General features: G+C 44.5%; 48 protein-coding genes, 4 tRNA genes and 1 pseudogene (1 of these 53 running past the window's edge). 16 read left to right on the top strand and 37 right to left on the bottom strand.

Annotated features, from left to right (window positions below; genetic code table 11):
* The 6 genes from AB4493_RS17275 to AB4493_RS17250 all read right to left on the bottom strand — a co-directional run.
* Positions 1 to 227: the beginning of a response regulator transcription factor gene (locus AB4493_RS17275; protein WP_017060961.1), read on the bottom strand. It extends 412 nt beyond the left edge of the window; the window shows 227 of its 639 coding nt (coding positions 1-227); the start codon lies at positions 225 to 227; its stop codon lies beyond the left edge, outside the window.
* Positions 220 to 1,575 (bottom strand): cache domain-containing protein, encoded by a 1,356-nt coding sequence (locus AB4493_RS17270; RefSeq protein WP_017063573.1) that lies wholly within the window; start codon positions 1,573 to 1,575, stop codon positions 220 to 222. The genes AB4493_RS17275 and AB4493_RS17270 overlap by 8 nt, the downstream gene beginning before the upstream one ends.
* A gap of 104 nt (positions 1,576 to 1,679) precedes the next feature.
* The gene (locus AB4493_RS17265) at positions 1,680 to 2,963 is read right to left on the bottom strand and encodes a TRAP transporter large permease subunit (protein ID WP_029235146.1); all 1,284 of its coding nucleotides are present in this window, start codon (positions 2,961 to 2,963) and stop codon (positions 1,680 to 1,682) included.
* 9 nt (positions 2,964 to 2,972) lie between these two features.
* Positions 2,973 to 3,518 carry a TRAP transporter small permease subunit gene (locus tag AB4493_RS17260; protein ID WP_017060958.1) on the bottom strand — a complete coding sequence of 182 codons (546 nt, stop codon included), beginning with the start codon at positions 3,516 to 3,518 and terminating at the stop codon, positions 2,973 to 2,975.
* 197 nt (positions 3,519 to 3,715) lie between these two features.
* A complete protein-coding gene (locus tag AB4493_RS17255; protein ID WP_017060957.1) occupies positions 3,716 to 4,810 on the bottom strand; it encodes a TRAP transporter substrate-binding protein in 1,095 nt (364 codons plus the stop codon).
* A 553-nt stretch (positions 4,811 to 5,363) separates the two neighbouring features.
* Entirely contained in the window at positions 5,364 to 5,756 is a 393-nt protein-coding gene (locus AB4493_RS17250) for a hypothetical protein (protein WP_017060956.1), read from the bottom strand.
* Between the two features lie 220 nt (positions 5,757 to 5,976).
* Here AB4493_RS17250 and AB4493_RS17245 point away from each other — a divergent pair, with 220 nt between their 5' ends.
* Positions 5,977 to 6,777, top strand: coding sequence for a DUF2982 domain-containing protein (locus tag AB4493_RS17245; RefSeq protein ID WP_017060955.1), 801 nt, complete (start codon positions 5,977 to 5,979; stop codon positions 6,775 to 6,777).
* Between the two features lie 111 nt (positions 6,778 to 6,888).
* On the opposite strand, the gene AB4493_RS17240 is transcribed toward AB4493_RS17245, so the two are convergent.
* The 15 genes from AB4493_RS17240 to nrfB all read right to left on the bottom strand — a co-directional run bounded on the left by AB4493_RS17240 (position 6,889) and on the right by nrfB (position 21,767).
* Entirely contained in the window at positions 6,889 to 7,542 is a 654-nt protein-coding gene (locus AB4493_RS17240; RefSeq protein ID WP_017060954.1) for an MBL fold metallo-hydrolase, read from the bottom strand.
* A 205-nt stretch (positions 7,543 to 7,747) separates the two neighbouring features.
* Complete coding sequence (locus AB4493_RS17235; RefSeq protein ID WP_017060953.1) at positions 7,748 to 8,296, bottom strand: YcbK family protein; 549 nt, start codon at positions 8,294 to 8,296, stop codon at positions 7,748 to 7,750.
* A 198-nt stretch (positions 8,297 to 8,494) separates the two neighbouring features.
* The gene (locus AB4493_RS17230; protein WP_372155504.1) at positions 8,495 to 10,033 is read right to left on the bottom strand and encodes a murein L,D-transpeptidase; all 1,539 of its coding nucleotides are present in this window, start codon (positions 10,031 to 10,033) and stop codon (positions 8,495 to 8,497) included.
* 80 nt (positions 10,034 to 10,113) lie between these two features.
* The gene (locus AB4493_RS17225; protein ID WP_372155503.1) at positions 10,114 to 11,202 is read right to left on the bottom strand and encodes a DUF1513 domain-containing protein; all 1,089 of its coding nucleotides are present in this window, start codon (positions 11,200 to 11,202) and stop codon (positions 10,114 to 10,116) included.
* Positions 11,192 to 12,253: an imelysin family protein gene (locus tag AB4493_RS17220; protein ID WP_102332081.1), complete on the bottom strand. Its 1,062-nt coding sequence runs from the start codon at positions 12,251 to 12,253 to the stop codon at positions 11,192 to 11,194. Before AB4493_RS17220 ends, AB4493_RS17225 begins: the two co-directional genes overlap by 11 nt.
* Before the next feature lie 159 nt (positions 12,254 to 12,412).
* Positions 12,413 to 13,801, bottom strand: coding sequence for a di-heme oxidoredictase family protein (locus AB4493_RS17215; protein WP_372155502.1), 1,389 nt, complete (start codon positions 13,799 to 13,801; stop codon positions 12,413 to 12,415).
* A 111-nt stretch (positions 13,802 to 13,912) separates the two neighbouring features.
* Positions 13,913 to 15,172, bottom strand: a complete 1,260-nt coding sequence (locus AB4493_RS17210) for an imelysin family protein (RefSeq protein WP_372155501.1) — start codon at positions 15,170 to 15,172, stop codon at positions 13,913 to 13,915.
* A 175-nt stretch (positions 15,173 to 15,347) separates the two neighbouring features.
* Positions 15,348 to 15,944 (bottom strand): GTP cyclohydrolase II, encoded by a 597-nt coding sequence (gene ribA / locus AB4493_RS17205; protein ID WP_372155500.1) that lies wholly within the window; start codon positions 15,942 to 15,944, stop codon positions 15,348 to 15,350.
* Between the two features lie 249 nt (positions 15,945 to 16,193).
* The gene (locus AB4493_RS17200) at positions 16,194 to 16,370 is read right to left on the bottom strand and encodes a hypothetical protein (RefSeq protein ID WP_017063565.1); all 177 of its coding nucleotides are present in this window, start codon (positions 16,368 to 16,370) and stop codon (positions 16,194 to 16,196) included.
* An 89-nt stretch (positions 16,371 to 16,459) separates the two neighbouring features.
* Entirely contained in the window at positions 16,460 to 16,900 is a 441-nt protein-coding gene (gene nrfF / locus AB4493_RS17195) for a heme lyase NrfEFG subunit NrfF (RefSeq protein WP_017063564.1), read from the bottom strand.
* Entirely contained in the window at positions 16,897 to 17,451 is a 555-nt protein-coding gene (locus AB4493_RS17190) for a DsbE family thiol:disulfide interchange protein (protein WP_102332079.1), read from the bottom strand. The genes nrfF and AB4493_RS17190 overlap by 4 nt, the downstream gene beginning before the upstream one ends.
* On the bottom strand, positions 17,444 to 19,348 hold the full coding sequence (locus AB4493_RS17185) for a heme lyase CcmF/NrfE family subunit (RefSeq protein WP_372155499.1): 1,905 nt from the start codon (positions 19,346 to 19,348) through the stop codon (positions 17,444 to 17,446). Before AB4493_RS17185 ends, AB4493_RS17190 begins: the two co-directional genes overlap by 8 nt.
* 167 nt (positions 19,349 to 19,515) lie before the next feature.
* The gene (gene nrfD, locus AB4493_RS17180) at positions 19,516 to 20,490 is read right to left on the bottom strand and encodes a cytochrome c nitrite reductase subunit NrfD (protein WP_017063561.1); all 975 of its coding nucleotides are present in this window, start codon (positions 20,488 to 20,490) and stop codon (positions 19,516 to 19,518) included.
* A gap of 2 nt (positions 20,491 to 20,492) precedes the next feature.
* On the bottom strand, positions 20,493 to 21,179 hold the full coding sequence (gene nrfC, locus AB4493_RS17175) for a cytochrome c nitrite reductase Fe-S protein (protein ID WP_372155498.1): 687 nt from the start codon (positions 21,177 to 21,179) through the stop codon (positions 20,493 to 20,495).
* A gap of 3 nt (positions 21,180 to 21,182) precedes the next feature.
* Positions 21,183 to 21,767, bottom strand: a complete 585-nt coding sequence (nrfB, locus tag AB4493_RS17170; RefSeq protein WP_008222036.1) for a cytochrome c nitrite reductase pentaheme subunit — start codon at positions 21,765 to 21,767, stop codon at positions 21,183 to 21,185.
* A 482-nt stretch (positions 21,768 to 22,249) separates the two neighbouring features.
* Here nrfB and nrfA point away from each other — a divergent pair, with 482 nt between their 5' ends.
* A complete protein-coding gene (nrfA, locus tag AB4493_RS17165) occupies positions 22,250 to 23,680 on the top strand; it encodes an ammonia-forming nitrite reductase cytochrome c552 subunit (protein WP_029235145.1) in 1,431 nt (476 codons plus the stop codon).
* 125 nt (positions 23,681 to 23,805) lie between these two features.
* Positions 23,806 to 24,150 (top strand): rhodanese-like domain-containing protein, encoded by a 345-nt coding sequence (locus tag AB4493_RS17160; RefSeq protein ID WP_017063559.1) that lies wholly within the window; start codon positions 23,806 to 23,808, stop codon positions 24,148 to 24,150.
* A 25-nt stretch (positions 24,151 to 24,175) separates the two neighbouring features.
* Here the strand turns inward: AB4493_RS17160 and AB4493_RS17155 are convergent, their stop codons facing one another.
* Both AB4493_RS17155 and gyrA read right to left on the bottom strand, forming a co-directional pair.
* Entirely contained in the window at positions 24,176 to 24,805 is a 630-nt protein-coding gene (locus AB4493_RS17155; protein ID WP_017066842.1) for a tetratricopeptide repeat protein, read from the bottom strand.
* 169 nt (positions 24,806 to 24,974) lie between these two features.
* A complete protein-coding gene (gene gyrA / locus AB4493_RS17150; protein WP_017072500.1) occupies positions 24,975 to 27,617 on the bottom strand; it encodes a DNA topoisomerase (ATP-hydrolyzing) subunit A in 2,643 nt (880 codons plus the stop codon).
* 258 nt (positions 27,618 to 27,875) lie between these two features.
* On the opposite strand from gyrA, the gene ubiG reads away from it, so the two are divergent.
* The 4 genes from ubiG (at position 27,876) to yfaE (ending at position 32,925) form a co-directional block, all read left to right on the top strand.
* Positions 27,876 to 28,619, top strand: coding sequence for a bifunctional 2-polyprenyl-6-hydroxyphenol methylase/3-demethylubiquinol 3-O-methyltransferase UbiG (gene ubiG, locus AB4493_RS17145; RefSeq protein WP_017060991.1), 744 nt, complete (start codon positions 27,876 to 27,878; stop codon positions 28,617 to 28,619).
* 508 nt (positions 28,620 to 29,127) lie between these two features.
* Positions 29,128 to 31,410, top strand: coding sequence for a class 1a ribonucleoside-diphosphate reductase subunit alpha (gene nrdA / locus AB4493_RS17140; RefSeq protein WP_017060992.1), 2,283 nt, complete (start codon positions 29,128 to 29,130; stop codon positions 31,408 to 31,410).
* Positions 31,411 to 31,513: 103 nt separating this feature from the next.
* Positions 31,514 to 32,647, top strand: a complete 1,134-nt coding sequence (gene nrdB, locus AB4493_RS17135) for a class Ia ribonucleoside-diphosphate reductase subunit beta (RefSeq protein WP_017063554.1) — start codon at positions 31,514 to 31,516, stop codon at positions 32,645 to 32,647.
* The gene (yfaE, locus tag AB4493_RS17130; protein ID WP_010438115.1) at positions 32,647 to 32,925 is read left to right on the top strand and encodes a class I ribonucleotide reductase maintenance protein YfaE; all 279 of its coding nucleotides are present in this window, start codon (positions 32,647 to 32,649) and stop codon (positions 32,923 to 32,925) included. The genes nrdB and yfaE overlap by 1 nt, the downstream gene beginning before the upstream one ends.
* Before the next feature lie 172 nt (positions 32,926 to 33,097).
* Here the strand turns inward: yfaE and napF are convergent, their stop codons facing one another.
* Together napF and AB4493_RS17120 are read right to left on the bottom strand one after the other, a co-directional pair.
* Positions 33,098 to 33,613 (bottom strand): ferredoxin-type protein NapF, encoded by a 516-nt coding sequence (gene napF, locus AB4493_RS17125; RefSeq protein ID WP_017060994.1) that lies wholly within the window; start codon positions 33,611 to 33,613, stop codon positions 33,098 to 33,100.
* Entirely contained in the window at positions 33,613 to 34,179 is a 567-nt protein-coding gene (locus AB4493_RS17120) for a molecular chaperone TorD family protein (protein ID WP_372155497.1), read from the bottom strand. The genes napF and AB4493_RS17120 overlap by 1 nt, the downstream gene beginning before the upstream one ends.
* A gap of 198 nt (positions 34,180 to 34,377) precedes the next feature.
* On the opposite strand from AB4493_RS17120, the gene AB4493_RS17115 reads away from it, so the two are divergent.
* The 3 genes from AB4493_RS17115 to AB4493_RS17105 are packed head-to-tail and all read left to right on the top strand — an operon-like array spanning position 34,378 to position 38,295.
* Entirely contained in the window at positions 34,378 to 36,816 is a 2,439-nt protein-coding gene (locus AB4493_RS17115; RefSeq protein ID WP_017069171.1) for a DmsA/YnfE/YnfF family dimethyl sulfoxide reductase, read from the top strand.
* An 11-nt stretch (positions 36,817 to 36,827) separates the two neighbouring features.
* Entirely contained in the window at positions 36,828 to 37,448 is a 621-nt protein-coding gene (locus AB4493_RS17110) for a DMSO/selenate family reductase complex B subunit (RefSeq protein ID WP_004733360.1), read from the top strand.
* 1 nt (position 37,449) lies between these two features.
* Positions 37,450 to 38,295: a dimethyl sulfoxide reductase anchor subunit family protein gene (locus tag AB4493_RS17105; protein WP_372155496.1), complete on the top strand. Its 846-nt coding sequence runs from the start codon at positions 37,450 to 37,452 to the stop codon at positions 38,293 to 38,295.
* Positions 38,296 to 38,469: 174 nt separating this feature from the next.
* Here AB4493_RS17105 and AB4493_RS17100 read toward each other — a convergent pair whose 3' ends face one another.
* Positions 38,470 to 39,708, bottom strand: coding sequence for a CinA family nicotinamide mononucleotide deamidase-related protein (locus tag AB4493_RS17100; RefSeq protein WP_017069172.1), 1,239 nt, complete (start codon positions 39,706 to 39,708; stop codon positions 38,470 to 38,472).
* 210 nt (positions 39,709 to 39,918) lie between these two features.
* Here AB4493_RS17100 and AB4493_RS17095 point away from each other — a divergent pair, with 210 nt between their 5' ends.
* Together AB4493_RS17095 and AB4493_RS17090 are read left to right on the top strand one after the other, a co-directional pair.
* A complete protein-coding gene (locus AB4493_RS17095; protein ID WP_017069173.1) occupies positions 39,919 to 40,827 on the top strand; it encodes a DUF3943 domain-containing protein in 909 nt (302 codons plus the stop codon).
* Between the two features lie 267 nt (positions 40,828 to 41,094).
* Positions 41,095 to 41,607: a glycine cleavage system protein R gene (locus tag AB4493_RS17090; RefSeq protein ID WP_017069174.1), complete on the top strand. Its 513-nt coding sequence runs from the start codon at positions 41,095 to 41,097 to the stop codon at positions 41,605 to 41,607.
* 73 nt (positions 41,608 to 41,680) lie between these two features.
* Here the strand turns inward: AB4493_RS17090 and nspC are convergent, their stop codons facing one another.
* From nspC to uvrY, 10 genes and pseudogenes are all read right to left on the bottom strand, one after another.
* A complete protein-coding gene (gene nspC, locus AB4493_RS17085) occupies positions 41,681 to 42,820 on the bottom strand; it encodes a carboxynorspermidine decarboxylase (protein ID WP_372155495.1) in 1,140 nt (379 codons plus the stop codon).
* A gap of 199 nt (positions 42,821 to 43,019) precedes the next feature.
* Complete coding sequence (locus AB4493_RS17080) at positions 43,020 to 44,273, bottom strand: carboxynorspermidine synthase (RefSeq protein WP_017061002.1); 1,254 nt, start codon at positions 44,271 to 44,273, stop codon at positions 43,020 to 43,022.
* A gap of 8 nt (positions 44,274 to 44,281) precedes the next feature.
* Positions 44,282 to 47,221 (bottom strand): pyridoxal phosphate-dependent class III aminotransferase, encoded by a 2,940-nt coding sequence (locus AB4493_RS17075; protein ID WP_372155494.1) that lies wholly within the window; start codon positions 47,219 to 47,221, stop codon positions 44,282 to 44,284.
* Between the two features lie 1,279 nt (positions 47,222 to 48,500).
* Positions 48,501 to 48,576, bottom strand: a tRNA-Gly gene (locus tag AB4493_RS17070).
* A 32-nt stretch (positions 48,577 to 48,608) separates the two neighbouring features.
* Positions 48,609 to 48,695 (bottom strand) — tRNA-Leu (locus AB4493_RS17065).
* A gap of 80 nt (positions 48,696 to 48,775) precedes the next feature.
* Positions 48,776 to 48,851: transfer RNA gene (locus tag AB4493_RS17060), tRNA-Gly, on the bottom strand.
* A gap of 36 nt (positions 48,852 to 48,887) precedes the next feature.
* A tRNA-Cys gene (locus tag AB4493_RS17055) sits at positions 48,888 to 48,961 on the bottom strand.
* Between the two features lie 266 nt (positions 48,962 to 49,227).
* On the bottom strand, positions 49,228 to 49,785 hold the full coding sequence (gene pgsA, locus AB4493_RS17050; RefSeq protein WP_017061490.1) for a CDP-diacylglycerol--glycerol-3-phosphate 3-phosphatidyltransferase: 558 nt from the start codon (positions 49,783 to 49,785) through the stop codon (positions 49,228 to 49,230).
* A gap of 46 nt (positions 49,786 to 49,831) precedes the next feature.
* Positions 49,832 to 51,664, bottom strand: a complete 1,833-nt coding sequence (gene uvrC, locus AB4493_RS17045; protein WP_029235668.1) for an excinuclease ABC subunit UvrC — start codon at positions 51,662 to 51,664, stop codon at positions 49,832 to 49,834.
* Positions 51,665 to 51,679: 15 nt separating this feature from the next.
* Positions 51,680 to 52,319, bottom strand: a pseudogene (gene uvrY / locus AB4493_RS17040) (UvrY/SirA/GacA family response regulator transcription factor).
* Positions 52,320 to 52,745: 426 nt separating this feature from the next.
* Between uvrY and AB4493_RS17035 the strand changes: the two are divergent.
* Entirely contained in the window at positions 52,746 to 55,109 is a 2,364-nt protein-coding gene (locus AB4493_RS17035; protein WP_372155493.1) for a DNA polymerase II, read from the top strand.
* A 93-nt stretch (positions 55,110 to 55,202) separates the two neighbouring features.
* On the opposite strand, the gene AB4493_RS17030 is transcribed toward AB4493_RS17035, so the two are convergent.
* Positions 55,203 to 55,970 carry a hypothetical protein gene (locus AB4493_RS17030; protein ID WP_017061494.1) on the bottom strand — a complete coding sequence of 256 codons (768 nt, stop codon included), beginning with the start codon at positions 55,968 to 55,970 and terminating at the stop codon, positions 55,203 to 55,205.
* Positions 55,971 to 56,107: 137 nt separating this feature from the next.
* Here AB4493_RS17030 and yeiP point away from each other — a divergent pair, with 137 nt between their 5' ends.
* From yeiP to AB4493_RS17015, 3 genes are all read left to right on the top strand, one after another.
* Positions 56,108 to 56,677: an elongation factor P-like protein YeiP gene (yeiP, locus tag AB4493_RS17025; RefSeq protein ID WP_017055115.1), complete on the top strand. Its 570-nt coding sequence runs from the start codon at positions 56,108 to 56,110 to the stop codon at positions 56,675 to 56,677.
* A gap of 10 nt (positions 56,678 to 56,687) precedes the next feature.
* Positions 56,688 to 57,017, top strand: coding sequence for an HI1450 family dsDNA-mimic protein (locus AB4493_RS17020; RefSeq protein ID WP_004741258.1), 330 nt, complete (start codon positions 56,688 to 56,690; stop codon positions 57,015 to 57,017).
* Between the two features lie 147 nt (positions 57,018 to 57,164).
* On the top strand, positions 57,165 to 57,647 hold the full coding sequence (locus AB4493_RS17015) for an RNA methyltransferase (protein ID WP_017061495.1): 483 nt from the start codon (positions 57,165 to 57,167) through the stop codon (positions 57,645 to 57,647).
* Positions 57,648 to 57,671 lie beyond the last annotated feature (24 nt).

Raw genomic sequence — 57,671 nt, 5'->3', positions numbered from 1 at the left:
TCTTCTTCTTTAATCAGATGGGTGGCATCAATGCCATTCATGATAGGCATGCTGATATCCATCAACACCACATCAGGGCGCAGAGACTTAACGACCTCTACCGCTTCTAGTCCATTGCTGGCCGTACCTATCACGCTAATATCTGGCTCGAGTTCCAATCTCGCCATAAAGCCATCCAGTACCACTTGGTGATCATCAGCAATCACAACTCGAATAACTTCACTCATTCATTAATCCCTCTAGTGTCAGTAACACTGTAATTTCCGTTCCGAGGCCAATCTCACTCATCAATTCAAAGTCACCACCGATGAACTCCACTCGCTCTCTCATGTTACGCAGCCCGATCCCTCGTTTTTCCATCGCTTTATAGGTGTTGAAACCGACACCGTTATCTTGAATCAGTAGTTGCAACACATTACCAATTTGCTGAGCGATAACCGTTACTTTGGTCGCTTGTGCATGTTTTTCTATATTATTCAGCGACTCTTGCACGACTCGATATAGGGTCGTCGCCGCCTCTGATTTTAACTTACCAGGTTGAGTAGCAAACATGGTCTCGACTTCTATGCCCGAGTGCGCCTGAAAATCTAACAGTAATGAAGACAATGCCGCTTCTAAGCCTATGTCATCCAATGAACTTGGACGAAGTTGATGCGAGATGTGCCTCACTTCTTCGATCGCTCGCATCAGTGAATGCTGCGACTTATTCAAATGTGCTTTAAGGTCTTCATTTTGTAGCTTATTACCGAGCAGTTCCAAATGGCAACGACTCGACACTAATAATTGGTTAATACCATCATGCAACTCACGCGCTAGATGCTTCTTCTCGTCTTCTTGGAACATCACCGTCTTATGCGCCAGCTCCTTTAAGTTGTTATCAGCAATCCGATGTTCATGCATGTTAATAGCCAAGGTCAGCACGATGATGACCGCGACCGTTACGCTCAAAATCACCACAATCGAAAAGAACGTGGTTTCAATATTCTTATTTATCGCAGCCTGCATCGAAGCCACTTCTTGGTGTACGTCTTCAATATACAAGCCGGTGCCAATCATCCAGTCCCAACGCTCTAACCAAGCGGCGTAGCTCAGCTTAGACACCACCTCACCCGTCGACGGTTTTTGCCACAAATACTGGTGAAACCCGCCTCCGGTTTGCGCTTCTCTTAACAGAGCCTCTATCAGAAAATCGCCATCTTCATCTTGCAGTTGGAGTAGGTTTTGGCCTATCAATTCTGGCTGAATTGGATGAACCAAGTTGGTCCCGAGGCGATCGTATGCGAAGAAGTACCCATCAGAGCCATATCTAAGTTTAGACAATATGGTTCGAACTTTTTTTTTGGCTTGGGCTTCTTGGATATTTGGATCGTTATAGACGTGTTCTATGGCGTCGAACGCGAGATCAACCGTGTCTTTGAGGGCGTTTTCACGCGACTTGATTAGGCTGTCTCTAAAGATCTCGACTTCTTTAGCGCCTAACGTCTTAGTCTGGTGCAGCGAGATCCAACTAATACTCGCCGTTACCAGCAGCAACGGGAGCAACGTCAGCAAAATCAGCTTGGCTTTTAGAGGCATTCCTTTCCCTCACAAAAAACGGCTTACTGAACATCAATAAGCCGTTTTACTTTAGCAATTTATAGATAGCCGTTGAAACATATCATTCACATTCTTGGCTTCACTCACATTCCATAGAAAGATGGGAAAGCGAGAAGTGATCCAAGTACGAGGATTTGAATCAGAATGAACGGCATCACACCTCGGTAGATGTCCTTAGTCGTCACGCCTTTAGGTGCTACGCCTTTTAAATAGAACAAACTAAAACCAAATGGCGGCGTTAAGAAGGAAGTTTGTAGGTTCATCGCAATAAGGATAGCGAACCATGTCATGTTGATGCCCATCAGTTCAGCAACTGGCGCAATGATCGGCACGATGATGAAACAGATCTCTACGAAGTCGATGAAGAAACCCAGAATCAGAATCACCAGCATGGTAATGATCAGGAAGCCCCATTTTTCACCTGGCAGTTGTAGCATCCACTCTTCAACCAGATAGTCGCCACCAGTGTAGGTAAACGCCATTGAGAATGCCGTTGCACCCAACAAGATAGCAAATACCATCGCCGTTACTTTCACCGTCTCTTTCGACGCCTCGTACACCATCGACCAACTAAATTGACCGTAAAGCAGTGCAAGTATCATCGCACCCGCGCCACCTAATGCGGCTGACTCTGTTGGCGTAGCAACACCTGCGAAGATAGAGCCCAGTACAACAATGATTAACGCTAGAGGCGGAAGAATCGCTTTCAGTGCATTAAACACTTCCTGCTTACGGCTGATGGAGTCATCACGTTCAATAGGTTGAGCCGCTTCAGGGTGTAGCTTTGCGTATATCAAGATATAAACGATGTACGCGCCGACCAGCATCACGCCCGGCCAAATCGCCGCTTGGAACAAGTCGCCTACAGGAACACCTAGAACATCACCCAATAGAATCAATACGATGGAGGGTGGAATGATCTGCCCTAGCGTACCAGACGCACAAATAGTGCCGCAGGCTAAGCCTTTGTCGTAATTGTACTTGAGCATTACAGGTAGGGAGATAAGTCCCATAGCAACAACAGAAGCACCAACCACGCCAGTAGAAGCCGCAAGTAGTGAACCTACTAATACGGTTGAAATCGCGATACCACCACGAACGCCGCCAAACAGTCGCCCCATAGACTCAAGCAACTGCTCAGCAAGCTTGGTCTTTTGTAGAACGAGCCCCATAAAAACAAACAATGGAACGGCCATCAGAACCGTGTTTTCCATAATGGATTGAATTCGATATGGCATGAAGGCAAACATTTCAATGCCCTCAGCCCAAACACCAAAGATTAACGCGATACCACCAAAGGTAAACGCCACTGGGAAGCCAAGTAAAAGCGCAAACAAGGCTACGAAAAACATTACTATTCCAATCATGTTCAGCCTCTACTTGTTTTTTGTATGAATATTGTTTGCATGGATAAGATGCGGATTAAAAATCTTATTCAGTGAATGCAGGATCAAACCTACGCCACTGAGTGCCATCAAAAAGAATGACAGCGGGATCATAGCTTTGATGATCCAGCGATACGGCAGGCCACCCGGGTCACCTGAGGTTTCACCCAGTTCATAACTCTCTTTGGCAACATCGATACCAAACCAAGCCACCAGCAGGCAAAACGGAAGTAGAAAGATAAGCGTGCCAAGCAGGTCAATAATCGCTTGTGCTTTAAAGCTCAGTTGCTCATAGAACACGTCAACTCGAACATGGCCACCAGCCTTGATGGCATAAGGAACACCGAGTAGGAAAACGGCGGAGAAAAGGTGCCATTCCATCTCTTGGAAGGCAATAGAGACATCGTTGAAGGCATATCTCATGACAACGTCATACACGACGTTGGCGATAAGTAAAATAAACAACATACTGGAAAGCCATCCCAGTGCGTCACCGATACGATTAAACAGGCGTTCAATATAAATTAGACTTCGCATTCCCGACTCCATGGAATTTGAAAAGACATCGCGCAGCTGAGGTAACGAGCTGTAGGACGTAGAAAAGGTTCTTGAGCGTAATACAGGATTTATCCTGCTTAGTTATTATGTTTTAAATGAACCCTCGGCTTATTCACTCTTAAATACTCAATAAGAAAAGCTTCGGGTTCATTTAGATTCAGTTCAACAACTGTCGATTATTTCGCTTGGCTATTTAGATAAGCTCTATGTGAAATATCCGTCCATGAACGTACTTGCTCTAGGTAGCTTGCTTGTGAAGCTTGAATCTCTTTTGCTAGCTCATCTTTCTCAGCATGTGCAGCCAGTAGGCGATCGTTCGCTTCTTTCAGAGCAGACATAACCTCTGGTGGGAAATCTTTCACTTGTACATCTGGGTATTCTGTCTTCATTGAAACCCAGTTCTTACCACTTTCGTGCGTTGCTTGTGTGTACATGTCGTAAGCCGCAGTACGCATTGCAACACGTAAGATTTCTTGTAGGTCTTCAGGCAGCTTGTTCCATGTACGCTTGTTCACTAGGAATTGAAGCTCTGAACCCGGCTCGTGCCAACCTGTGTAGTAGTAAGGCGCGATTTTGTGGAAGCCCATTCGTAAATCCAGCGATGGACCTACCCACTCTAGTGCATCAATCGTGCGACGCTCTAGAGACGTGTAAAGTTCACCTGGGGCAATGTTCGTCGGTTTAGCACCTAGCTCAGCAAGAATCTCGCCTGCAAAGCCCGGGATTCGCATTTTCAGACCTTGTAGATCTTCAACGCTGTTGATCTCTTTTTGAAACCAACCCCCCATCTGGATATCCGTGTTACCACCAGGGAAAGACATCAAGTTATGTGGAGAGTAAACCTGCTCCATTAACTCCATACCACCACCGTGATAGAACCACGCGTATTGTTCTGCTGGCGTCATACCGAAAGGCATAGAAGTGAAGTAAAGAGTGTTTGGAACTTTACCTTTCCAGTAGTAAGAGCCTGAGTGACCCATGTCGTATTGACCAGACTTAACCATGTCAAAAACGCCAAGAGGTGCTTTGTGTTTGTTTGCTGAATCGATTCTGATTTGCAGTCGACCATTCGACATCTTCTCAGCCATCGCCGCCATGTTTTTGGTTGCATCACCGAAAACTGGGAAGTTTGGTCCCCAAGTTTCCGCAAGTTTTAAACGGTAAACCTTATCAGCGGCTGTAGCACCAGTAGCGACCAAAGCTAAACAAGCCGCAGCAGTTACTGCAACGTTTTTAAAAACTCGTGTGAGGGAGTTAGAAATGAGACTCATGTTCACGTCCTTTGTTGGGTTAACACTCTTTCTATGAGCATTTTTTATGATTCAACATAAGAGTGCACCGTGATGAGGCAACAAGATATCAGGGAGAGCACGCACGCATGGCGTTAACAAAGTTACGTATTAGACCAAAGGATTAAGTAGAACTACGTAGGAGATGATTGAATAGTGTCGATTTCAAAGGAGTTTGGATATTCACCAAGACAATGCGTATTGATAAATACCTAAGTATTAATAATTAAATACTCTTAACAATTGATTGCCATTTCGTGATGAAGCTCTATTCATTGCTGTATTTTAGGGAAAAAAATCAAGGCTTTGCTCTCTTGATCTACCTAGCTAACGCCCTAATTTAGTGCTTGCTGATTCGAAGCTCTGACACGAGACAACACTAATCAGTTAAGCCGTATATCGAATTGGAATTGAGATTATAGAGCCTAGGTTTAGGCTTGGATTTGGGCTCGGACTTGGCATAATGTGCCAGATACAAAAAAGCCTCGAAAATCGAGGCTTAAAAACTTAACGAAGCGAATGTAATCCCACAGGATTAGATAGCTTTGTAGATAACCTTGTTACCTGCTAGCTGCTCTTTCGCTACTAGGTTTTCTTCAAGAAGTTTTTTCAATGCGCCTGTTGCCCATGAAGCTGCTTTCGCGTCTTCTTGACCAGCTTCTAGGCCGATACCTTTAGGGTTAATGCCTTCAGCATTGCTAACAACGATGTCTAGAACTTGTTGTTGCTTAGGAGTCAGTGCTACTGCAACTTCTTTAGTTGCTGCTACTGCTTTCTCTACCGCTGGTTTTGCTGCTACAGTTTTTTCTGCTACAACTTTCTCTGCGACAGGCTTCGCTTTTTTCGGCGTTGCCACTGCTTTAACTACAGCCGCTTTAGTGCGTTTCTGCAGTTTAGCCTGCACCTTACGCTTATGAGCAAGTCTCATTGAATATTTCTCCAGTTCACTGCTCTTTTCGCAGTGGTGAAAATTTGAAGCGCGATTTATACCAAAAAACAGGAGCTATTTGTAGAGTGAAGCGTCGAAAGTCGACGAAAAATACCGATATTGTCTACTAGCGTCTATTATTTAAACATCGACTTATCAATTCAGGGTCATATACACTGGTTATCCATCCAGACAAAAATATGAAAACTTGGTGTTACCTATGGACACTCGTCACCTTAGTAATTTCTCTTTGCCTTCATTCACTCGCTCGTACCGTATCCTCGCCATTATTTTAGGCTTCATTTGCTTGATCGTTTCGCTCTACAGTGACAATCCAAAGTTACTGATCGTGGGTGCTTTTTGCAGTATTGCGCTTCTGGGAACTGGCTACTATTTGATGCTGCGCAGCCGAGTGATGTTCACACTTACCCCGACTCATTTTCAGCAGCACTTTTACAAAGGGGGTTGGGTTTTAAAATGGAGTAACATCCAAAAAATTGGTCTTTGCACTTATGAACAAGATGGTTGGCATCAACCTCTGCCCTGGGTCGGAATTAAAGTAAAAGATTACTCGCCCTACCTCGATTCGATTTGCCCTAAAATAACTTGTGAATTATTGCTCAGCCAACGAGCACTTTTGTACTTAGGAGCCAAACAAGCAGGCAAAGAGTCCAACTTTGAGGATATGGTTCTCGACTCATCGCATTACCATGCGCGTTGTACTGAAAGTGGCTGTGTCGAACTAAGCCAATACAAAGAGTCGCAGAATACCGACAACGTAAATTTCAACGATAACCAATCACAGGACAACCTTGATTCACCGAATGAGACAAACAGTCCAAACGCGGTGATTAAAAACTATTCTGGATTGCAGGCGATGCTTGCCAACAGAATGAAATATCAAAGGGGCTTCCACGGTTATGACATTTTCATATCAACCCATGATTTGAATATGAGTGGAGAAGAGTTTGTGGGGCTGGCTCGACGCTACTTGGCTGCCGCTGAACGTCTTTCTGATTAAGGTTTACCAGTAAGTTCACACACAATAAAAAAGCTTAGCTTTCAGGACAAAAGCTAAGCTTCATTTTCAATCAATCGACACAAATAATCGGTTGGAAAATCAAAGATTTAATTAGTACAGAGGCATTTCATCTGCGACGAACGGGTTTGATGCACGCTCGCGACCAAATGTCGATTCAGGACCATGGCCCGGAACGAATGTTACGTCACTGCCTAGTGGCCAAAGCTTAGTCTTGATTGAAGCGATAAGCGTATTGAAGTCACCTTGTGGGAAGTCAGTACGGCCAATTGCGCCGTTAAACAACACATCACCCACAAACGCTAAACGAGCTTGCTCACTGAACAGTACAACGTGACCTGGCGTGTGGCCCGGCGTGTGAATCACATCAATCACTTGATTACCAAAAGTGACTTTGTCGCCCTCTTCTAACCAAGTGTTTGGTTCAAAAGCTTTACACAGTGGGAAACCAAACATCTGACTTTGATTCTCTAGACCTTGTAGCCAGAAGTTGTCTGCCTTATGCGGGCCCACAATTTCAACCTTCAAGATCTCAGCAAGTGGTACCGTACCGCCAACATGATCTAAGTGACCGTGCGTCAGTACCAAGTTCACAACCTTAACACCGAGTTCTTCAATGATAGCCGCGAGTTGTTGAACATCACCGCCCGGATCGACAACGATGCCTTCCATGGTTTCATCACACCACACAATCGAGCAGTTCTGAGAAAAAGAGGTAACAGGTACAACTTGATACTTAAGAGACATATACAAACCTTAAAGAGCGAATCTGGTGAACAACTCGAATATCGCTATGTTATTGGCAACAAACCCAACAATAACAAACTAAACAGCAACAAACTGAGCAGCAATAAACCGAATTATTAGAACAAACTGAAATTTGGGCAAACTATGACATTGGATGTCTACTTTGACAAGTGCCTACCGTATCACTCAATAACTCAGCTTAGCTCTACCAGCTGCGAACTGGACCAGTATCAATGTGGATGAAGTTACTACGAGCGTAATAACCAACACCACCTGCTTGCAGACTTTTAGCTACGTCTCTCAGTTCCTTTAAATCAACACCATCGATACGAAAATCGATCGCTTTACCAAGCATGTGATAGCTCTTTTTAGCGACACCACTCGACTTAGAGCGCAACGCTTCGTTGGTTGCTGGAGAGCGGTAGCCAGAGATGATTTGAACTTCTTTTTGAATACCCAGTACATTTTGAATCTGAGTGATCTGATCAAACAGGTTCTTATCCATTGGATGAATCTCATTGCGGCGGAAGTCACGGCACAGTTTGCTAAGGCGTGCCATCTCGTCACCAACATAGTTAGTGCCATCGAAATAACAAGTCTCTAATCGTTCACCAGTGTGAAGATTGTTCATGCTAATCGTTCTTGGTTGATCCGGGTATGAAGCGAAAGCGATAGAAGGAGTAAGAGAGGCGACTACAGCAGTACCACCAGCGTAAGTCAGAAACTGACGGCGTGAAAATAAACTTTGAGACATACAGCAAAAAAACCAATTAGATCGAACGAAAAATGCACGATACATAATGGAATTTGCTGCGTCAACGTACAAAAACCGTGCAAAACGTTAGTATTTGTAACCTTTGCACGGTTAGTTATTGATACTCATTATAATTTTATCAATAGAAGCTTGGTTGTCATTTTTCAGTCAAGATCACCTTTCTTGACCATATTTCAATCAACCGCCCTCTTTATCATATTGGTAGATATCACCGCGGTATTGTATGCCTCCTTCTTCAAACAACACGGTTTGATAAATGATATGCACTGGAATTCGCTTCTTGAGACGAACCTTAGTATTGGGCGCAAGTTCATCATCCTGATTCGGCACTTTCTTTACCTTAGTCGCAAATAACAACTCCGCGAGTTCCTCGGCATGCTCAACACGAATACAACCAGAGCTATAGGCGCGGAAGTCATCGTTAAACAAGCTTTTACTTGGGGTGTCATGGAGATAGATGGCTCGCTTGTTGGGCGTATTGAACTTATACAAACCCAATGCGTTACTAGAGCCTGCTTGCTGGCGCATTCGATAAGGAAAAGAGTTAAAGTTAATCGTTTGCCAATCTATCTCGGTAGTATCGACAGTTTCCATCGAACGCCAACCATCGATCACTTGAAAATTGTGTGTTTCAAGATAACTCTCGTCGGCTTTTACTTTAGGCAAGATATCTTTAACCATGATTTTCCATGGCACGTTCCAAGTCGGATTTAAGATAACCGAATCAAGCTTTATCTCTAAGAGTGGTGTTTTTCTCGATTTTCTCCCAACCACAACTTTAGATTCAAAAACCTCTTCCCCATCTTCCCAATACTTCATATCAAAACTAGGTACATTCACCACAATCAGTGAGTCTCTATTTCTTGGCCATAAGCGGGCACGCTCGGCGTTCAATGCTAGGGAAGTAAGTCGATCATCAAAGCCCATATTGATCCATTTGATCGTGTCTGGCCCGATGATCCCATCATCCGTAAGACCGTGCATGCGTTGGAAAGATTTAATCGCCTTTTGCAGATCTCGATCGAACTTGGGAAAATCGACCGCGATCATCGAGGTATCAACACCAACCAAAGCAATGCGCTCAACAAGAACCGTCTTGTCTGAAAGCTCGTCACCCAAGCGCTTCAAACCTTTCTGTCTATATCGTTCAATATTGAGTTCAGAGGCGGTTTCTAACACCGAATAGGTTGCTTTGAATTGGTCAAAATCCCCAACAGGCGGCGCGTAAGACAACACCATCTCCAATAAGTAATCATTGGCAACGCTGCTTTTTAAGCTCATCAGAATATGCGGAGAAGGCGCAGGTAATTTGGAATGCAACTTGCCCGAGAAGTACCAATCTTTACCGGCAAGCGGCGCATTTTCAACGTAGCTCAGGTAGTAGATAAAAGTATCGGTAAGTAATATGTCCAACTCTTGCCATTGAGCATGGGATTGATAGTGACGAATTTGCTTGAGTTGTCGATCGAAGAGTGGTGCCATTTGAGCTTGTTCGAGAAGCGACAATTGAAATTCAAACGCCTTAACAAGTTCAGGTGAATCCCAAAGAATAGGCAGAGACGAGTCTTGATAAATACTCTGGGTAAGCTCTGGATAAATCAGCATAAAAGAGAGCTCCGAATCAGCCGGAATAAATCGGCTCTCGTCAGAACTCGTATAGCTCCATGCGTGCACAGAAACTAGAACTAATAATCCACAGAAGTATTTTGCGAACATGCTTAACTCCATCACCAACCATCTCATAAGTATGGCAAAGAAATCGGAGTAAGCATGTTATTTTTAAGAGGCTTTATAAATCAGATTGAACTCCAATGGTTATCCCACTGGACCGATGATTGTTGAGTTGATTTCTCATAAGGCTTGCTCTGGCTTACCACACTTCCCGCCCCAGAGCTTAATCGAAACTCACCATCAAGCAGCACAGCGCCAGAAGCATCAGATAATGCAGAGAGTTCTACTAACTCTTTGGTTTCTTTAGACCAAATACCGTAGCAGTTGCCTCTTGGCGAAGTCGCAATAATCCAATCATCTGACGCCGCAATACTGGCGATATAGTGATTGAACCTTGCCCATTGCTCTGGCTCTGCGTTCAGTGATTCAAACTTTCCGCCTTTAGTATGCATCGCCAATAGCGAAGGATACTCATCTGGTTCACCACGATATTGCTGGCCACAAAGCACGGATTCAGCACCATCATGGGCTAAGTGTCGAATGCTCAGCTTCTTATCCAACAATTCAACCTGATCAAGTAACACACCTTCAGGAGAAACATAACTCAAGCTCGGCTGCATCGAATCGAGGTTTTTCGGTGTTCTACCATCAGTATGAACGCCACCAACGCCGATCGCGAGATTACCATCCGGCACGATGATCACTTCATGTGGGCCGATACCGAAACCAGTGAACTCTTCGACCTTACGATAGCCTTGCGCGACATCGTAAACGCCAATCACGCCTTGGCTGGTGTCCGTTTTCCCTTCGGTGGCATACAGTAACTTGCCATCTAATGAGTAAACCCCATGACCATAGAAGTGGCGGTTGTTACCTTTCACCACCATTTTGATCTGCTGACCGTTTTTATAGTCAAACACCATAAAATAGTCACCAGGACGACGAGCAAAAACCACCGCATGCGATGAGGTTGGGCAAATCGCGACGCCATGGCCACGATTGGGGATGGGAAGTTGGCTCAGTGGCATGCCAAATTCGTCAGCCACAACTGCAGAATATTGACCACGACCATTAAGCGCACAGCCAATCAGTTGGGGATCGTTCGACGCACTCACCCCATCCTTTCGAGTCGCACACCCAAACGGAAGCAATGGAACAGCTGCACAACCCAGTGCAGCCTTGAGTAACGATCTTCGCGTATTATCAGTCACCATCGGTAGCATTAAATCCTATTACCACGCCAAGCTCTATCGCTACTTCTTCATGAATCAGGTACTTCAAACGTTCTAGTTTGTTGTATTGAGTCAGCACCTCTCGGTAGCCCTCTTTGCTCTGTAATAGAGTAAACAAGCTAGAGTCTGTAGGCCAAGTATCTAAGGTTAGCGTGAACTGGGCAGCTACACGATCGGCAAGGTCATTTAAGCCCTTTTCTCTCAATAAACCATCAAGACCATTACCATCTGCTAAGTACAATTTCTCTAGCGCCGCTACGTTCGATTTCAGCTGAGTCATTGAGGTTTGAGCGCGCCATGATTCCGAGAAGTAAGGGCGCGGATGACCAATTTTCGCCATCGGGCGACTCAGCTTTTTCATGCTGTAATCAAGTTGGTTGGTCAACAAAGCGATGTACTCCGATTCCCAACGCATCTCGTCCAGTGCTAACCACGGGTTAACCTGCCAAGCTTCAGCAATAGAGGCCGATTTCATCGCCAGGTTTTGTGCGATAGCTTGTGAAGATAGACAACCTGAAGCTTTGTCTTGAAGCAATGGAGATTGCTCGTCGTACAGAGACCACTCCAAGGCGCCAAGCCCTTGAACAGTCACACTCTGCTGTGCGATTTCATCTTGTGACCAAGCTTTATCTTGCTGAGTCAGTTGACGCATTTTTAGACCTGTGGTGTTCTTTTTGTCTGGCCAAAACTGAACATTCCAGCTCTGTTCCAATGCCGCTGTTGGGCCTCTTTCTTGTCCTTGCAGTGCCATCCAGCTGTTCATGGTGAGCTGCCACTGATTTTCCAACGCATCCAGCTCAATATTGTTGGTTTCACAGTAACCCTGCATCAAGACTTCCAGCTCACCGGCTTGCTTAGCGAATAGCACGGCTGAATCAAACTCTTGTTGATACACGCTACGGCTGATATGAGCAGTCGTGTCTGCTTGATAAGAGACACCGTTAACCTCAGATGAAGCCGTTTGCTCACCCGATGACTGGCAGCCTGCCATGATTAATACCGACAAGGGCATTAACAAAAATTTATGTGCCATGCTGTTACCTTACTTCCTAGTTTTTCTTTCAATTATATGAGTTCAATAAATATGAAACGACCGCTGGCCTCGTATTCCTACAAGTTCAGCGGTAGTCAGTCTTTTGTTAGCGGTTTTCTTAAGTAACTAAGCCGTTGGCTTAACTGAATTCAAGACAGCCTATAATGAGTCCAAAAACGCTAGTAGTGCTTCGCGTTCACTGCTACTCAAAGCTAATACTTTTTGTTTTGCCATTTCTGCTTCACCACCATGCCAAAGTACCGCTTCCATAACGTTTCTTGCGCGACCGTCATGAAGTAAGAACGTATGACCGTTCACTTCTTTGGTATAACCTAATCCCCAAAGTGGTGTGGTACGCCACTCTTGACCATTGGCAAGATACTCAGGGCGATTGTCCGCTAAGCCTTCACCCATGTCGTGTAGCAACATGTCGGTATATGGGCTAATTAACTGATTAGATAATGCAGACAGACCTTCTCGCTCTGCCGTGCGAATTTCAGCTTGGTGACAGCTTTGACAACCAATCTCTTTGAACAGATTTTTACCTTGAACAACCGCTGGGTTATCGACATTACGACGAACAGGTACCGCGAGATGCTGCGAATAGAACTCAACAAAATCTAAGATGTTGTCACTGACTTCTGGCTCGCCACCATTTGGAAAATCATCACAGGTTGATTGCGCTGATGTGCAGTTTTCATTCGGAAATAAGCTGCTTGTCAGGCCTAAGTCACCGTTAAATGCCGCCGCGTTTTGCTGCATTAAGTTTGGCTGCCCGGCTTTCCAACCGAAACGACCTAGCGCCATTTCATTGGTTTGAACATCAAGAACATAGTTGGCTTTACCCGACACGCCCTGTTTGTCTGCCAATTGCTGCTCTGCAAATCCAAGAATCGTTTCTTGTGGGATACTTTCAAGCAAACCAAGACCAATCATTGGCGGCGCCACTCGAGCTGAAAACTCGGTCTTAGGATGCATCTCGCCGAAAGCAAGTTCAGTAATATTTAAAGTGGGTTTACGCAGAGTAACGACGGTGCCGTCTTTGAATTCAACAGGAACATCCGTGTAGCTAATGTTCACTTTGCCCTCTGGTTTTACACCTTGAAGCGCAAAATCTTGTAGCTGACCGCCGTACGTCGGCTCTGGAATTCCACCATCTCGAATGAAGGCTTGTCGCTGCTCAGGCGTTTCAGCCGGAATGCTTAAACGAACCAACATGGATACTGCGTTCTCATCTCCTTCTTCTGGCGCGTGACCACGACCATCTTTGATGTGGCAGTTTTGACAGCCGTTAGTATTAAATAGTGGTCCTAACCCATCACGAGCATCGGTTGATGACGGTGCAGGAACCCAAGGGTTTCTAAAGAAGCTATTACCTACGCTGAAATCCAAGCGCTTACTCATTGGTAGATTGGCTGCGGGAAGGGAAAAAGCGTTCGCTCCTTCTTTCTTCACGGTCGTTTTGCCGCCAGAGTAGGTTTCATGAGCGTGTAATGGAGATACGAAAAACAGTGCGGTTAATAGTGAGGCTGAGAGATACGACTTCATACATTGCCTTGCTGTGTTTTTGATTTTAGTTTTTATGTGGGTGTGGCTTTCTTGAGGATCAAACAATTAAGGGCTCAATCAGAGCCCTTACATTTGTGTCGGCTCGGGTTCTTAGAACTCGTGATCCGCTGTGTCTGGGTTTAGGCTATCAATGCCAATCACACCCGCAGCACGCTCAATAGCCGCTGTTTGAGACACTAGCGCAACAATTGTTTTGTTTACTAGTGCATTACCCGCAGCGTTGTCAGCAGCGATTAGCTGATCGAAGTGCTGGTTGTTTTTCTCTGCAGACGTTACTAATTCGCCTACTTGTGCACGTGCTAGGTCAAACTGCTTTTGAATCTCTTTCGCAGCTTGCTCATCTTTTTGCTCAACTAGGTCAAACAGGCTTGGACCTGAAAGTAAAGTACCGTCTTCACGCTTGTATAGACCCGTGTAAACGTTGTAGATACCTTGCTCGTTGTAGTAATGAGAGTTATGCGTGTTATCAGAGAAGCAATCGTGCTCATCTTCGGTAGAGTTCGCTTCTAATGCCACCTTCATACGCTCACCAGCAAGCTCACCAAGAGACAGTGAACCCATGCCGAATAGCATTTTACGTAGGCCGTTTTCACTTGATTCAGAAAGAAGCTCTTGACGGTAGTTACCTTTCTCGCCTTCAGCCCATTGCTTTTCCATCCACTCTAGGTCTTGAATTAGTAGCTCAGCTGATGCTTTTAGGTATGCGCCACGACGGTCACAGTTGCCATTTGTACACTCAGCACCAACAACGAAGTCAGTGTAAGCACGCTCACCTGCACCTGAGTTTGTGCCATTCAGATCTTGACCCCAAAGTAGGAATTCAATCGCGTGGTAACCCGATGCTACGTTTGCTTCAGAACCACCGATCTCGTTTAGCTCTGCGATTAGCTCAGGTGTAATGTTCGTCGCATCTACTGTCGTCTGACCAATTTGGAACGTTTTGTTTGCAACGATGTTAGCGCTTGCGCCTTCGTTACCTAGTTCGTATTGGTAATCAGAAGAAACGTAATCGATCAGACCTTCATCTAGTGGCCATGCGTTTAGTTGACCTTCCCAATCATCGACAACCACGTTACCGAAGCGGAATACTTCAGACTGCTGGTATGGTACGCGAGATTCAAGCCAAGCTAGTTTTACTTTTTCGAAGTTGCCAGCAGAAGGAGAAGCTAAGAAGGTATCGATAGAAGAGTTCAACGCTTTTGCTGTGATTACTGAATCAGCAAATACCGCGTGTGCAATATCTGCGTAATGTTCTACTACTTGATCTTGAGTTACTGCAGCGAAAGAAGAAGCAGAGGCAAAAATGAGTGACGAAGTTACGGCTTTTGTCACTAAAGATTTGATAGTCATGAAGCATCCTTGTTGAGCTTTAAATTATTATTCGTAGTAATAGTACAAACCATTATCATTTGCACTACGGATTGGAATAATACAAACTTACAATTTTATTGCAAGATAAATACAAAAAAACCTCACATACGTGAGGTCTTTAAACGTTTTTGTGTTAAGCGCAACAAGCTGCGGATTAGATATCCAAGTTATGCTTGCCGTGTGAAACTTTCGCTTTTAGGTAGCTTTCATTACCAGATTTGATATGAGCAGATGTATTCACCACTTCTTCAATCTCGATACCATAAGACTTCAGCTCATTAATCTTCTTAGGGTTGTTTGTTACCAAGCGAATCTTAGGGATGCCCAAAGCACGCAGCATCTCAGCGGCTTCAGTGAAGTCACGCAAGTCATCACCAAAACCTAGGTGATTATTCGCTTCGTAGGTGTTCATCCCCTCGCTTTGAAGGCGGTACGCATCGATCTTGTTATATAAGCCAATACCACGACCCTCTTGACGTAAATAAAGAATCACGCCGCCAGTTTCACCCATAATTCTGATGGTTTCATCTAGCTGCTCACCGCAATCACAACGAGAAGAGTGGAAAACATCACCAGTCAGGCACTCAGAGTGCATACGAACAAGAGGTATGTCTTGTGTCTTGTCTGCTGATTTAAATATCACAGCAACATGCTCTTTATCTGTTTTCAATCCATGAAAAGACAGAAGTTCAGCATCTATACTGCTTGTTACCCCTACTTTGAAATCTATTCTGGCACGCACTTCCGCCATAGCTATACTCACTTGAAAATTCGATGTATTTAACAACACTACATTATATGTCTAGGCAATATTTTGTAGCTAACTATCTAATGATAGACACTATGAGGCTGTTAACAATTTTTTTCAAGGTCGACCTCGTACAAATTGTTATAATATAACAATTATTTTTCACATAAGAAAAAACCCCACATTGGGATGACCAACATGGGGTTATAAATTAATCAGTTGCGGCTAAGACTACGATTTTTTACAGAACGATCAACTTACTTGAGTTTGCTTCCAGATGACAAGCTGAACCCAAGCGTTCTCTAATTCGGTTAACTCTTCTTGAGTAAGCGTAGAAATGCTCGACTTTGCACTGTATTTTTCTGCCCATTTATCAGATCGGACATGAGTATGGAACTCTTTCTTTAAATTTGAGATTACGTTATCCACAGATACATCCTTATATAGCAGTGCTTAGCCTTTATAATCGGTCAATGTTACAAAATACAGGTCAATTGGTAAACAGTAATACACAATTTTTATGAGCTCTTCCTAACACTTTTTACTGATAAATATATAAATAAGAGAAATAATAGGCTCGGTAGCAACCAAAGTAATAGATTTGAAACCTTCATCGCCGGCTTATAAAGTACAAATTCACCAAATCTTTCCGTCATATATCGAGTAATCTCATTATTACTCTTCCCTGCTTTCACCATATTGAACACAACAAGGCGTAAGTCTTTTGCTATTGGTGAGTTAGATTCAATCAGATTTTGGTTTTGACATTGTGGGCAGCGTAACGTTTTCGCCAAGCTAATAGCACGTTGCTGTTGTTCTGGGTTTTCAAACTCAAACAGTTCAACTTGAATACTCGTCTCTGTATTACTGGCAGTAAACAGATCTTCAGCCATGGTTGAAAGGCTAATCACTAAAAGAGCTGACAGCATAAACAAGGTTTGTATTAGAGACTTCATCATCCATTCACACCATCAAAATACATCGCAAGCTCATCTTTCCATACCATTTCATTAATCACGCCCAATAGCTTTTTAATGATCTGGCCATTGGCATCAACCAAATACGTTTCAGGTGTGCCGATTACGCCCAACTCTAACGCTAACTTGCCTTGAGGGTCACTGATCACGGTTAAGTACGGGTTGCCATCGTTCGATAACACGTTAATCGCAGCCCCAGAGTTATCTCGATAATTGAGCCCAACGATGGGAATGCCTTTATCGTGAAGTTGAAGCAAAAATGAATGTTCGGTTTTACATATCCCGCACCAAGATGCCCATACATTAACCAGTTGATAAGGGTGCTGCGTGACATCAGTAAGCGTAACTTTCTGCTGACCACTGACGCCTTCACTATTCACTAACGCACTCGATGTAAATTCTGGAAATGCCCTTTGTTGTTCAGACACCATGGTCGATTGCTGCTTATTATCAAGCGCAAAGACAAATCCCAGCACCACAATCAATGCTAAGGCAATTAGAGTAATTAGCTTGTTACGAACGCTGTTATGCATACTGTGACGCCTTAACGGTTTTCTTTTTACGATGAGTCAATGAGAGCAAAGCGCCGATAATGGAGAACAGCCCACCAAACCAGATCCAGCGCGCATACGCCTTATACTGAACACGAAATGCGTAAGCGGTGGAATCGACTTTCTCGCCCATGGTGATATAAACATCGCCATGCCAGAACCACTTCATTGCAGGCTCACTCATGTTCATAACACGAACTTGGTAGTGTCTTCTTTCTGGCGCGATGGAAAAGCTTTGCTCGCTAGCATCTAATTCGAGTATCGCTTTTTCTGCAGTAAAGTTGGAGGCGACATAGAGCTCGGTATCACGATGAGAGAGCGTCCAGCCCATAAACTCAACCTCTTCACCTGGGCTCAATTTGTAACTTCGCTCAAATGAATGGTAACTGTTCATCGCGGCACCTATCGCTAATACTGCGACACCCACATGCGCCAACGTCATCACCCATACTTTGCGTTGAAACTTAGAGTTGCGCGTTACCGCTAAGCCGTAAACATGAGTCAGGGCTACCCAAAACGCAATTGACCATGTCATTAGCACCATCACTTGGATCGCTTCAACTTGCAAAACATAAGTTACAAAGCCAAGACAGAGAGACAATAAGGCAATAATTCCAATCACACCTTTCGACGCTTGAGGTTTGATACTGAGCAATGGCGCTAACCCTATCACTCCCATCGCAAGAAGAGCCAATGGCGCAATAAGAAGATTAAAGTAAGGTGCGCCCACAGAGATATTTCCAAGGCCAAGTAATTCAAAAACCATTGGGTAGAAGGTACCAAACACCACCACCGCCGTACCCAGTACAAATATAAGTACCGCCACTAAACTCAAAAAACTTTTACTCGCAAAGCTAGTGATTGGATTCGACTCGAAAGATTCACCACGAACAATAAGAAGAGAAAACGAACTCACTAACACCAAAACCAGTATCAGCAACAGCGCGATACCTTTGGTTGGGTCAACAGCAAAAGCATGAACGGAAGTGAGGACGCCAGATCGAACAATAAAAGTACCGAGGATACTTAAACAAAACGTAATGAAAGCAAGGCTAAGTGACCACTTCAGCAACTGTTGCTTGCCTTTAGCAACACCTAGGCTGTGCAGTAAAGCGGTCGAAGTAAGCCACGGCAACAAACTTGCATTTTCTACCGGGTCCCAGAACCACCAACCACCCCACCCTAACTCGTAGTATGCCCACCAAGAACCAAGAATGATCCCTGCGGTTAAAAAGATCCAAGCGACCAAACAACAACTGCGACAATGAGCGACCCAATCGAACTCAATCGGATCCACCAGCAAAGCGGCCACAGCAAATGCCAAGACCACAGAGAAACCAACATAACCCAAATACAACAGAGGCGGATGGAATATCAAACCAACGTCTTGCAGCATTGGGTTAAGGTCACGCCCTTCAAGTGGCAAGGTCGAATTCAGTTCAAATGGATTCGAAGCAAATAAGGTAAACCATGCAAATATCGCGAGTAACACATTCATCACCCACAATACGCGGCTCTGATACTCAGAAGAATATTGCTTTTGTAGGGCAATCACACCCGACCAACAGCTAATGGTTAAGACCCAAAATAGCAATGAGCCTTCATGTCCAGCCCACACAGCGGCCATTTTGAAGAAGGTGGGTAATTGAGTATTGGAGTGTTCTGCAACATAGAGGATGGAAAAGTCGTCACCTACAAAGGCATAGCCAAGTAAAACGATAGCGCCAATGGAAAACAAAGCGCTAGAGAGGGAGAAACTGCGAATTAAAGCCACATTTTGTGCTTGTTTAGTTAGCATTTGATACATCGAATACACAGCGATAATGCTGCTGAGAACAGCGACCAAAATTAAACTAAACAGCCCCAAAGAACCGACCATATCACCTCAATCAGGCTCTACCTAAGCAGAACCAAGTTAAACCATTATTGGCATTGATTGCTCAACTAGCTGATGTAACTCAACTAGCTATTGCTACTCAGCGAAAAGAAATTTAGTGAGCAGATGTTTAGTATCCAACATCCACTCACTTATAACCTTGAGCGAAATTAAGCTAACGTTAATTGTCCTGCATAAAGGACAAACGTTCTTAGCATTAATACGCCCATCAGACTCAATGAAGTAACAGAGAAAATATACACAGTACTATGGCGAACCGATGCTGGTGTCACGGCGTTAAGCAACAAGGGTAAAACCATACCCACACCAATTACGCCATACCAGAACCAACTTGCCCAGAAACCACCGCCAATCGCGTTCCATACTGCCTGCTCACTTTGACCACCAGCAAATATCAACCCAGTGAAGAAAGTAACAAGGACAAACAGTTCAAACATAACAACAGGACGTTCGAAGCCGTGGATCCAAGAAATACTCGCACTATGCGGAGACTCCTTAAAGACCAACACACCAAATAAAATACATGCCGCCGCTCCCGAGGATAAACTCGAGAATAAGAACAATATCGGCAACACTGGGTTATTCAGCATTGGGAAGGTATTTAGCGCAGAGAGTAAGAAGCCAGTGTAAGCCGCAAGTAATAGCGCAAGCACAGCTAAGAATATTTCAAAAACATTCTCAAAAGATTCTAATTTGCCAATCCAGTTACTGACAAAATCGAGTCGCCCTTTTAACCATGCTTGATCACTCAAGAATACGGCAATCTGATTTCGGAATATAATGCCGATCCAAACAAATAGGATCACCATATACACTTGGAATAAGATCACACCCATCGACATCACTGACGTCGGATTATAAAAGATCATGATCTTCCAAAATGATAGTGGTTTCGTCAGGTGGAAAACCAAGATCAATAAACCTGAGATGATCCCGAATGGTGCTAGAAAAGCCGTTGCCTTTAATACACCATTATTCGCTGGATCGTCCTCAATCACCTTTCTCTTAAGGTAAATCGAGATCATCACTGCACCCGCTGACATACCCGCCAAAAACAGATAGATAGCAATGATCCAGTCCCAAACCACGGTACCTGATTGAAACGCTGTATCCCATGCACTCATAATCAAATCTCCCCTTTTTGGTGTGGCACTTTATAGAGTTTTGGCTGAGTACCTAGATAAGCCTTATCTCTGTAAACCACTTCAGATTTAAGTACCTGGTTTATCTCGCTCTTAGGGTCATTTAAGTCGCCAAATATCAGCGCATTGGTAGGGCAAGATTCAACACAAGCAGGTAATTTAACTTGCGCAAGATTGGTATCGCGGCAGAAGTTACATTTGTCGGCCGACTTATTCTTAGGATGGAAGAAGCGCACTTGATATGGACAAGCTAGCAGGCAATAACCACAGCCGACACACTTCTCTTTATGTACATCAACAATTCCTGTCTTCTCATCTTTATAGGCGGCGCCTGTTGGGCAAACCATCACACAAGGTGCATTATCACAATGTTGACAAGAGTTACGAGTGAAACGGTAATCAACATTTGGATATTCACCTTGAGGTTCGCTCTTTATGATTTCTAAGCGCGATACGCCTTCAGGCACTTTGTTTACTTCACGACACGCCTCAGTACAAGCAGTACAGCCAATACAAGCGGTTTCGTCATGAACCATTCCGTAACGCTTGGTGCCATCTTCCTGAACATTAGCCAGCGTTTTGCGGCTTGTAACCGCTGCAGTACCTGCAACACCAGTTGTGAAAATAACGGCACCCGCGCCAGCTAAAAAGTTTCTTCTTGAGCAGCTCATAGATTACTCCCCTTCTTTCTTCTGGTTGAAGTCTGAATGGCAATCCACACACAGCTTGATGGTTTGCTTTTTATCTAAGCCAAGCACCTTCGCTTCACTCGCATGCACATCGTGACAGTTTGAACACGTTAAGTTTTGTGCGTGTACGTCATGAGTCCAACTCGCTTCGCGCAGATCATCAGGCTTATGACAATCTATACATTGGCTGTTGGCATCTAGGATTAAGCTAGGATCGAGGAAAACCTTTTCGGTTCCGGGTTGTGATTGAGCCGCGCGATACTTCACCACCTCAGGTGCACCATCACGGTGATCGGGGCCAATAGAACTATGACAATCTGTGCAATTCACTTCACGGCCAAGCAAAGCGTGCGCACTCTCACCATGTGAACCAAATACCGTTTCTTTAGAATCTTTATGGCATTGGACACACTTGTAATCTTTGTCACGTATTAATTCGACTTCATGTCTTGTTGACTCTCCTACTGGCGTAACAGCAGGCTCTGCAACAGCATGAATGGAATAACCATAGAGGCAGAATGCTAGAAGGGATTTAAGCATTATGACTATGGCCAATTTAATATTGCCCATTTTATCCTTTCCTTATACCGGCATTATTTAACTCTCAACTAAATAATATTCCGGTTAAACAAAAGTACCCTTAAACGATATTATTACCGCTTAAATGATATCAATTCTTATTTTGGATAAGCCACAACGCTTTCTATATTTAGAATATACCCCTAATTAGGTAAAGCGAAATATACAAAGGGTAATATGTGAACACAATCACCCTATTTATAGTGAGGGCATGTCGGGTAATTGTTTGTTATATATGATAATAATTCTCAATAAGACCAGTCTAACTTGATGTCCACATACCCCTTTAGGGTTATATAAACTTCAACGTGATTGAAGTCACTGTCATTAATTGATCTAAAACAAGCAAACATCCGACACGTAACAAAATGTGTTTATTTATGAATTAATATAAACAGCAATTCTCCAGTTCTTAATTTGAATAGCAAACTCACAACGCTTGGTATAAAAATCAGTATATTGGAGATATCACTGTGAAAAAGCATTGGATACGTAATTCCGTCACAGCATTATTAATGGTTAGCGCATCACTAGTAAGCGCGACCAGTTTTGCTGCGTCTGAACAAAAAGAAATTGGTGATCCTCGTAACGATCAGTTCGAGCAAAACCACCCAGATCAATACCATTCATGGAGACAAACGTCAGAGAGCGAAGCCATTGAAGACGCACTAAAAGAAGATCCAAACATGGTTATTCTATGGGCGGGCTACGGTTTCGCGAAAGACTACAACAAAGCCCGCGGCCACTTTTATGCGGTTGATGATGTAAGACAAACCCTGCGTACTGGCGGACCAACCGACGAAAATTCAGGCCCAATGCCAATGGCGTGCTGGAGCTGTAAAAGCCCAGACGTAGCACGCGTTATTGAAGAGCGTGGTGAAGACGGCTACTTTGAAGGTAAATGGGCTCGTCTTGGCAGCGAGATAGTCAATCCAATTGGTTGTGCCGACTGTCACGATACTCAAAGTGAAGGCTTTAAAAATGGCGAACCTGCACTAAAGATCACTCGTCCTTATGTTGAACGTGCGTTCGATGCGATTGGGAAGAACTTCGAAGAGCAAGGTCGCTTTGATCAGCAAGCCTCTGTGTGTGCTCAGTGTCACGTGGAATACTACTTCACGGGTCCAACAAAAGGTGTGAAATTCCCTTGGGATAAAGGGACGCGTGTTGAACAGATGGAAGAGTACTACGATCAGATTGGTTTTAAAGATTGGACACATAAAGTCTCTAAAGCACCAATGCTAAAGGCTCAGCACCCAGGTTACGAAACTTGGCGTGAAGGTATTCACGGTAAGAACAACGTCGCTTGTGTTGACTGCCACATGCCTAAAGTGACGAAAGAAGACGGTACCGTTTACACCGACCATAAAGTAGGTAACCCGTTTGACCGCTTCGAAGACACTTGTGCTAACTGCCATACTCAATCTAAAGAGACCATGCGTAACATCGTTTCAAGCCGCAAAGCTCAAGTACTAAACATGAAGCTGACCGCTGAGAAACAAATCGTAGCCGCTCACTTTGAAGCAGGCGCAGCATGGGAAGCAGGCGCAACAGAACAAGAGATGGCACCTATCTTACAAGATATTCGTCATGCGCAATGGCGTTGGGACTACGCTATCGCATCTCATGGTGTTCACATGCACGCGCCTGAAGTAGCCCTAGAGGTTCTTGGAACGGCGGTTGACCGCGCAGCAGACGCGCGAACTAAGATTGTTCGTCTACTTGCGAAGAAAGGCATTACCGATCCAATCGAGATTCCAGATATCTCAACCAAAGAAGCCGCTCAGAAAGCGCTAGGAATGGACATGGATAAGATGAATGCTGAGAAGCAACACTTCTTAGACACCGTGGTTCCTAAGTGGGAAGAGCAAGCTGAAAAGCGTGAAGCTAACTACGAATACTAGTTCCTTCAAATAGACCAATAAGATAAAACCAGTCACACTGTAAAGGTGTGGCTGGTTTTTTAGATTTAGGCGCACTCAACCGTCCCAATTTCACATTACCTTTTAGCTAATTCAAGGAACAAAGAATGAAGCACTTACTTTCGCTTTCGGCATTATGCATCGCATTAACAAGTTCAGGACTTCACGCCTCAGAACGAGCAGAAACAGGGTGGGAAATGATTGAGGAAGGTGCGCTGGTCGTTGATGTCAGGACACCAGGAGAGTTCAAGCAAGGTCATCTGGACAATGCGATTAACTACCCTCTTTCTGAAGTCGCTACGCACTTTGCCAGCATAGACAAAGCTCAACCTATCGTTTTGTATTGCCGCAGTGGTAACCGCTCAGGACAAGCTTACCAGTATTTGAAAGCTCAAGGGTTTACACAGATCCACAACGCTGGCGGTTTAATTGAGATGCAAGAAAGCAAATAATCTCGAAATTACAGATAGTGCCCGTTTAACGGATCATTTGCTTAGCTTGGTTGATCGAATGGATGATAGAGACACGATCAATGCCTTTCTGGTTAGAATCGAGAATTTGAGTCCAAGCATCGATCGCTTGTTGGTAGCGCATACTGATGAAGTGATCGGTCGCTATCAACATCAATGCCGTACGATCGTTGGGATCAAGCTCCATGGATTGATTTAAGAGCACTTTCACATCATCACTCATCGCCTGTGAACTTAGGTAATACAAGGCGCTCGCTTTAGCTGCATAAAGCCCTGAAGGCGCCTGTGGGTCTAAACGAATCGCATAGTCGTAACAGGTAAATGCAGCATCAAACTCCCCTTTCTGCATATAAACACCACCAAGCTTAAACCAAAGGTCTGATTGATTAGGGTCTTGCTCCAGGCTCTGCTGAAGTTCATTTTGGAAATCTGTTGCTGTATAGCTGCTGTCGTCACTTGAAGTAAGTTGAGGGGCTTCTTGTTTCATCTGAGACCAAACCAGAATGCTGGCTAATATCGCCACACATGAAATAAGGAGGTTGCCTTTAAGATGACTGGTTTTTCTGTTTGATGCGATCACGATTGCCACTAGAAATAGGCTCATTAGCAGCAAAGCAATCAGTAACCAGATATCCATTCCATTCTCCTTTCATTGACGCTTTACTGTACCTTTTTCTCACTAAAACAATATTGATCGAGGTTTAGCTATTGGCTTTTAAACAAGTCACAGCCAAATTCTAGGTAATAAAAAACCGAGCACAATGGCTCGGCTTTTTGTCTCAACTTCTATTTATAGAAGTGAAAGATTACTCAGTGTCTTGCTCGCTATCAGAAGCGTCTGATGCTTGCTCTTCACTTGATTCAGAAACGACTGCTGCTTCAGCGTTTGCTACTTCAGCTTCGCCTTCAACAACCTCAGCTTCTTCTACTTCGTCGATACGTTGTAGACCTACAACGTTCTCGTCGTCAGAAGTACGAATCAGTGTTACACCTTGAGTGTTACGACCAACTTGGCTCACTTCCGCAACGCGAGTACGTACTAGCGTACCTGCGTCGGTGATCATCATCATTTCGTCGCCTTCTTCAACTTGAACAGCGCCAACAACTGGGCCATTACGTTCAGAGACTTTGATAGAAACCACACCTTGCGTTGCACGGCCTTTCGTTGGGTATTCAGCTAGTTCAGTACGCTTACCGTAACCGTTTTGAGTCACAGTTAGGATATCGCCTTCGTTAGAAGGAACAATCAACGATACTACTTGATCGTCTTCTGGAAGCTTCATACCACGAACACCAGAGGCAGTACGGCCCATTGCACGTACTTTGTCCTCGTTAAAGCGAACAACTTTGCCCGATTTAGAGAACAGCATGATGTCGCTATCACCGTTAGTGATGTCAACGCCAATCAGTGAATCATCGTCACGTAGGTTAACTGCAATTAGGCCGTTAGCACGTACGTTTGCGAACTGATCCAGTGATGTCTTCTTAACAGTACCGTCACCCGTTGCCATGAAGATGAATTTCTCGTTAGAGAACTCAGAAACAGGCAGGATAGCCGTGATACGCTCACCTTCTTCTAGAGGAAGAATGTTAACGATAGGCTTACCACGAGCAGTACGACTTGCTAATGGCAGTTGGTAAACTTTCAGACGGTATGTCTTACCACGAGTAGAGAAACATAGGATGTTATCGTGAGTATTAGCAACAAGCAGACGCTCAATGTAATCCTCATCTTTCATCTTAGTTGCACTCTTACCTTTACCACCACGACGCTGAGCTTCGTAGTCGCTTAGGATTTGGTACTTAACGTAACCTGCGTTAGAAAGCGTTACTACAACGTCTTCTTGAGCAATCAGCTCTTCCATGTCGATGTCATGAACTGCCGCTGTGATTTCTGTACGACGCTCGTCGCCATAGATTTCACGTACTGCTTCAAGTTCTTCACGGATAACTTCCATCAAACGCTCAGTGCTTGCAAGAATGTGCATTAGCTCAGCGATTTCTTCTAGAAGGGCTTTGTACTCGTCTAGAATCTTCTCGTGCTCAAGGCCTGTTAGGCGGTGAAGACGAAGTTCTAGAATTGCTTGTGCTTGTGTTTCCGTTAGGAAGTATTGACCATCGCGGATGCCGTATTGGTCTTCTAACCAATCAGGACGAGCTGCGTCAGTACCTGCACGCTCAAGCATTGAAGCAACGTTACCAAGATCCCAACCACGAGACACTAAACCAACTTTAGCTTCTGCTGGTGTTGGCGCGCTCTTGATCAGTTCAATGATTTCATCAATGTTAGCAAGTGCTAGAGACAATGCTTCAAGGATGTGTGCACGGTCGCGTGCTTTCTTCAATTCGAAGATAGTACGACGAGTCACAACTTCGCGACGGTGGTCTACGAAGCACTTAAGCATGTCTTTGATGTTGAACAACTGTGGTTGACCGTTATTCAACGCAACCATGTTGATACCGAAAGTCGTTTGCAGTTGAGTTTGAGCGTATAGGTTGTTAAGAACCACTTCGCCTACTGCATCACGCTTACATTCAATAACAATACGCATACCGTCTTTATCAGACTCGTCACGCAGTGCACTGATGCCTTCTACTTTCTTATCTTTAACCAGTTCAGCAATCTTCTCGATCAAACGAGCTTTGTTTACTTGGTAAGGGATCTCAGTAACGATAATGGTTTCTTTACCATTCTTCTCTACTTCGATATCCGCTTTTGAACGCATGTAAACCTTACCGCGGCCAGTCTTGTAAGCATCTACGATGCCTTTACGACCACTGATAAGTGCTGCTGTTGGGAAGTCAGGACCAGGGATATAGTCCATTAGCTCATCAATAGTGATATCTTCATTATTGATAAATGCTAAACAGCCATCAACAACTTCACCAAGGTTATGTGGTGGGATGTTGGTAGCCATACCTACTGCGATACCAGAAGCACCGTTTACCAATAGGTTAGGAATTTTTGTAGGAAGTACTGCTGGAATTTGTTCTGTACCATCGTAGTTCGGTACGTAATCCACAGTTTCCTTATCAAGGTCAGCCAGGAGCTCGTGAGCAATTTTCGCCATACGAACTTCGGTATAACGCATTGCAGCCGCGGAGTCGCCATCGATAGAACCAAAGTTACCTTGGCCATCAACTAGCATGTAACGCAGTGAGAACGGTTGCGCCATACGAACAATAGTATCGTATACAGCACTATCACCATGTGGGTGGTATTTACCGATTACATCACCTACTACACGAGCAGACTTTTTATATGGTTTGTTCCAATCATTACCTAGTACATTCATCGCGAACAAAACGCGGCGGTGTACAGGTTTTAGGCCATCACGCACATCTGGAAGGGCACGACCAACGATGACGGACATCGCGTAGTCTAGGTATGAACCTCTAAGCTCATCTTCAATATTTACGGGCGTGATCTCTTTCGCTAGATCGCTCATAGAGCCATTTTCCCTCTATAGTCAGATCGTATTTTTGAATACGTATAAGACCGAAAAATATAACACAAATTTACCTACGGAGGCATCACTTTCCCTCTCCTTTTACCATCTTGTGACCCTTGTAGCCAATCAATTGATGAGAAATTGCACCTCCGCATCATATCTTGCTGAAACATGGTCACTTTACATCCAATAAACTAGCAAAATTGTAGATCTTCTGGTCAGCGCGAAAAGGCAAGTTATAATGCCTGCAATTTCATGGATGCATTATTTAACTTGGAAATGCCGATTATGACTAAATCACAGAACGTAGACCCAGCAGAAATCAAGAAATTCGAAGACATGGCGTCACGCTGGTGGGATCTAGAAGGCGAATTTAAGCCACTACATCAAATCAACCCACTGCGACTAAATTACGTATTAGAGAAGACTGAAGGCCTATTTGGTAAGAAAGTCCTCGATGTTGGCTGCGGCGGCGGTATTCTTGCAGAAAGCATGGCGGTTGAAGGTGCGATAGTGACAGGCCTAGACATGGGTAAAGAACCGCTAGAAGTCGCGCGCCTTCACGCATTAGAAACGGGCACCAAGCTCGATTACATCCAGAGCACTATCGAAGACCACGCAGAACAGAACCCACAGACGTACGATGTGGTAACGTGCATGGAAATGCTTGAACACGTTCCTGACCCACAATCTGTTATCACTGCCTGTTCGAAATTGGTGAAACCGGGCGGCCACGTGTTCTTTTCTACATTAAACCGTAATTTCAAATCTTACTTGTTTGCGATTGTTGGTGCAGAGAAGCTATTGAGGATCGTTCCAGAAGGCACTCATGAACACGAGAAGTTCATTCGCCCTGCTGAACTTATCAAGATGGTCGATAACACTCCGCTGCAAGAACTAGGGATTACAGGGCTGCACTACAATCCTCTTACGGACACTTATCGTTTAGGCACAAATGTAGACGTAAACTACATCGTCCACACGCAAAACTTTGGCTAAAAAATATCGGTAGCCCTACCGTAAAACCTTTTGTAAAAAAGACGAATGAAAAGAGTTGCAATTACCATAACTTTGCGACTTTTTTCAGTCTAAATTTCGTGCGCTAGCTTCCATTTTGACCACCTCGATTTAAATTTAATCGCCTAAAATCAATCGCCCATTTTGGCCAAAGATCAAGGAATTTTTTTTTATGGGCGTGCAAAAATAAAGCATCATTAAAAGCCGACTTTTATACAATCAAGTCACATATAACCTCATCAGTTAGTGGTCACTTACAGTTTTTTTTCAATCCACCACTTATCCACAAGCAACCCCATTTCTTTACCTTGAAAAATATCAGTTGTAGCACTATCTTGTAACCCAACAAACAAATGACCCCTATATGTTGTGTTTGAACTACAATGTATGGGTAGACCAAGATCACAAAGCCGAAACGTAATTTACAAAAATTACACAGAAATACACAAAAACACGGCCTTGTTCAGTTTTGTTAGGGAAATTAAGCAGAATGAACCAACAACTTACTGTTACCAAGCGTAACGGGCGCAAAGAAACGATCGATCTAGAGAAGATCCATCGCGTGATTACATGGGCAGCTGAAGGCTTGCACAATGTTTCTGTATCACAAGTAGAATTGAAAGCTCACATTCAGTTTTACGATGGCATCACCACTACTGACATTCATGAAACTATCATCAAGTCAGCAGCGGATTTAATCTCTGAAGAGACTCCTGATTACCAATATCTAGCAGCACGTCTGTCTGTATTCCACCTACGTAAAAAAGCGTACGGCGAATACGAGCCGCCTGCACTGTATGACCACGTTGCAAAACTGGTTGATATGGGTAAATACGATAGCCACCTTATGGAAGATTACACGAAAGCTGAATTCGAAGAGCTTGACGAGTACATCGACCACAAACGTGACTTAGACTTCTCTTACGCAGCGGTTAAGCAGCTCGAAGGTAAATACTTCGTGCAAAACCGTGTAACGAAAGAAATCTACGAGAGTGCTCAGTTCCTTTACATTTTAGTTGCTGCGTGTCTATTCGCTAAATACCCGAAATCGACTCGTCTTGACTACATCAAACGTTTTTACGACGCATCGTCTACGTTTAAGATTTCTCTACCTACACCGATCATGTCTGGTGTACGTACGCCTACTCGTCAATTCAGTTCTTGTGTACTGATCGAGTGTGGTGACAGCCTTGATTCTATCAACGCGACAGCAAGCTCAATTGTTCGTTACGTATCTCAACGTGCTGGTATTGGTATCAACGCAGGTCGTATCCGTGCGCTTGGTTCTGAAATCCGTAATGGTGAAGCGTTCCACACAGGCTGTATCCCTTTCTACAAATACTTCCAAACAGCAGTAAAATGTTGTTCTCAAGGTGGTGTTCGTGGCGGTGCAGCAACGGTATTCTACCCACTATGGCACGGTGAAGTTCAGTCTCTATTAGTACTGAAAAACAACCGCGGCGTTGAAGAGAACCGAGTTCGTCACATGGATTACGGCGTACAGCTGAACAAGCTTATGTACTCTCGCCTAGTTCAGGGTGGCAACATCAGCCTGTTCTCACCTTCAGACGTACCTGGCCTTTACGATGCGTTCTTCGAAAACCAAGACCGTTTTGAAGAGCTATACGTTAAGTACGAAAACGATCCTTCAGTGAAGCGTGAAACGGTTAAAGCCGTTGAGCTTTTCTCTCTGCTAATGCAAGAGCGTGCTTCTACTGGTCGTATCTACATTCAGAACGTTGACCACTGTAATACACACAGCCCGTTTGATTCTGAAGTAGCACCTGTTCGTCAATCGAACCTATGTCTAGAAATCGCGCTTCCTACTAAGCCACTTTCTAACGTAGAAGATGACGAAGGCGAAATTGCACTATGTACGCTTTCAGCATTCAACCTTGGCGCAATCAATGAACTGGACGACCTAGCAGAGCTTTCTGAGCTGGTTGTTCGTGCTCTAGATGCACTGCTTGATTACCAAGACTACCCGCTTCCAGCTGCATACAAGTCGACAATGAACCGTCGTACTTTAGGTGTAGGTGTAATCAACTACGCATACTACCTAGCGAAGAATGGTGTTAAGTACTCTGATGGCAGCGCGAATGGCCTGACTCACCGTACTTTTGAAGCAATTCAATACCACTTGCTAAAAGCATCTGTTGAACTAGCGAAAGAGCAAGGCCGTTGCCCATCTTTCCACGAGACCAACTACGCGAAAGGCCTACTGCCAATCGATACTTACAAAAAAGATATCGACTTAGTATGTGAAGAGCCACTGCACTACGATTGGGATTCTCTACGTGAAGAGATCATGGAGCACGGTCTGCGTAACTCTACGCTAACAGCGCTTATGCCTTCTGAGACATCGTCTCAAATCTCGAACGCGACTAACGGTATCGAGCCACCACGTGGTTACGTATCAGTGAAAGCATCGAAAGACGGCATCCTTAAGCAAGTGGTTCCAGATTTCCTAAATCTTAAAGAGAACTACGAGCTACTTTGGAACATTGGTTCTAACGACGGTTACCTACACCTAGTGGGTATCATGCAAAAATTCGTTGACCAAGCTATCTCTGCAAACACTAACTATGATCCAAGTGTTTACGACAGCGGTAAAGTACCAATGAAGAAGCTGCTTCAAGACCTACTAACAGCGTACAAGTACGGTGTTAAGACGCTTTACTACCATAACACTCGTGATGGTGCTAAAGACGACCAAGGCGATGCAGTTCAAGTGCCGGAAGAAGATTGTGAAGGCGGCGGTTGTAAGATCTAAACCGCAATAAACATTAAGACCCCAGAGAAGAGTTATCTTCTCTGGGTTTAAAGCATTAACAGGGTCCGTTTTATTACGGGTCTTTAAAGGATTTGAGGCATTTATGGCTTACAGTACTTTTTCTCAGCAAAAAAATGACCAACTAAAAGAACCAATGTTCTTGGGTCAGTCGGTAAACGTTGCACGTTACGACCAACAAAAATTCGAAATCTTCGAAAAGCTTATCGAGAAGCAGCTTTCTTTCTTCTGGCGTCCAGAAGAAGTAGATGTGTCTAGCGACCGTATCGACTACAACAAGCTTCCTGAGCATGAAAAGCACATCTTCATCTCTAACTTGAAGTACCAAACGCTTCTAGATTCAATCCAAGGCCGCAGCCCTAACGTTGCCCTACTTCCATTGGTATCTCTACCAGAAGTTGAAACTTGGATTGAAACTTGGTCTTTCTCTGAAACGATTCACTCTCGTTCTTACACGCACATCATCCGTAACATCGTGAATGATCCAGGCGTAGTATTCGACGACATCGTTGAAAATGAAGAGATTCTGAAGCGTGCTAAAGACATCGCTTTCTACTACGACGACCTAATCAAGCTAACGGCTGACTACCACCGCTACGGTGAAGGCAACCACAGCATCAACGGCGAAGACGTCAAGATTTCACTTCACGACCTGAAGAAGAAACTTTACCTATGTCTAATGTCTGTAAACGCACTAGAAGCGATTCGTTTCTACGTAAGTTTCGCATGTTCATTTGCATTCGCTGAGCGTGAGCTAATGGAAGGTAACGCGAAGATCATCAAGCTAATCGCTCGTGATGAAGCCCTTCACCTTACTGGTACACAGCACATGATCAACTTGCTACGCAATGGTCAAGATGATTTTGAATTCATGCAGATCGCTGAAGAGTGTAAGCAAGAGTGTTTCGACCTATTCAAAGAAGCGGCTGAGCAAGAGAAAGAGTGGGCAGAATACCTATTCAAAGATGGCTCTATGATTGGTCTGAACAAAGACATTCTTTGCCAATACGTTGAGTACATTACCAACATCCGTATGCAGGCTGTTGGCCTAGGTACGGCTTACCCAGCAGCAACGTCGAACCCAATTCCATGGATCAACGCTTGGTTGTCTTCAGATAACGTTCAAGTTGCTCCACAAGAAGCAGAAATCAGTTCTTACCTAGTTGGCCAAATCGACAACGAAGTAAAAGCTGACGACTTTGAAGGATTTGAGCTGTAATGCCAACAATCAAAATCAACAAACTGACTTCAATTGAATCTAACCCTTCAAACACTCTGTTGGAAACAATGGAACAAGCTGGGTTAGAGCCAGAATACAACTGCCGAGATGGTCACTGTGGCGCTTGCCGCTGCACGTTGGATTCTGGTGAGGTCGAGTACGTTGGTTTTGCTATGGCTTACACGCAAGGTAATGAGATATTGCCTTGTATCTGTAAAGCAAAGACTGAGCTATCGCTGAGTAACGTTATTCATAGAAACAAGCAAAAACGCGCATAAGCCAGCTGGCTTTAGGTCACTTTGTTCGAATATCGTCAATAAGAATCAAAAAAGGGTCCGCTTCCTTTAGGAATGCGGACCCTTTTCTATTTATGTCTTTAGGTATCTAAAGCGACTCGTCTATCACTCAACCAAATCTTCCTGTTGGCTTGTGTCATACAAAGCCAAACGTTTATTGCTGAGTCAGGTTAAGAGTCACAGAGCCAATATAACAAGCGCTTCGGCACTCTCCACAGCCGTTACACTTATCTTTGTCCACTGTAGGCAACTCTCCTACTTCGATGTGTATTGCACCAGCTGAACACGCCGTTTGGCATGCTGAACAGTCCATTTGCATGTAATTATTGCAGCTATCCGCAAAGCTCGGCTTGAGGTCGATATAAGGCGTGACCGTTGGATGAAGTGCGCCGGTCGGACACACTTCAGTGCATTTGTTACACATAGAACAACTGTTGTAATCCAAATTCAGCAGCGCACTGCCCTCTAGCATCTCAATAACGCTATTTGGACACGATTGTTCACACAATCCACAACCGTCGCAAAGACGCTCAAACAGCACCTCATCGACCGCTCTTGGCGGTCTTGCATGCAAGCGCTGTGATATCTCTTCATAATTCGCGGCTGCTTTAACCGGTTTAGAAAGTCGAGTTAAGAAACCGCGTCTATTTGAATTTATTTGTTCAGACATTAGTCGATATATAACTTTTTAGTAGCAACGTTTAAATTATATTCAGATATTAAGTACTTAAACCAATCTATTACATCAACCGATAGCTTTTTATAAAAAGATAACTCTGATGCTTTATTTAGTTTTTCTAAATAAACAGAAGACCAAGTTAATAAGTAACCCTCAAGTAATTCACCGGCTGAATTAATATTATTATTTTCTAACAAATACGCATGAGCGAATAACATTAAACCAAATTGATCTTCCGGCTCTCTTAACCCAGTGTCTAATTCAATCTGATTCAATTCTAAAAACTGGCGATACTCAACCGTAGAAGCACCAAACACAACGCGGTCTTTATCTAGGTACACAGAACCCCAAGGCGGAGCTGGCATGTCTCCAACGCCTTCAAACAGGCGGCTGAACTCTGCTGCGAGCGCATCTTCGTCTTCGCTTCTTAATGCCTGCAAGCATTCTTCAGAGAGTACTTCGCTCTCAACCAAAGCTTCGACAATGGTGATTAACTGTTCTTTACTTGTCGCTTGATAAAATAGCGAACCCAACAATTTATGCGTATCGATAATCATTATTATTTATATCCTTATAGGTTTAAAGATAATTATATTAATTAACTCATTTCATTCTTTGATCTATTTTATACATTCAATTCATAAACTTTAAATTCCACACTTATTTGATGCCAATCAATCAATAATTCGAAATAAATACATAAAGAACAAACTACCTATAAAGTGCTAGCTATCAATAGCAAAAGGCATCTTAGAATGACGAATAAGAAAGAATCTGGGGTAATGAATCTTACTCGAAGAGGCTTCATGAAAGCTTCCTCTGCAGTAGGTAGTGCAGCTGCACTTGCGGGCGGTATTGCATTACCTTTCAAATCCAAACCAGTAGCGGCTGCAGTTGCTGAAAATGTGGATGAGAAAATCGTATGGAGTGCATGTACAGTAAACTGTGGCTCTCGCTGCCCACTGCGTATGCATGTACAAAACGGTGAAATCAAATACGTAGAAACAGACAACACAGGCACTGACGAATACGGTCATCACCAAGTTCGTGCGTGTCTACGTGGTCGCTCGATGCGCCGCCGTGTTTATAACCCAGATCGCCTAAAGTACCCAATGAAACGTGTGGGTAAACGTGGTGAAGGTAAGTTTAAGCGTATTAGCTGGGAAGAGGCTTATGATGAAGTCGCTGGCACCATGCAACGCCTTATCAAAGACTACGGTAACGACACTATCTACCTAAACTACGGTACAGGTACGCTGGGCGGCACGGTTACTAAATCTTGGCCACCAGCTCAAACGCTGATTGCTCGTCTAATGAACCTAAGTGGTGGTTACTTAAACCATTACGGTGACTACTCAACAGCGCAAATCACGAAAGGCTTGAGCTACACCTACGGCGGTTGGGCAAACAACAACTCTTTCTCTGATTTAGAGAACACTAAACTTAACATTCAGTTTGGTAACAACCCTGCTGAGACGCGTATGTCTGGTGGCGGCCAGATCCACCACTACGTTGAAAGCAAAAACAAATCAAACGCAAGAACGATCATCATCGACCCTCGCTACACCGATACTGCCGGTGGCCGTGAAGATCAATGGATCCCAATTCGTCCTTCTACAGATGCGGCATTGGTAGCGGGTCTTGCACACGTGATGATCACTGAAGACCTTGTCGACCAACCGTTCCTAGACAAATACTGTGTCGGTTACGATGAGAAGACCCTTCCTGCATCAGCGCCTAAAAACAGCGACTACAAATCTTACATCCTAGGTTTAGGTGAAGATGGCGTAGAGAAGACACCAGAATGGGCTTCTAAGATCACGGGTATTCCAGTTGACACCATCGTTAAGCTTGGCCGTGAAATGGGCACAGCGAAACCATGTGCGATTCACCAAGGTTGGGGCTTACAACGCACTGCGAACGGTGAACTAGCGTGTCGTGCAATCGCGATGCTGTCACTGCTCACTGGTTCTGTGGGCGTATCAGGCGGTTCAACAGGCGCTCGTGAAAGCGACATCAACATTCCATTTGTGCGCTTCCCTACCGTGCCAAACCCAGTTGAAACGTCTATTTCAATGTTCATGTGGACAGACGCGATTTACCGTCACCATGAAATGACCGACATCACTGATGGCGTTCGCGGTGCAGAGCGCCTTAAGAACCCAATCAAGATGATCTGGAACTACGCAGGTAACTGCATCATTAACCAACACTCAGACATCAACAAGACTCACGCGATTCTTCAAGATGAAAGTGCGTGTGAAATGATTGTCGTGGTTGATAACCATATGACGTCTTCAGCGAAGTACGCCGATATCATCCTGCCAGACTTAACAACGTCTGAGCAAGACGACTGGTGTATGGACGGTAAAGCGGCGAACATGCCTTACTTCATCTACGCGCAGAAAGCGATTGAGCCTCAGTTTGAAGCAAAATCTATCTACGAGATGTGTACTCAGCTTGCGAAACGAATGGGCGTAGAAAAAGAGTTCACCGAAGGCCGTACTCAAGAGCAATGGATTGAGCACCTTTACGCAGAAACTCGTAAGAACGATCCAACACTGCCAACCTTCGAAGAGATGAAAGAGCTGGGTATCTACAAACGTAGTTACGACCACCACTACATCGCTTATGAAGATTTCCGTAAAGATCCTGAAGCGAACCCACTGACCACACCAAGTGGCAAGATCGAGATCTACTCAGAGCAACTGGCTGATATCGCGAAGACTTGGAAGCTTAAAGAAGACGAAGTGATTCACCCACTTCCGATTTACGCGGACTCTTTCGAAGGTCATAACGACCCACTAGCAGAGAAGTACCCACTTCAGCTAACCGGTTTCCACTACAAGGCTCGTACTCACTCGACTTACGGCAACGTTGCAGAAATCAAAGCAGCAGCACCGCAAGAGTTGTGGATCAACCCAATCGATGCAAAAGAACGTGGTATTGATAGCGGCGACATGGTGAGTATTTTCAACGACCGTGGCGAAGTACATATTCCAGCGAAAGTGACACCTAGGATTCTTCCTCGAGTTGTCGCACTAGGCGAAGGTGCATGGTACGCACCAGATGGTCAGAAGATCGACCATGCAGGCTCTATCAACGTGCTGACGACTCAGCGCCCGAGCCCACTTGCTAAGGGTAACCCTCAGCATACAAACCTAGTTCAAATCAAAGCGCTAAAGAAAGCATAAGGTAGGTTGGAATGAAACAATACGGCTTTTACATTGATTCAAGTAAATGCACGGGTTGTAAAACCTGTCAGCTTGCTTGTAAAGATTATAACGATCTAGACATCAAAACGAACTACCGTCGCGTATACGAATATGCCGGTGGTGGCTTCACTCAAGATGGTGATACCTGGGTTCAGAAAGATGTCTTTTCTTACTACCTATCTATCGCTTGTAACCACTGTACTAACCCAGCGTGTGTGAAAGTGTGTCCTTCGGGCGCAATGCACAAACGTGATGAAGACGGTTTGGTTGTGGTTGATGAGAGCGTATGTATTGGTTGTCAGCACTGTAGCAATGCGTGTCCTTACGGCGCACCACAATACAATGCTAAGAAAGGTCATATGACGAAATGCGATGGTTGTTACCAACGTGTTTCTGAAGGCAAACAGCCTATCTGTGTTGAGTCTTGCCCACTTCGTGCATTGGAGTTTGGTGAAATCAATACACTTCGTGAGAAGTACGGCTCTGGTGCGGATGTGGCTCCACTGCCATCTTCAACAGAAACGCTACCAAACATCGTGATTAAGCTGAACAAAAACGCGAAGCCGACTGGCGATACCAGCGGTCACCTAGCAAACCCGAAGGAGGTGTAAGATGATTTTTCATGAGTGGTCTTTAATCTTCTTTACGGTGCTGGCGCAAACTGCGGTTGGTGGTTACTTACTGATTGGCGCACGTGCACTGGTACTTGGTCATGACGAAGAGAAGCTGAACAGCTACAAGGTTCCAATGTTTATCCTATGGGCATTAATGGGGCTTGGTTTTATGTTCTCGACAACGCACCTTGGCTCTCCACTGCGCGCGTTTAACGCTTTTAATCAGCTAGGTTCGGCTTGGTTGTCTAACGAAGTGTTCTTCGGTGCGGCATTCTTCGCTGTCGGTGGCCTGCAATGGTTACTGTCGGTAGTCAAGAAAGGTGGCGTTGCTATCCAGAAAGCACTGATGGTTGGCGCGATGGTACTGGGTGTTATCTTCATGTACGCGATGATCAACGTATACATGATCAACACAGTACCGACGTGGGACAACATCTACACACCACTGAGCTTCATCATGACGATGGTTGTGGGTGGCTTTCTGTTATCTCAGTTCGTGATTGTATTCGCAAACGACAGCCGCTTTACGGTTGACCGTAACATCACCATGTTGGCTGTTATCGCTGTTGCTATCAGCTTGCTTGTGACAGTAGGAAAACTGAACCTAATCGGAGACATCCAAACTTCAGCGGCAAAAGCGTCTGAGTTAGTCGATGGTTTAGGTAGCTATGTGATTCTTCAAGTGGCACTGCTAATGGCAAGCTTGTTGATTTGGATTCTACCTATGCTGAACAAAGCAAAAGTGAACCCAGTTAACCTTGGCTTAGCACTAGTATTGTTCTTGGCTTCAGAGTTAATCGGCCGTGGTTTGTTCTACAGCCTACATATGACAAGCGGTTTGTAATCGAGTTCTTACAGACATGAGTTGCGTGTAAACATCGCTGCTTGTTTGGTTATCTAGAAGGCTAGATAAACAAAAGGCCCAACACCTATTTAGATGTTGGGCCTTTTTATTTCGTTTTTTCTAGCGTTTTTAATACAGACTTAGCGAGTTCGCTTACATCGTTAGCTTACATAGCTACTTAATGATAGCCGCTGGAATAAACATGTCTTTTAATCGCTTAACCGAAGAATAAGTACCAAACATCGGTTTGTTGTCTAAATGCCTTCTCAGCATATCGGCGGCAACGGTCTTAATCACGTTGCGTTGGTCTTCACGCGAGTACTGACGATAAAACTCAAGTACCTGCCCCCATTCGCCTGCTTCAGTCGACAATGCAACGCTGAATGTGTTGCCTTCCAGCTTACCAGTCACCAAAGCCAATTCAGTTCCGCACTTATCTCTTGTTGCTCCAGCCAGCGCAAAGGTCGCGGCTAATGGATCGCTCTTTTCAAGTTCGCTCTCTTTTGGCTCAGCCATCACCCATGAGTGTCCGAAGCAATCTTCTATCTGCTCATTCAATTGCAGCCACGCTGACAGTGAACCTTTGGTCGACACTTCAGACACAGATAACGTCTTCTTTTTTTCCGCCATGATGTGTCCAATATGGTCAATCATCGGCTCATCAACACTAACGACATTACTCTCTAGCAGCTTGTAAACCATCTGCAGAAGCTTAACGCGAGTTTCTAAGTCTGCCTTAGGACCAAACAGTTTGACCTCAATGAACGGCAGATAAGAGCGATAACCAAGTTCATAACCTTCTGGCAGCTTTAGTTGATCCAAAACATCAGAGATACCGGACTCAGACAAACCAAACGTAAACAGTCGACTGCATTCAGAGGCAACCACTTGAGGGTAGGTACACGACAAGTCAGGAAGAATCTCAAACGTCACCATGCGCTTGAATTCACTTGGTACACCCGGCGTGAAATAGAAAGTCGCATCGTTAATTTTCAGTTTGAAGCCACAAGCCGTCCCCACAGGGTTATCGACAATCTCTGAACTCGCAGGTAACAAAGCTTGTTTAAGGTTGCTGTCTGGCATTGGCATGCCACGTCCAGAGAACATCTCTTCCATACGAGCAAGCCATTCAGGGAACATGACGAGTTTCTGCTCGGAAGCAGCTGCAGCGGCGGCAGCACTCATATCATCGGTTGTCGGGCCTAAACCACCATTAACGATAACCACATCATAGTTAAAGCTCAGCATCAGCAGTTCTTCAACAAGAGCATTCATTTGATCACCCACAGTTGAGCGCTTAGCAAGCGCAAAACCATGCTGATAAAACTCAGCAGACATCCAAGCTGCGTTTGTATCTACAATGTCTCCATGAAGAACTTCTTCACCTGTGCTTAACATTGCGATTTTCGTCATATTTCTATCCCTTGTTGTCATAAAAAGACACTGCATTATTTACAAACTGGTCTATGGTTGAATTTGGAGCAATTCGCCTTTTTACTAATATTAATAATGTTAAACCTAAGGTTTTCTTAGGAAAAGCTATAAATTATTAGTTCCCTAAATCAGGCATTTAATAGATAATTGTGACCCTGATCAATTCCAAACTTTGTCATGGAGACCCTTGTGGCCAAATCACCGTTACTAGCAAAGGTTACTGCCGCATTTTCAATGCTAATGTCAGTTAACTCGGTTGCAAGCCAATACGACTTCGACCAGCCAATCAACCTTTCTTACTCGGATGAATGTGCTCAAGATTACTGTTTTAATGACAACTTGTACACCTACAAGCCTAGTACCAATTACGCACTGAGCGAGTCGAGTGATGAGTACGACTTCTCAATCCAACAACCAAAACACATGTTGGTGAGTCAGGAGAAAGATTGGGATTACCTAATGGGTCAAACCTACACCATTCTTGGCTTGAGTGTCGCGACAGTGGGTCTAATGACTCTGCTCCCTGAAAGTATTACTAAGTGGGATGATGACCAACGTGATATCAGCTCATTAGGTAAAAAGTGGAAAGATAACGTTTCTGCTGGTCCAACATGGGACCGTGACGAACACTTCCTAAACTACGTAATGCACCCATATTTCGGTGGTGTTTACTACACCGCAGCTCGACACGCAGGTTACGACGAGTTTGAGTCATTCTTATACTCTTGGACTATGTCGACGTTCTTCTGGGAATACGGCGTAGAAGCGTTTGCAGAAGTACCTTCATGGCAAGATCTCTTCATCACACCTTTCTTCGGTGCGGTTGTCGGTGAAATGATGCTAGAAGCAGAGCAGGATATCATTGCTTCAGGTGGCGAAGTGATGGGCTCTCAAACCATGGGTGATGTGTCGCTATTCTTCCTTAACCCTGTTGGACACATTCACTACTGGGTAAGTGACGCATGGGGCGGTGATGCAGAAGTTAACCTGAATACTAACCCTTGGTGGGATAACCAAGACGCTGCACGTTTTGCTTACGATGCTGGCGCACCATACGACTCTCAGTTTGTTGGTATGAACTTCAAAGTAACGTTCTAATTCGTCTCTAGTACTACTCAATATAAGTTATTGAATATAAGTTGCTGAATCATCAATCACAGTGACAACTCTTCTAAAAAGCGGCTCTCTAGCCGCTTTTTTTGTGCCCTACTCTTCATTCTCTTTTTTTGCATCGAAGCTTAGTTTCAAAAATTGACCTAGGTCAAACATTGTTCGATGTAACCTTCTACACTGAAATTAAAGAACTTTATCGCGTGATATCAAACATTTAATTAGCAAAGAATAATTGAAACCTTGGGGGCTGATATGAACAGTACATTTATCGTAAACTTTATCGGAAAAGCATCACCAGCAACAATCAAACAGCTTGCTGCGGTTACTCACGAAAACGACGGCAAATGGCTCATCAGTAAAGTGAACTTTATTGAAGACCAAGTCGCAGGCGTACTAAAGGTTCAACTTCCAGCCATCAACGAATCGATTGTAAAAGAAGCGTTCAGCGCCAATCCAGATCTCATCGTGCAGTTTGTCGATTCCGATCATACATACAATGTTCAAGACACGGTCCATCACTTGAGACTCGACTCTAACGACCGAGCAGGTATCGTCAACGAAGTGACTCATGTATTGGATAGACAAGGAATCAGTATTCTCGATATGGATTGTCACCGCGTCTTTATCGCTGGTGGCGGCGGTGTTAGCTCAAGTCTATTCACATCAAAAATCGCCGTTAAGCTGCCAATCGAAGTACAGATCGACGACGTAGTTAATGAACTCGAAACGCTCAGTGAAGATACTCGTGTGATGATTGAAAGCTAAATAAACAAAATTAAAGAACAAAAAAGAGCAGCTCATTAGCTGCTCTTTGTATTGCTCTGAACTTGTGATTCAGTTACTTAACTGACCATTGTGATAATGAGCGTTTGAAGTCTTCATAGCCGAATTCATTTAGCTTCTGAACTTCACCACTGCTACGTTCACAGAAGATTGAAGGCATTTTAAGGCCATTGAACCAGTTCAATTTCACCATTGTGTAACCCGCGCTGTCTAACAGATGCAGCTTTTGACCAATCTTAAGTGGCTCATCAAAGCTCGCTTCGCAGAACTGATCGCCCGCAAGACATGAACACGAACCAATCACGTAGTCATGGCTGCCTGTTTCTGATGCTTCCAATACTGATGCGGGCTCATTGTAGATAAGCGTGTCAAGGCGGTGCGCCTCAGTCGCTGAATCCACAATCGCTGTTTTCTTCACGTTCTCAACAATATCGACCACTGTCACAACTAGGTCGGTTGTTTTAGTGATGATCGCTTCACCCGGCTCAAGATACATCTGCACACCGTGCTTTTCAGAGAAGGCTTTCAGCGCAAGACCGAGTTTTTCGATGTCATAGCCAGGCCATGTGAAGAACACACCTCCGCCCATGCTCACCCAGTCCAACTTATCTAAGTGCTCACCAAACTGTTCTGAGATTGAATCAAGCAGGCCGATAAACGCATCGACGTCTTTGTTCTCACAGTTCATGTGGAACATCACACCATTAATCTCATCGAAAATTTTTGGTTTGATGTGGTCAGCTTGCACGCCCAAACGCGAGAATTGACGTGCTGGATTCGCCAAGTCTTGCCCTGCGTAGCTCACGCCCGGATTTAAACGTAAACCCAGTGAAGCTTTACCTTCAACAATATGACGGTAAGCAGCAAGTTGGCTTTGAGAGTTGAAGATCATCTTGTCGCAGATGTCAGCAACCTCTCTCACGTCATCTTCACTGTAGCCCACACTGTAAGCATGAGTTTCACCGCCAAAAGTTTCGTGACCTAATTTCACTTCATAAGGGCCAGAACTAGTAGTACCGTCTAGGTACGGTTTGATGATGTCAAACACGCCCCAAGTCGAGAAGCACTTAAGCGCAAGTACCAATTTCACACCTGAAATCTCTTTCAGTTGCTTGGCTTTTTCTAAGTTCGCAATCAACTTGTCTTCGTTGATCATGAAATATGGGGTTTTTAGTTCTTCTTTCTTAAACGTCATTTTTGTAAACACTCAAGCAGCATCTATAGATGGAAAGGTAAATTAACAATTTTGGTGTTATTTATTTTGATTTTGTCCTGTCCGAGCGCAGTGAGTTACAAAATCAAAATAAATGATACCAAAGCTTCAAGGCTATCATCATCGAAAAGGGAACAATCCATGTCCCCTTTAATTAGCAATCAAAACAAGAAATCAGTTCTTATTTTTTCAGCTCATGAATCACTGGAAGACCTTGGCCTGCTTCAAGCTCTTGAACATGCCAATCTAGACCAATTTCCGGCATAGTTGCTAGGAACGGATCTGGATTTAGCTGTTCCATGTTGAACACGCCTTTATCAGCCCATTCGCCACGGAAGAACTGAAGTGCAGCGGTAATCGCTGGAACACCAGTTGTGTAAGAGATCGCTTGGTGCTCTACGTCTTCGTAAGCCACTTCGTGGTCTGCGTTATTGTAGATGAATACGCTACGCTCTTTACCATCTTTCTTACCTTGAACCCAAGTACCGATACACGTTAAACCAGTGTAACCCGGAGCTAGAGATGTTGGATCCGGTAGTAGTGCTTTAAGAACATGCAGAGGCTGAACCACAGTACCATCGTGCAGTGTTAGCGGATCTGGGCTAAGAAGACCGATATCACGCATGCAGTTGAAGTAGTTCAAGTATGCATCACCAAAGCCCATCCAAAATTCGATACGCTTAGCTGGGATGAACTCTTTCATTGAACGAACTTCATCATGCGCCATTGAGTAAACTTTGTGAGAACCACAGTTCGGGAATTCAAACTCAAGCATACGAGAGTGACAAGGTACTTGTTTCCACTCTTCATTTTCCCAGTAGAAAGAATCGCCTTGGATCTCAAGCATGTTGGTTTCTGGGTCAAAGTTTGTCGCAAACTTCTTGCCGTGGTCACCAGCATTCACATCCATTACATCAATTGAGTCAATCTCATCGAACAAGTGCTTAACCGCGTATGCAGCAAAGATTGATACCACACCTGGATCGAAACCAGCACCAAGAATACCTGTGATGCCGGCTTCAGCGAACTTCTCACGGTAGCCCCACTGCCAATCGTAAGCTTGTGGTACTTGTTGGCCTTCAGAACATAGGTCAACCGCTACCGATGTATCTAAATAAGAAACTTTAGATTGGTAACATGCTTCCATGATTGCCATGTTTACCCAAGGAGGACCAGCGTTGATCACTAGATCCGGCTGAACTTCTTTAATCAAAGCAACAAGCGCATCAACATCATCAGCGTCTACTGAACGTGCTTCTAGTTTCTTAGTTGAATCTTTAAGGTTGTTTTTGCCCTTGATAGATTCGATGATTTTTTCACACTTCGCGATTGTGCGAGAAGCGATTGTGATATCACCCAGTACTTCGTTATTTTGTGCTGCTTTGTGTGCAACAACCCAACCAACGCCGCCTGCACCAATTTGTAGAATAGCCATAGTATTAATTACCCTTGTTGTTCTGCTAGCTCAGTGGCTAGAGTTTGAATTTTGTTAATTAGAGATTTGAAATCTGATGTCTTTAGGCACGGATTCAAGATAGTGAATTTAAGCGCACTCTTACCATCCACGACCGTTTCACCGAGTACTGCAACACCACGAGTCAGCGCTTCCAGTCTTAGCGTTTGATTCAATTTGTCTAAATCTAGCTCGCCGTTTGCTGACGGCTTAGATCGGAACAGCACTGTTGATAGTGACGGCTCTGCGAGTAGCTCTAAGCCAGCTTGGTTTTGAATCAGGTCTGCCACTTCTAGCGTTTGCTCAAGAAGATGGTCGTACATATCACCCAACTGCTTTGGTCCAACGCTTTGCATCGTCATGAAGACTTTCAATGCATCGAAACGCCTGGTGGTCGCAATAGACTTATCGACTAGATTTGGCAGTTCATCGTGTTCGCGGTTTAGGTAATCTGCGTGATGTAGAAGGTACTTAAAGTTCGCTTTGTCTTTCAACAATACCGCGCCGCAGCTGATTGTTTGATAGAACAATTTGTGGAAATCGACACTCACAGAGTCCGCTTTTTCGATGCCTTGTAAGCGAGCCTTGTGGCTACTCAAGATAAGCGCGCCACCGTAAGCACTGTCGACATGGAACCAAAGGCCTTGTTGGCTTGCGAGGTCTGCAATCGCATCAAGGTCGTCGATAGCACCGTGATCGGTTGTACCCGCCGTACCGACAACAGCAAAAGGAATCAACCCTTGTGCTTTAAGCGCTTTCACTTCTGCATCTAACAAATCAGGCTTGATAGTGCCGTTTGCATTGGTATCAACACAGCACACTGCCGCTTCGCCTAGCCCTAGTAGAGAGGCTGACTTTTGAACCGTGAAGTGAGATTTCTTTGAACATAAGATACGCAGCTTGCTCGCGTATTCTGGTAAGCCAAGCTTTTGGATAGAATGACCATTGTGCTTATCCGCAACCCAGTCTCTCGCAAGCAGTAAACCCATTAGGTTACTTTGCGTGCCTCCGCTAGTGAAAACACCGTCAGCTTGTGCGCCAAGTTGGTACTTGTCACACATCCAATCAACCACGCGCTGCTCAACATAAGTTGCAGCCGATGCTTGGTCCCATGAATCCATTGATTGATTCAACGCCGCGATAATCGATTCCGCTGCTACCGAAGCCATAAGAGGAGGAGTGTGAAGGTGTGCAATGCAATCTGGGTGTTGCACGAAGATGGAGTTTGCAGCGACAAGGTCTGCAGTACTATCTACAACATCAACCAAAGCGTGTTGGTTGTTGTCTAGGTCGACAGCCTTGATAGCAGCCTCTAGCACTTTTGGTTCTAGACCTGAGTATGGCGTTTCAACCTGCTCGAAAACCGCTTTCATCGCCTGAGTGGTTTGGTTCATGACGTTAGCGAATTCGTCGCTACCGCCTAAGCCTGTGTGAATGAAGTGCTTGTTCCATTCTTGGTTTGCTTGTTCGCTTGAAGCTGGGTCTTGTTGTAAGCCACCACCAGCTGCGATGATCGCTTCTTCCATTACGCGGAGTGCAAAGTCAATCTGCTCAAAAGAGATAATCATTGGCGGAAGGAAACGAATTACCGAGCCATCACGACCACCCTTTTCAACCATCAAGCCACGCTCTAACGCTGCTCGTTGAATCGCTAGGGTTAGTTCGCCGTCTGATTGTGGTTCGCCAAACTTGTTAAGCTCACCATTTGGTTGTTTGATCTCAGCACCGAGCATCAGGCCTTTACCACGAACTTCAGCAATACAGCTAACGCGTGATTGAATCTTCTCTAACCCATGACGTAGGTATTGGCCTGCAATGTTCGCGTGCTCCACCAAACCATCTCGCTCGATGATTTCCAGTGCTTTAGCACCAGACACCATTGCTAACTGGTTACCACGGAATGTACCGGTATGTTCACCCGCTTTCCAAGTATCGATGCTCTTGTCGAATACAAGCAGCGACATAGGCAGTCCGCCACCGATCGCTTTAGACAAACATAAGATATCAGGGTTAACGCCTGACTCTTCAAACGCGAATCGATGTCCTGTTTTGCCGACACCACACTGAATTTCATCAAAAATCAGTAGTATACCGTGCTCATCACAGATGCGACGTAGGCCTTGTAACCAAGATGCTGGAGCAGGAATCACACCGCCCTCACCTTGCACAGGCTCAACGATCATCGCCGCCGGTTTCATGATGCCAGACTCGTCATCATTCAACATACGTTCGATGTAACGAATGCTCGCGTTAGCACCCGCTTCACCACCAATACCAAACGGGCAGCGTAGGTTGTATGGGAAAGGCATGAAGTGCACATCAGACATCAAGCCGCTACGACGCTCTTTAGTGCCGAGGTTACCCATCATACCCATGGTGCCGTTCGTCATACCATGGTAAGCACCACGGAAAGCAAACATGGTGTTGCGACCTGTGGTTTGCTTGGCGAGCTTGATCGCCGCTTCCACAGCGTCAGCGCCAGATGGGCCACAGAATTGAAGAACCGAGTTATTTGAAAAGTCTTGAGGAAGAAAAGCTTTAACTCGCTTGATAAACGTCTCTTTTGCTTGAGTCGTGATATCAAGTGTTTGGTATGGCAAACCAGAATCGAGTTGGTCTTTAAGTGCTTGGTTAATCTCAGGGTGGTTGTAACCCAGAGAAAGTGTACCTGCACCGGCTAAGCAATCGAGAAAGAGTTGGCCACGAGTGTCTTCAACTAAAGCGCCACATGCTCGTTTAATAGCAATAGGCAGGCGTCTTGGGTAAGAGCGAACATCCGACTCATGCTGTTCTTGCTCTAGCAAAATAGCGTCAGGTGTTAGGTCGTACGTTCCCTCTAAGATAGGAACCATAGTTGAAAATGAATTTGCGATAGTATTGATATCGACTTCAAAGGCGGTAGTCATAAAAGTCCCCTTGAATGTGTTCATACTCACCTCCATCAGACGCAATTACCCACCAACTCTCGTTAAAGTTGGAGAGAGTTCATAGTGAAGTACACGTATTGTCTAGAAATGAGATATAGCTGTACGCTCGCATAAGTCAAATGACGAATACGAAATTAAGCCGTCTTAAGACAGCGATAAATTGTTAGCGTGAGCTCAAGGTTCAGTAATGCTACTGTTTTGAAGAATTGGACATTTTTGCAGGATCGGGCAGCTATGAGGAGCTGGTCCCTTTGGAAATGCAGAGCTGATTAGCAATGTTGTAATTAGTGTGTTCAATGTTGGGTTTCCCATTAACATGACGAACTGCGCCATAAGTATCCCGTCTATCAGCTAAAGGACTAGCCAATACCTACCCTACGTAATGTCCCAATCAGCAAGAATGGTCACTACGCGTATCCCCCAGAAGCAATCGTTGCTCTTCTTGAACATTTTCATTCCGAGATTGCGCGGGAAAGTAACATAAAGTGAAATGAACGATCAATAGTTTTTAGTAATAGCTTGATAAATAGCAGCGGTGGCTAAGCAATTGCTGTAAATATCGTCACACTATCGTTTGGGAAAGAGATCCCCGGTTCATTCGTTCCTCATACCCGAGGATGACGACGTGGGGTTATAAACGTTGCTAGAGAAGCTTTTAGGTCATGGCGTCACTCCCTAGAGCGAGGTATGAATTCATAGAGAACCCCTTACAACATGTCATTGTATTGCTTTATTCAAGAAACTATCTGATGCAATAGATTAAACTGAAGTTAATCAGCAAGCGGCAAGAGATCCCCGGTTCATTCGTTCCTCACACCCGAGGATGACGACGTGGGTGTACAGGCGGTGTTAGTGATGGCTTTGAGGCTGTGGCGCCTTTCCGTCATTCCTTAGCCTGAAGAATGAGTTCATTGGGAGTCCCTTACAACATGTCGATGTATTGTTTTATTCAGAAACTATCTGATGCAATAGATTAAACTGAAGTTAATCAGCAAGCGGCAAGAGCTCCCCGGTTCGCTCGTTCCTCACGCCCGAGGATGACGACGTGGATTTATAAACGTTACTAGAGAGACTTTGAGGTCATACCGTCTTTCCGTCATTCCCTAGCACGAGGAACGAGTTCATAGGGAATCTCGCTTTTAAAAACTAACTTGATTGCAAAATTTGAAACAGAGATAGAAATGAATGTTGAGTGCGGATTCGAACAAGAAGAGTTCTTAAACGTAAAAGCTAAACGTCAGAAACCAAAAAGCCCGAACATTTCTGTTCGGGCTTCTTAATTTGGAGCGATACATCGGGTTCGAACCGATGACCTCAACCTTGGCAAGGTTGCGCTCTACCAACTGAGCTAGTATCGCATTTGCTTTATCGAGATAAAGACTTTAATAGATGGTGCCCCGGGCCGGACTTGAACCGGCACAGCGCGAACGCCGAGGGATTTTAAATCCCTTGTGTCTACCAATTCCACCACCAGGGCACGCAATTCTTTATTGCGATGCCGATTACTGAAAAGTAAAACACCATCTTAATGCTGACGCCAATCAACATTACAAAATTTGGAGCGATACATCGGGTTCGAACCGATGACCTCAACCTTGGCAAGGTTGCGCTCTACCAACTGAGCTAGTATCGCATTTTCATTCAAATTCTTTCTAGAAGAAAGAGAGAATGGAGGCGCCTCCCGGAGTCGAACCGAGGTCCACGGATTTGCAATCCGCTGCATAGCCACTCTGCCAAGGCGCCTTAGTAACTCCAATCGAATCGCTCATTGCCATCCTCTTGGGTACGAGATGCATTCTACGGATTCAGACGATTGAGTCAATATTATTTTTGTATTTTTAATTCGTTTGAATAGATTTCATACGAAACAGGCCAAATAGCTGACTTTATGTTCAAAACACACTGTGAGCGGGTTATTCAAAGGAGATCTATATCACATTAGATATCCACTATTGATAACTTAACCTTAGGTTAAAGATCAAAAAAGCGAGCCTCAGCTCGCTTCTTCATCAATGATGTTTTTCGTCTAACAAATCGTCTTTGGCAGCCATCAAGTATTGTGCCATTGACCAATAAGTAAGAACGGTGGCGACATACAGTGCAATGTAACCTACCCACACCATCCAGTCGTCGTATCTCCAGATAAGTACCCAAAGAGCGAACATCTGAGAAACCGTTTTGACTTTACCAACCCAAGATACCGCAACACTTGCGCGTTTACCGATTTCAGCCATCCATTCACGAAGCGCTGAAATGATGATCTCACGAGCAATCATGGTCACGGCTGGAATAGTTATCCAAATAGAGTGGTAATGCTCTGTAATCAGGATAAGAGCCGTAGCGACCAACACTTTGTCAGCCACAGGGTCAATGAAGGCACCGAAGCGAGACGTTTGCCCTAACTTACGAGCTAGCATGCCATCTAGCCAATCAGTGAAACCGGCTACCCAAAACACCATCGCAGCAGCGAAAGGAGCCCATTGATAAGGTAGATAGAAAACGACAACGAATACTGGGATCAAAAATAGTCTCAGTAAGGACAAAATGTTAGGTATATTCAAACGCATATTATTGGGCTCTTATTAATTGCGCTTTAATGGTGCGGGATTTTTACTATTGTTTCAATGCTTGATAAATGTTTTCTGCCAAAGAATGACTAATGCCCGGCACTTTGGCTATTTCTTCGACAGTTGCACGCTTAAGTTCTTGTAAGCCACCCATATATTTCAGCAAAGCTTGACGACGTTTAGGTCCTACCCCTTCAATTCCTTCCAAAGCACTGGTTCTGCGCGTTTTACCACGTTTCGCCCTGTGCCCTGCAATCGCATGATTATGGCTCTCATCACGAATGTGCTGGATAAGATGCAGCGCTGGTGCATCGCTAGGTAAATTAAACTCTTCACCTTCAAGGGTTACCAAAGTTTCTAAACCCGGTTTACGCGTCACGCCTTTCGCAATACCCATCATTCTTGGTCTAAACGGCCAATCACCCCAATATTGAGAAATGATCTCATGAGCGCGGTTTAGCTGACCTTTACCACCATCGATAAAGATGATGTCTGGGATCTTGTCGACATCGAGTTGCTTCGAATAACGTCTCTCAAGCGCCTGAGCCATCGCTGCATAATCATCGCCACCTGTAATGCCGGTGATGTTGTAACGACGGTACTCTGGTTTAACCGGGCCTTCTTGATTGAACACCACACACGACGCAATCGTGCTTTCACCCATGGTATGACTGATATCAAAACATTCCATGCGCTTGATAGCATCCATCGACAGCACTTCTTGGAGCTCTTTGAAGCGCTGATTAATCGTCATCTTGTGATTAATCTTGGTGGTAATAGCCGTCAATGCATTGGTATTAGACAATTTAAGGTAACGACCTCGAGTACCTGAAGGGTTGGTATTGAAGTGAATCTTACGACCCGCTACTTCACACAAGGCTTCTTGAATCGGTGTGACATCTTCCATCAAATCGGCATTGAGAATCAAACGGGTTGGGATGGTTCTCGCTTCACTATGCGCAAGATAGTATTGGCTTAAAAAGCTCGAAAAGACCTCTTCTCGCACCGTATTGTTGGGAATTTTAGGGAAATGGCTTCTACTGCCTAAAACCTTGCCTTGGCGAATCATCAAGATATGAATACACGCTACGCCATTCTCTTGAGCAAATCCCAACACGTCCATATCTTCCATTGAATCGTCAGATACGTATTGTTGTTCTTGCACACGTCGAATCGCTTGGATTTGATCACGGAAAGCGGCAGCTTGTTCAAAACGAAGCTCACGGCTTGCCTTGTCCATTTTGTCGATGAGCGTCTCAAGGACTAATTTGTCTTTCCCTTGCAGGAACAGACGAACGTAGTCGATAAGTTCACTGTACTCTTCATCAGAGATGATTGAGCTAACACATGGCGCAGCACAACGACCAATCTGATACATCAAACACGGGCGCGTTCTATTGGCATAAACCGTATCTTCACACTGGCGGGCAGGGAAAATCTTTTGGATTAGGTGTAGCGTCTCACGCACAGCGCCGGAATCAGGGTAAGGACCAAAGTATTCGCCCTTTTTCTTCTTAGCACCACGGTGCATCGACAAACGAGGATGCTTGTGACCGCTAATAAAAATATAAGGGTACGACTTATCATCACGCAAAAGTACGTTGTATTTAGGCAAGTACTGCTTGATGTAGTTGTGCTCAAGAATGAGCGCTTCTGTTTCCGTGTGCGTTACAGTGACATCGATCTTGTCAATATTACTAACTAGAGCGCGTGTTTTTTCACTGTCGACTTTTTTACGGAAATAACTGGAAAGGCGTTTTTTGAGGTTCTTAGCTTTACCGACGTAAATAACGGCAGCCTCGGCGTTATACATTCGATAAACGCCGGGCTGCTCTGTTACTGTCTTGAGGAATGAGACTGAGTCAAACAAGTTGGTCACTATACGATCTCAGTGTTAAAGGGTCTCAGTGTCTAACATTCCATGTCTAATCGCTAAATGCGTCAGCTCTACATCGCCACTGATATCCAGCTTACTGAACAAGCGGTAGCGGTAACTGTTAACTGTTTTAGGACTTAGATTGAGTTGTTCTGAAATATCCGTCACTTTCTGACCTTTGGTAATCATCATCATGATTTGAAGTTCACGTTCAGATAAGTCTGCGAATGGATTTTCAGACGCAGGCGAGAATTGGCTCAAAGCCATCTGCTGCGCAATTTCTGGTGAAATGTATCGTTGGCCACTATTAACCACTCGAATTGCATTTACCATTTCATCCGGACCTGCCCCTTTAGTAAGGTAACCAGCAGCTCCAGCTTGCATCACTTTAGTTGGAAACGGATTTTCCGTATGAACAGTTAAAACGATGATTTTAACATCAGGGTTGAAACGCAAGATCTTCTTGGTTGCTTCTAAGCCACCAATACCAGGCATATTCATATCCATCAAAATAACGTCAGTATTGTTAGTACGACACCATTTTGCAGCATCTTCACCGCTTTCAGCTTCCCCTGCTACGTTCATTCCACGGACGAATAATACGTCGTATCCCTGTGCGAACCAGCTCGTGATCATCTACAAGGAAAACATTTATCAAACTTGTATCTCCACACTATTAATTGGCTCTGCAACCACTGTGTCATTTCATCTGTTTGAAACAATTGAACAAAGGAACAGTGGATCGCAGCATTGAGTACATCTTAACTTAATTACTAAAAAAAAGCTCTGTTGAATATGTGCTGAAACACGAACTTTAGCAAGTACTTATTAACAAATAAGCTAACTAAAACAACAAGCTTTTTCTAAAAATCAACCAGTTAAAACAACACCCAATAAAATTACATAAGATAAAGATATTTTCAATACCATTGAATAACCATTCGCGACAATTTCACTTATTTGCTTATAGAGTCCCGTTATTTGCCTCTACTAACTAGAATTTAGTTAGTATTTTTACTGCCTTTTGTGCGCAGAGGGTCGCTAGATGGTAGTATTCGATTCCCCATTTCAATAGGTTACTACATTGGATATTCAGCAAGGCTTTGTACTCACAAGACAAGCAAGAGATTTTTCAGGGCGCACACAAATCGACTTGTGGTTAAGCACCCCTCAAGGCCCTACTCTGCTGACGATTCAAAATGAAAAACCGGTATTTTTTGTCGCTCAATCTGACGTTGAGGCATGTCAGGCAATCGCAGCGAAAGAGTCGATCGATTGCCAATTTAAGCCTCTAGAATTAGCCACATTCGAGCAAACACCTCTCGCCGCGTGTTACACCTCACTGTCGAGAAGCAGCTTTGGTTTAGCGCAAGCCTTTCACAACGAAGAAATCCAAACCTTTGAAAGCGATATTCGACTCGCCGATCGATTCTTGATGGAACGTTTTATCAAGGGAAGTATTGAGTTCACCGGATCTGCTGTGCAAAAAAATCAGCATCGTCGAGTCTCAAAGGCAAAATGCCGAGCAGGTGATTACTTACCCAGTCTATCTGTGGTCTCGCTTGATATTGAGTGTTCGGAAAAAGGCGTGCTTTATTCAATTGGCCTAGACAGCCCTATGGACAGCCAAGTCATCATGGTCGGCGAAGCACAACAAGCTGAAACCAATATCCAATGGGTTGCCAACGAGAAAGCGCTACTTGAAGCCATGATAGCTTGGTTCTCTGAATTTGATCCTGACATCATCATTGGCTGGAATGTTATCGACTTCGATTTTAGGCTGCTGCACAAACGTTCAGAATGGAACGAAGTGAAGCTCAACATCGGCAGAGACAACCAACCGAGCTTTTTCCGCAGTTCTGATCAAAATCAGCAAGGTTTTATCACGATTCCGGGGCGCGTTGTCTTGGATGGTATTGATATGCTCAAGACAGCGACCTACCACTTCCGTTCTTGGTCTCTTGAGTCGGTATCGCAAGAGCTGCTTGGGGAAGGCAAAGACATCCATAACGTTCATGACCGTATGGATGAGATAAACCGAATGTTTAAGTTCGATAAACCCTCACTCGCTAAGTACAACCTTCAAGACTGCGTACTGGTAAACAGCATCTTCGAGCACACTCACCTACTCGACTTCGCGATTGAGCGCTCTCGATTAACCGGTGTTGAGCTGGATCGCGTTGGTGGCTCTGTTGCGGCCTTTACTAACTTATATCTGCCTCAAATCCACAGAGCGGGTTATGTCGCACCGAACTTAGAGCCAGAGAATTGGATTGCGAGCCCCGGCGGTTATGTGATGGATTCAATTCCCAATCTGTACGACTCGGTTTTGGTACTCGATTTTAAGAGCCTGTATCCATCGATCATTCGCTCGTTTCTGATTGACCCTATGGGACTAATTGAAGGGTTGAAGCTTGAACTAGGCCCAGCAGAAAACCAAGCCGTTGATGGCTTTCGAGGTGGGCAATTCCACCGCTCTAAACACTTCTTGCCCGAGATGATCGAAAACCTTTGGGCTGCACGTGATGTGGCGAAGAAGAACAACGAGAAAGCGTTCTCTCAGGCGATTAAGATCATCATGAACTCATTCTATGGTGTGTTAGGTTCGTCTGGTTGTCGTTTCTTCGATACCCGGTTAGCGTCTTCAATTACCATGCGTGGACATGAGATCATGAAGCAAACCAAGGTTCTGATCGAAGACAAAGGCTATCAAGTGATTTACGGCGATACCGATTCAACCTTCGTGTCTCTGAACGGCAGTTATGATCAGCAAAAAGCAGACGAGATCGGGAACACACTGGTCGCTTACATCAACGATTGGTGGACGAATCACTTAAAAGAGACCCACAACCTAACCTCAATACTCGAATTGGAATACGAGACTCACTATCGCAAGTTTCTAATGCCGACCATTAGAGGTTCAGAAACCGGCTCGAAGAAACGTTATGCCGGATTAATCACTCAAGGCGATAAAGAAAAGATCATATTTAAAGGGCTTGAGAGTGCACGCACCGATTGGACACCTCTCGCACAGCAATTCCAACAAACCTTGTATGAGATGGTGTTTCACGATCAAGATCCAACCGACTACGTCAGACAGTTTGTTGATGAAACCTCTGCTGGCAAACATGATGATTTATTGGTGTATCAAAAGCGCTTACGCCGCAAATTACATGAATACCAAAAGAACATTCCGCCGCAGGTTCGCGCAGCTCGTATGGCCGATGAGATCAATGCTCAGTTAGGGCGCCCTCTTCAATACCAAAATAAAGGACGCATTGAGTATTTGATTACTCTGAGTGGCCCTGAGCCCAAGGAGTATTTAAAGAGTGGTATCGATTATCAGCACTATATCGACAAGCAGATTAAACCGGTCGCAGAGGCAATACTGCCCTTCATCGGTTTAGACTTTGAAAGAGTTAGTGGGCAGCAGTTGGGTTTGTTCTAGCACTATATTCAATATGCTCTTAAAACGAAAAAAGCAGAGATATGTTCTTCAGCACACTCTGCTTTTTAGTATCAATGGATCGGTTATAAATCTCTATCCGATTCTGAACTCGGTTTTCTGATACTGCTTAATCAACCACTCACCAAAGCCATCAAGAATACCGATCACCGAACGTTTAGGGATTGGTCGACCAGAAAGTAAAATGCCCAACCTTTGGATTTCGACTTCTCGATCTGGGTGATACTTCAAGAACTGTTGGCCACATTCAACAGGATCATCGTACCAATATTTATCGCGGTACATCACCAGTGAGTAACTCGCCCGTAGAAGCTTCTTGGCAATAATCACCTGCGCAGCGACTTGTTGTTCTGGCGTTGTCGCTCGTGCGATCTTGTTGCGATACACCGCCAACCAGTTTTCCGCATCCATATTCCAGTGCTTAGCGATTTCCCAACTTGTTTCAAAATCACCATAGCAGTCTGATAAGTCTTCACCATGCACACACACGGCTAAATGCTTGAGCATAAAACCCCAAGTGAAGATATTGTCGAAATCGACTATCTCACTCACTAAGGTAGTTTTTATCGCCACTTGAGTTACCTGCGGGAAGCTCTTTTGGAAACGCCATTTGATGGTGTTCAACAAAGTGGTTCGTTGGTCAGGAAACGGTCGATGGGTCACCACAACCACATCTAGATTGGAGCGACCGAAGACGGCTTGCTTACGAGCCACACTGCCATAAATATAAATACTGTGCAGATTAGATCCTAACCCACCTTTTAGAAAGGTAATCAGATCGTTAACCACAGGTTGAAATTCAGGTTGAAAAGGCTGTGTTGGGTCAATAACGGGTAGCTGCATAGGTCGTTTCGGTAAATAAAATAATGATTTAACTATAACTCTATGATCGCCTAGGTGACTTTATGATTCAAGCTATTCCTATTTATAGCATCTCCGAGATATAATCAGCGGATAGACCCACTAAGGACAAACACAAAATGCCTAGAGCAAGTGAAATTAAAAAAGGTTTTGCTATCACAGTAGAAAGCAAAACAGTGATCGTTAAAGATATCGAAGTAACAACACCAGGCGGCCGTGGCGGCCAAAAGATTTACCGCTTCCGTGGTAACGATGTAGCAACTGGCGTTAAAACTGAAGTTCGCCACAAGGCTGACGAAATTGTTGAAACTATTGACGTAACTAAGCGTGCAGTAATGTTCTCTTACGTTGATGGCAACGAGTACATCTTCATGGACAACGAAGATTACACACAATTCATCTTCAACGGTGAGACTATCGAAGACGAACTACTGTTCATCAACGAAGAAACTCAAGGCATGTACGCGATCCTTATCGACGGCAACGCTGCAACGCTTGAGCTACCAACATCTGTTGAACTAGTTATCGAAGAGACTGATCCTTCAATCAAAGGTGCATCAGCGTCTGCTCGTACTAAGCCTGCTCGTCTTTCTACAGGTCTTACTATTCAAGTACCTGAATACATCGCGACTGGCGACAAAGTAGTAGTAAACACTGCTGAACGTAAATACATGAACCGCGCAAGCTAAGATACTTATTATGACCGAAGCTAACGACCTAATGTCTTATGACGACGCAATTGACACTGCATACGACATCTTCCTAGAGATGGCACCTGACAACCTAGAGCCTGCAGACGTGATTCTTTTCACTGCTCAGTTTGAAGATCGTGGCGCAGCAGAGCTTGTTGAAACTGGCGATGATTGGGTTGAACATGTTGGCTTTGAAGTCGACAAAGAGATCTACGCTGAAGTGCGCATTGGTCTTGTGAATGAAGCTGATGACGTTCTAGACGACGTATTTGCTCGCATGTTAATCAGCCGTGATCCAGAACATAAGTTCTGTCACATGCTGTGGAAACGCGACTAATACCGCTGTTGACGCTCATCTGCATGAGTAAACAAGTATTCATGTAAGCGAGTTAAAAGTTAGCCGAGCCCATTGCTCGGCTATTTTTATCACGCTATTTTCCATCGTGATTCATCACTTTCATCATCAACGTTAGATTCACTGATTATGACCAAAGCAAAAACAGACACACAATCAAAAGGCTATGCCTGCATTGGCCTAGTTAACCCAAAGACGCCAGAAAACGTAGGCTCAGTGATGCGAGCAGCTGGCTGCTACGGCGCCAACTCTGTGTTTTACACTGGCACACGCTACGACCATGCGCGAAAATTCCATACCGATACCAAAGAAAAGCACTTAGCCCTGCCTTTGATTGGTGTTGAAGAGCTGAAAGATATTATTCCAGTAGGCTGCGTGCCGGTTGCTGTTGATCTGATTGAAGGTGCTAAGCCTCTACCTGATTACAAGCACCCACCACGTGCGTTTTACATTTTTGGCCCAGAAGATGGCACGCTAAAGAAAGAAATCACAGATTTCTGTCGTGAGACGATTTACGTTCCGACCAACGGCTGTATGAATCTAGCGGCATCAGTGAATGTTGTGCTTTACGACCGACTGGCGAAAGGCGATAACTTTTCGAATCATAAGTAAAAGAAACGAGATACGAGATACGAG

The organism is Vibrio sp. 10N.222.55.A1, from assembly GCF_041473835.1.
In the GTDB taxonomy this organism is placed as follows: Bacteria; Pseudomonadota; Gammaproteobacteria; order Enterobacterales; family Vibrionaceae; genus Vibrio; species Vibrio crassostreae_C.
Note: the sequence above shows the minus strand (reverse complement) of the source record. Positions and strands in the feature narration are given on the sequence as shown.

Coding starts and splice junctions, on each gene's coding strand:
- nrfB (WP_008222036.1), bottom strand. CDS start 21,767: ATGGGCAATATTAAATTGGCCATAGTCATAATGCTTAAATCCCTTCTA.
- AB4493_RS17255 (WP_017060957.1), bottom strand. CDS start 4,810: ATGAGTCTCATTTCTAACTCCCTCACACGAGTTTTTAAAAACGTTGCA.
- AB4493_RS17020 (WP_004741258.1), top strand. CDS start 56,688: ATGACCGAAGCTAACGACCTAATGTCTTATGACGACGCAATTGACACT.
- AB4493_RS17090 (WP_017069174.1), top strand. CDS start 41,095: ATGAACAGTACATTTATCGTAAACTTTATCGGAAAAGCATCACCAGCA.
- AB4493_RS17100 (WP_017069172.1), bottom strand. CDS start 39,708: ATGACGAAAATCGCAATGTTAAGCACAGGTGAAGAAGTTCTTCATGGA.
- AB4493_RS17185 (WP_372155499.1), bottom strand. CDS start 19,348: ATGGTCGGTTCTTTGGGGCTGTTTAGTTTAATTTTGGTCGCTGTTCTC.
- AB4493_RS17030 (WP_017061494.1), bottom strand. CDS start 55,970: ATGCAGCTACCCGTTATTGACCCAACACAGCCTTTTCAACCTGAATTT.
- AB4493_RS17160 (WP_017063559.1), top strand. CDS start 23,806: ATGAAGCACTTACTTTCGCTTTCGGCATTATGCATCGCATTAACAAGT.
- AB4493_RS17155 (WP_017066842.1), bottom strand. CDS start 24,805: ATGGATATCTGGTTACTGATTGCTTTGCTGCTAATGAGCCTATTTCTA.
- AB4493_RS17250 (WP_017060956.1), bottom strand. CDS start 5,756: ATGAGACTTGCTCATAAGCGTAAGGTGCAGGCTAAACTGCAGAAACGC.
- nspC (WP_372155495.1), bottom strand. CDS start 42,820: ATGACGTTTAAGAAAGAAGAACTAAAAACCCCATATTTCATGATCAAC.
- AB4493_RS17240 (WP_017060954.1), bottom strand. CDS start 7,542: ATGTCTCTTAAGTATCAAGTTGTACCTGTTACCTCTTTTTCTCAGAAC.
- nrfD (WP_017063561.1), bottom strand. CDS start 20,490: ATGAGTGCATGGGATACAGCGTTTCAATCAGGTACCGTGGTTTGGGAC.
- AB4493_RS17215 (WP_372155502.1), bottom strand. CDS start 13,801: ATGAAGTCGTATCTCTCAGCCTCACTATTAACCGCACTGTTTTTCGTA.
- AB4493_RS17260 (WP_017060958.1), bottom strand. CDS start 3,518: ATGCGAAGTCTAATTTATATTGAACGCCTGTTTAATCGTATCGGTGAC.
- ubiG (WP_017060991.1), top strand. CDS start 27,876: ATGGATGCATTATTTAACTTGGAAATGCCGATTATGACTAAATCACAG.
- AB4493_RS17235 (WP_017060953.1), bottom strand. CDS start 8,296: ATGTCTCAAAGTTTATTTTCACGCCGTCAGTTTCTGACTTACGCTGGT.
- AB4493_RS17105 (WP_372155496.1), top strand. CDS start 37,450: ATGATTTTTCATGAGTGGTCTTTAATCTTCTTTACGGTGCTGGCGCAA.
- AB4493_RS17190 (WP_102332079.1), bottom strand. CDS start 17,451: ATGCATAACAGCGTTCGTAACAAGCTAATTACTCTAATTGCCTTAGCA.
- ribA (WP_372155500.1), bottom strand. CDS start 15,944: ATGGCGGAAGTGCGTGCCAGAATAGATTTCAAAGTAGGGGTAACAAGC.
- nrdB (WP_017063554.1), top strand. CDS start 31,514: ATGGCTTACAGTACTTTTTCTCAGCAAAAAAATGACCAACTAAAAGAA.
- AB4493_RS17080 (WP_017061002.1), bottom strand. CDS start 44,273: ATGGCTATTCTACAAATTGGTGCAGGCGGCGTTGGTTGGGTTGTTGCA.
- AB4493_RS17110 (WP_004733360.1), top strand. CDS start 36,828: ATGAAACAATACGGCTTTTACATTGATTCAAGTAAATGCACGGGTTGT.
- gyrA (WP_017072500.1), bottom strand. CDS start 27,617: ATGAGCGATCTAGCGAAAGAGATCACGCCCGTAAATATTGAAGATGAG.
- AB4493_RS17115 (WP_017069171.1), top strand. CDS start 34,378: ATGACGAATAAGAAAGAATCTGGGGTAATGAATCTTACTCGAAGAGGC.
- nrdA (WP_017060992.1), top strand. CDS start 29,128: ATGAACCAACAACTTACTGTTACCAAGCGTAACGGGCGCAAAGAAACG.
- AB4493_RS17245 (WP_017060955.1), top strand. CDS start 5,977: ATGGACACTCGTCACCTTAGTAATTTCTCTTTGCCTTCATTCACTCGC.
- yfaE (WP_010438115.1), top strand. CDS start 32,647: ATGCCAACAATCAAAATCAACAAACTGACTTCAATTGAATCTAACCCT.
- AB4493_RS17270 (WP_017063573.1), bottom strand. CDS start 1,575: ATGCCTCTAAAAGCCAAGCTGATTTTGCTGACGTTGCTCCCGTTGCTG.
- AB4493_RS17015 (WP_017061495.1), top strand. CDS start 57,165: ATGACCAAAGCAAAAACAGACACACAATCAAAAGGCTATGCCTGCATT.
- nrfC (WP_372155498.1), bottom strand. CDS start 21,179: ATGAGCTGCTCAAGAAGAAACTTTTTAGCTGGCGCGGGTGCCGTTATT.
- AB4493_RS17120 (WP_372155497.1), bottom strand. CDS start 34,179: ATGATTATCGATACGCATAAATTGTTGGGTTCGCTATTTTATCAAGCG.
- yeiP (WP_017055115.1), top strand. CDS start 56,108: ATGCCTAGAGCAAGTGAAATTAAAAAAGGTTTTGCTATCACAGTAGAA.
- AB4493_RS17265 (WP_029235146.1), bottom strand. CDS start 2,963: ATGATTGGAATAGTAATGTTTTTCGTAGCCTTGTTTGCGCTTTTACTT.
- AB4493_RS17210 (WP_372155501.1), bottom strand. CDS start 15,172: ATGACTATCAAATCTTTAGTGACAAAAGCCGTAACTTCGTCACTCATT.
- AB4493_RS17225 (WP_372155503.1), bottom strand. CDS start 11,202: ATGGTGACTGATAATACGCGAAGATCGTTACTCAAGGCTGCACTGGGT.
- nrfF (WP_017063564.1), bottom strand. CDS start 16,900: ATGATGAAGTCTCTAATACAAACCTTGTTTATGCTGTCAGCTCTTTTA.
- AB4493_RS17075 (WP_372155494.1), bottom strand. CDS start 47,221: ATGAACACATTCAAGGGGACTTTTATGACTACCGCCTTTGAAGTCGAT.
- AB4493_RS17230 (WP_372155504.1), bottom strand. CDS start 10,033: ATGTTCGCAAAATACTTCTGTGGATTATTAGTTCTAGTTTCTGTGCAC.
- napF (WP_017060994.1), bottom strand. CDS start 33,613: ATGTCTGAACAAATAAATTCAAATAGACGCGGTTTCTTAACTCGACTT.
- pgsA (WP_017061490.1), bottom strand. CDS start 49,785: ATGCGTTTGAATATACCTAACATTTTGTCCTTACTGAGACTATTTTTG.
- AB4493_RS17220 (WP_102332081.1), bottom strand. CDS start 12,253: ATGGCACATAAATTTTTGTTAATGCCCTTGTCGGTATTAATCATGGCA.